Raw genomic sequence first — 57,402 nt, 5'->3', positions numbered from 1 at the left:
ATTTTTTTTGAATCGAACGTCAGGCTGGCGATGCCGAAATTCTCAAAATTTTTTCCGGCCTGCACGATCATTGGGGTCCTGCCCTGGATATAGCCGGGATAAGAAATATATCCGTTTTCATAGGCGTCGTGGGAATGCCCGTCGACAATCAGGTCGATGCCGCTCACATTGGTGGCGATATCCACGCTGCCTGTCTTTCCTTCCTCCGACGTACCAAGGTGGGAAAGCACGATAACCGCGTTTACATTTTGCGCGCGCAGGTCGTTGACCGCGCTCTGGACCGAGGTGAAAAGGGGTTCCCCGTCGAGGAACGTGATGCCCGCGAGGTCGCGCGGGTCGGCTGTTTCTTCCGTTTCCGGCGCGGCAACGCCGATTATGCCGATTTTAATTCCGCCCTCCTGGAAAATGCGGTAGGGCTCGAACATAAGCTGGCCGTCTTTCAGGATATTGATGGCAAGGCCGGTGATCCCGGAATCCGAAAGGAGTTGCTGCAAAGCTTCGCTTCCATAGTCAAAATCATGGCTGCCGGGCGTGACCGCGTCATAGCCGGACTGTTCCATCAGGGACGCAATGCTCTGCCCGTTGCTGAGGTTGGCAAAAGCCGTACCCGAAAAAGCGTCCCCCGCATCGAGCAAAAGGCGTCCGTCGGCCCCGTCCTCTTTCAGCATCGTCCTGAAACGGGCATATCCGATGGATGTTTCATTGCCGACGGCATGTCCGTGGATGTCGTTCGTATGGTAAATATTGATGACGGTCTCTTCCTCCGCGGGCGCCGCGGATGCAAAACCGGGGATCATCATAATCATGAGCAGGAACGCCAGCAATAACGCCGGCACTTTATTCAGACGCATAATGCCTCCATATTAAAAAAACGATGAAGCGTTTCCTGCATTATATCAAAAAAGCGTACGTGATGCAATTTCGATGTCGCTGGATTTTCGGCAGGATGCATGGTAAGATTAAGAAAAGAAAAACAGCGGGGGAGGAAAGGATGGAACTCAGGGAAACGACAATTTCTTCGGAAACGGTGTATGACGGAAAAATTATCCGGGTGGAAAAAGACAGGGTGCGCCTGCCGAACGGAAAGGAAGCGCTGCGTGAGGTCGTGCGGCACCAGGGCGGAGTGTGCGTGTGCGCGGTAGACGGGGATTTAAACCTGTTCTTTGTGCGGCAGTACCGTTATCCGTTCGGGGAAGCCATGCTCGAACTCCCGGCCGGGAAGCTCGACGTGAAGGGCGAGGACGCATACGACGGCGCGCTGCGCGAGCTTCGGGAGGAAACGGGAATTATTGCGGCGGATATGATGCCCCTTGGCGAAATCTATTCCAGCGTGGGCTTTTGCGACGAAGCGATCCATATGTATCTCGCGGTCAATATCGAGCAGGGCGAGCAGTGCCTCGACGAGGACGAATTTATCAATGTAGAAAAAATACCGCTCGGCAGGGCGGTGGAAATGTGCCTGAAGGGAGAGCTGCGGGATGCAAAAACCGTGGCGTGCGTGCTCAAGGCATATATCATCCTCGAACAGCTCCAGCGTGAAGCGGGCGGGCACGGGGAGGCTTCCCATGAGTGAACGAAAGGCGACGGACGGCGAACTGGAAAAGATGAGCGTCATCTTCAAGATGCTCAGCGACCAGACCCGCCTGCGTATTTTGCTTGCGCTGCACAACCGGGAATTGTGCGTGGCCCACCTGTGCGAGGCGCTGGGAATGGAGCAATCGGCGGTTTCGCACCAGCTCCGCAACCTTAAGTCCGCGCGGCTCATCAAAAACCGCAAGGACGGGAAAAACGTATATTACAGCCTCGACGACGAACATGTCCTGCATGTGATCGACCAGGTGCTCGAGCATGTAAGGCATTAACAATATCATACGGCTTTACGGGAAGGCGGGTTTCCGCCTTTTTGTTTGCCGAAAAAATTTTATAAAAATAAATCCGGGAATGGGTTTACAAATGGAACGGATGTGGTATAATACATATGAACGAATGAACATATATTCATATGAAGGAGGACGGAAATGGAAAAGGAACATGTACATATCCACGCGGATGAAGCCTGCGCGTGCGGCGTGCATGACAATGAGCATGGGCATGCCTGTGCATGCGGACATGAACATGCGCATGCGGAAGAAGGAAAGAAAAGCTATCTGGCGCGCCTTGTGGTCGGCGTGGCGATTTTTGTGCTTGGATATATCCTGCAAAGCGTCATGGAACTTGGTTTATGGGGGCGTTTTGCAATCTTTTTCGCGGCCTACCTGGTGCTCGGAGCGGGCGTACTGGCGGCGGCGGGGAAAAACATCCTGCGCGGGAAGGTGTTCGACGAAAATTTCCTGATGGCGGTTGCAACCATCGGGGCTTTTGTGCTCGGCATCTATACGGGCAGCGGGGATTTTGCCGAAGGAACGGCCGTTATGCTGTTCTATATGGTGGGCGAGACGCTCTCCGATATGGCGGTGGAACGGAGCAGGAACTCCATCGCCCGGCTGATGGATATCCGGCCGGATTACGCCAACCTGAAAACGGGCGGGGAAGTCAGGCGGGTCGATCCGGCCTCCGTTGCGATCGGGGATACGATTGTCGTGAAGCCGTTTGAAAAGGTGCCGCTCGACGGCACGGTTGTTTCCGGGACCTCGGCCCTCAACACAAGCGCGCTCACGGGCGAGAGCCTTCCGCGCGACGTTTCCGAAGGCGCGGAGGCGCTTGCGGGCAGCGTGAACGGCGGAGGGACAATCGAGCTCCGCGTGGAAAAGGAATTCGGGGAATCGACAGCCGCCAAAATACTTGACCTCGTGGAGCATGCAAGCAACAAGAAAGCGCGCGCCGAAAAATTTATCACCAAGTTTGCGCGTTACTATACGCCCGTCGTGTGCGCGGCCGCGCTCGTTGTGGCGGTCGTCCCGTCCCTTGTGACAGGCGCGTGGAGCGTATGGATTTACCGCGCATTGCTGTTCCTCGTCATTTCCTGTCCGTGCGCGCTGGTGGTGTCCGTTCCGCTTACCTACTTCAGCGGAATCGGCGGCGCGTCGAAAAAAGGAATCCTGATCAAGGGCGCAAATTATCTCGAAGCCCTTACGGGTGTGCGCGAGGTGGTGTTCGACAAGACGGGCACGCTTACAAAAGGCGAGTTTGCCGTAAAGGAAGTGTTTCCGGCCGGGGGCGGTACAAACGAAGAGGTGCTCGGGGCCGCGGCGTGCGCGGAAGCGGATTCCTCCCACCCGATTGCCCGCTCGGTGCTGAACGCCTATGGAAGGCAGCCCTGCGCGCGTACGGGCTATGAAGAAATTCCCGGCCACGGCGTAAAGGCGGAAACCGCGGACGGCGTGATCCTTGCGGGCAACGCAAAGCTGATGGAGCGGGAAGGCGTTCCATATGAGGAGGCGAAGGAACCGGGCACCATCCTTTATGTTGCGAAGAACGGCCGCTTCCTCGGCAGCATATTGATTGCCGACCAGGTCAAACCCGACGCCCGGGCGGCGGTGGAAGGCCTGCGGGAAATGGGCATCGGCACGGCAATGCTCACGGGCGACGCGAAAAGCATCGGCCAGGCAATCGCGGGGCAGGTAGGCGTGGACGAAGCATACTGCGAGCTGCTTCCGCAGGATAAGGTGGAAGTGCTGGAGCAAATCCGGAATAAAAAGGGCAGCGCGGCTTTCGTGGGCGACGGCATCAACGACGCGCCTGTGCTTGCCCGGGCGGACGTAGGTATCGCGATGGGCGGCGCGGGAAGCGACGCGGCCATTGAAGCGGCGGATATCGTGCTCATGACGGACGAACCGTCGTCTGTTTCCGGGGCGGTGCGCATTTCCAGGAAAACGCGGCGCATCGTGTGGCAGAATATCGTATTTGCCCTTGCGGTCAAGGCGGTTGTCATGGTGCTCGGCGTGGCCGGGTTTGCCGATATGTGGTGGGCCGTATTCGCAGACGTGGGCGTAACGCTCATCGCCGTCGTAAATTCCCTGCGGGCATTGAAGAATTAAAGAAAGAAAAAGGCAGCCGTTTCAGTTTTGGAATCGGCTGCCTTTTTTGGTTGCCCTGGTATTTGAAATAATTCAGGCATTTTCCGGAAGAATAGACGTCACCAGCCGGATGCCGTGCTGTTCAAAATAATCACGGTATTTTTTGGGGACAGGTTCATTGGTAATAAAGGCATGGGAAATTGTGAGAGCGCCGGATTCCACAAAACCGATCCGGTCGAATTTGGTGTTGGAAGTCACAATGTAAAGCTCCTTCGTAATTTTACGAATAGACTGCAGGACATTATTTTCGCCCACATTGGATACCGTATATCCAGCCTCAAGGTCTACGCCCGCTACCCCGAAAAATGCTTTGTCAATGTTAATGCTGTTGATATAGTTCATAAACATTTCGCCGCCTACGCAAAAACGGTCATGGTATAAGTTGCCTCCGGTAACAACGACATTGATCGTTTTATTTTTGCGTAAGGCAAGTGCGGCATAGAGGTTATTGGTAACAATGTTTAAATCGTTCTTTTCGGCGAGGACCTTGGCAATATTATAGCAGCTGCCGCCTTCGCCCAAAAAAATCCATTCCCGGCTGTGGATAAACTGGGCCGCAATCAAAGCGGTTTGTTCTTTGACGGCGTCGTGCTTGGTAATCTCATTTTTTTCATCCTCGGGAGAGGGCGGGGCTGCCGCGCTTTCCCCGGCAAGGACAGCTCCGCCATAAATCCGTTTCAAAAACCCTGCTTTTTCAAGCTCCGTCAAATCGCTGCGGATCGTCACGGTCGATACGCCGAGCAAACTGCTGAGCGTTTGTACGTCAGCCTGGGTTCGTTCCAGCAATATCTCTTTTATTTGATTTTGCCTCACACTTTTAAACATATATGGAACCCGTCCTGTCCACCGTCATAAAAAATCAGATCGGCATAATATTAAAATACCTTGCGTTTATTTTCTTCTTTACTTATTTTGTGCCAATTTAGGTGATTTGTCAATCCTTAAAGTGAAAGCAGAAGAAAAAAAGCATAATAATGAAAAAAGAAAAAAGCATTAATTAACAAAAACTCGAAAGAAAAATACTTGACAACAAAGATAAACGATGATAGAATGAACAAAACGAAAGAACAACGAAAAAAGAAAAAACAACAATACAAGTCAATCTATCAAAAAATATCGTGAATTTTATTATTCCCAAGAATTTTAATCTTGTCATGAAGGTGGCATATCATTAATAAATAAGGAGAAAGAAAATGAAAAAGATCGTGATTTTGACACTCTGTCTATTGCTCGTGTTTGCCATGGTGGGATGCACCTCCCAGCCGCAAGCTGCAGAAGAACCGTCTGCCACAGGCTCTGCATCGGCGTCTGCCGAAGGCGCAAGTGAATCGGCGGCAGCCCCGGCGGGCGATGAAATGACCGTTGTGCTCATTCCGAAGCTGGTGCACGAGTTTTACAACTACGTGCAGGAGGGGGCGGATCAGGCCGTAAAGGAACTTGAAGAGCAGGGATATAAGGTCAATGTAGTGTGGAGCGCTCCTACGGCCGCAGACGTTACGGAGCAGACGCAGAAGCTGGAATCCGCCATTTCGTTGAACCCGGATTATATCGGGATTGCCGTCATCAATGGAGAAAGCGTGAAGCCCATGCTCGAATCCGCACAGCAAAATGGAATTAAGGTCATCGCGTTTGATACCGACTATGAAGGGTCGACGGCGGATTCATTTGTTGGGGCGAGTTTGGATGCACAGTACCATTCCGGGGAACAGGCCGCGGATATCCTGGTGAAGCAGACCGGTAAAACCGAAGGGAAAGTGGCAATGCTGACGGGTTCGCCCGATGCGGAAAACCACAAGCTATTCTCGGGCGGCTTCCGCGACCGCATTCAGTCTGAATATCCTGGATTTGAAATCGTTACGGAACAGGCCGACAACGACGACAAGGAAAAAGCGACCCAGCTGACGGAAGCAATCCTGGCGCAGTATCCGGACGTTGATATCATCTTCGGAGGCGACGGCTCCGCGGGCGTAGGCGCAGGCATCGCCCTGCAGGCCGCGATTGACACAGGCCGGGTGGAAAAGGACCAGGTAAAAATTTCCACATATTGCCTGACGGCGGACCCCCAGGCTTCGCTGGAAGCAGGGCAGATCAGCGCGATTATCGATTACAGCCCTTACTATGAAGGATACTATACGGTCATGAGCGCGGCGCAGGAATTCTTTAATGGGGTTGAGCTGCAGGGGGTGGATATTCCGTTTGGTATTGTGACAATGGAAAACCTTGCCACCTATTCCGACGAATACCGCCAGATTTGTATCGACAGCGGCGCGGAATATTGGAATAAATAATTCCGTTACAACAAAAAGTACCAAGGCTGCAATGTAGGAATATATGCCGCCGTCCATACCGGGAGGTGTGGGCGGCGGCATAAAAAAGAAGAGGTTATGGAGGGAAATGTATATGCCGCTTCCCAAACTTGAAGTAAAAAATGCGAGCAAAAATTTTCCGGGCGTTAAAGCGCTGATCGATGTGGATTTCCATTTGAATCCGGGGGAGATCGTTTCGCTTGTCGGTGAAAACGGCGCGGGAAAAAGCACGCTGATTAATGTAATTACCGGACAGATACTCCCCGATGAAGGCGAATTATACATCGATGGAAAAAAAACCGCGATTGCAACGCCGACGGATGCGCTCAACCTGGGCGTGGGCCTGGTTCCCCAGGAATTGAATTTGATTCCGCAAATGTCTGTTGCGGAAAATATCTATCTGGGCACATGTAAAGTCAAAGGGGGAGTGCCCAGGATCGATTGGAAGGCAATGCGGAGCGATGCCGAAGAAATCATAAAAAGCCTGGACGCAAAAATCGATGTTACAAAAAATGTAGATAATATGAGCGTGGCGGACCAGCAGATGGTGCAGATCGCCCGCGCGCTTTGCCTGGGCGCGGATATTCTCATATTCGACGAACCGACCGCGTGCCTGACATTAAAGGAAACGGAAAAACTTTTAAGCATTATTCGTAAATTCAAAGAGGAAGGGAAATCGATTATTTTTGTTTCCCACCATTTGGATGAAGTGATCGAAATATCCGACCGTGTTTCTATTATGAGGGACGGCGCTTTAATAGAAAATCTTGAAAAAGGGGAACTTTCCGTAACGCGCCTGATAAGCGGAATGATCGGCCGCGAGGCCGAAAAAGGAGAAATCCTGCGCAAAGAGGACAATACGGGCGAGGTGCTGCTGAAGGTAGAGCATCTGAGCCGGGAACGGGAATTTCAGGACATCAGCTTTGACGTAAAGCGGGGCGAAATCTTTGGAATCGCGGGGCTGGTGGGCGCCGGGAGGACTGAATTGGTCAGCACAGTGTTCGGCGTGCAGAAGCCGGAGACAGGCTCCATCTGGCTGGACGGGGAAGAACTGAAACTGCGCGGGCCGCACGATGCGATCAAAAAGGGAATCGGGTACGTATCCGAAGAACGAAGAAAATATGGGATACTGCCAACGATGACCATTAAAGAAAATTTGACCATCGCAAATTTGAAAAGCATTTATCGGTTTCCAATGATCCGGAAAAAGGAAGAGGAGGAAATGTTCCAGACCTATTCCGAACAGGTACAGGTCAAAATGGCAAGCCCCGAAGGGCTGCTGACAAAGCTTTCCGGCGGGAACCAACAAAAAGTGGTCGTTGCGCGCTGGCTGGCCGCCAACTGCAAGCTCCTGATCGTAGATGAACCAACCCGCGGAATCGATGTGCTTGCCAAAAATGAAATTCACAAGCTGATGCGCAAATGCGCGGATGAAGGCTTAACGATCCTGGCCGTTTCTTCCGAACTGGAAGAATTAATTAGAATATGCAACCGTATTTTGATTATGCATGAGGGGCGGCAAAAGGGCCTGGTGGATGCAAGCGAGATTACGCCGGAACAGATTCTGCACATTGCGTTGACGTAATATATTTTAGATAAAAGGAGACTTTAAGTACGATGGAAACCAAAAAAATAAGAAACAAATTCAGCATGAACCAGAATGTTTCTACGATCCTGTTCCTGATGCTGTTCATCCTGCTGTTCAGCGTGATTTTGACATTTGCTACACCGAACTTTCTTAATTCGTACAACATCGGCATCATTATTAAGCAGATGTCATTTTTTGGAATCGCTGCGCTGGGGCAAACGCTGGTGCTTATTATTGCCGGTATCGACCTGTCGATTGGCTCGACAGCCTGCCTGGGCGGAATATTTTTTGCCCTGTGCATGACGACCCTGGGCATGAACCCGGTGCTTGCCGTAATATTGTGCACGGCGATAGGCTGCGGAATCGGATACCTCAACGGGCTCCTGATTACGAAGCTTCGCCTTCACCCGTTTATTGTGACGCTGGCGGTAAGCAATATCGGGTACGGCTTTGTCCTGGTTATTACGGAAGGCTATACCATATCCGGTATTACGGGCGATGTGCTGGCGATGGGCCAGGGAATGCTAGGCGCGATACCCGTTCCAACCTTAATATTTATAGCGGCAGTGGCGGTGCTGGCCTATATATTGAAATTCACGCCGTTTGGCAGGGAATTGTTTGCAATCGGCGGAAATCATGCCGCGGCGCGGCTGGTTGGGGTGAAGGTGGAAGCGCGCAAGCGCAATGTATACCTGATCTCGGGAGGGCTGTCGGCTTTTGCCGGCATTATGGTGGCCTGCCGGTATAATTCCGGCCAGCCGACGATCGGCGAAACATGGGTCATGAGCTCCATCACGGCTGCGGTCATTGGGGGAACGTCCATGGACGGCGGAGTCGGAACGGTCGTAGGGACGCTGGTGGGGGCGCTTCTGATGCAGCTGCTCTCCAATTCCATCGTAATGCTTAACGTATCCCAATATTGGGAAGCCGTGATGACGGGCGGTGTGGTTCTTCTCGCAGTAGCGATCGACGCGCTGCGCACGATGCACAGGAATAAACAATTGAGTAAATAAAACCGGAACGGCAGACGGAACGGTTATAACGATTATAAGGAAGGCGTATTTCTGTGCGCTTTTTCCGAACGATTCTACAGGAGAACTTGAAAATGCGGGAATTAAATAAAAAGCTTATGCTGGAATTATATTCTCAAATGATACAGATTCGCGAATTTGAGAAGGAAGCGATTGAGCTTGCAAAAATGAATCTGACCCGGGCGGCGATCCACACCTATAACGGGCAGGAAGCAATTGCGGTGGGCGTGTGCGCCCACCTTGAAAAAGAGGACTACATTATATCGAATCATCGCGGGCACGGGCATTGCGTGGCCAAGGGAGCCGATTTAAGGAAAATGTTTGCGGAGCTTATGGCGCGGGAAACCGGGTATTGCAAGGGAAAAGGCGGTTCGATGCACATTGCGGACCTTTCAACCGGAATGCTGGGGGCGAACGGAATCGTGGGCGGAGGCCTCCCCATTGCCGTAGGGGCCGCTTTTACGGCGAAGTACAAAAATAACGGAAGGATCGTCGTTTGCTTTTTCGGAGACGGGGCGAGCAACGAAGGGGCGTTTCACGAAGCGCTGAATTTAGCGTCGATCTGGAAACTGCCGGTCGTTTTCGTATGCGAGAACAACCAGTATGGAATTTCGATGAACGTATCAAAATCCACAAACATAAAACGGCTTGCGGACCGCGCGGCAGCGTATGGGATCAGGGGCGTCACCGTGGATGGAAACAAATTGGATGAAGTATACCGGGAATTTGCAGGCGCGGCGGAAGAGGTGCGCGCAGGCGGGGGGCCGGTGCTGATGGAAATGGCGACCTACCGCATGAGCGGCCACTATTTTGGGGATAATGAAAACTATCGGACAAAAGAAGAAGTGGAAGCATGGAAGAAAAAGGACCCGATCGATTATGCCGGGAAAATACTGACGGATGATTACGGGGTAACAGAGGAAGAAATCCGTAAAATACAGCAGGAAGAAAAACAAAAAGTGCTGGAGGCATCGGAAACGGCGAAGGGGGACCCATTTCCGGCGGAAGAAGACCTGACGAACGACCTGTACGACCCGTCATTCGGGGAAATCGTATGGAAGCCGTGGAAAATGGCCTGAGGAGGAACGAGAATGAGAAAACTATCGATGCGGGAAGCGGTGAACGAAGCGCTTCATATCGCTTTCAACAGTGATGAGCGGATTTTTACGGCGGGAGAGGATATTGCGGTATATGGCGGGCAACTGCGCTGCTCTTACGGTTTGCTGGAAAATTTCGGGGAAAAGCGCGTGCTGGATACGCCAATCTCGGAGTCGGCGATCGTAGGGCTGGCGGTCGGGGCCGCAATGACAGGCCTGCGCCCGGTTGTGGAGCTGTCGTATGTCGATTTTATCGGCGTGGCATTTGACCAGATATTGAACCAGGCGGCAAAAATACGGTATATGTACGGCGGTATGGTAAGCCTTCCGCTTGTAATCCGTACGCAGGGCGGGGCGGGGCTTGGAAACGGCGCGCAGCATTCGCAGTCCCTTGAAGCCATGCTGAGCCACATTCCCGGGATACGGGTGCTGATGCCCTCCAATGCCTATGACGCAAAAGGCTTGCTTTTGCATGCGATCCGCGACAATAACCCCGTCGTTTTTATTGAGCACAAGGCGCTTTATAAAGTGAAATGCGAGGTGCCGGAAGAACCGTACGAGTGCGATTATACCTGCGATATCAAGCGGCAGGGAGAGGATATCACGATCGTTGCTTATTCCGCGATGGTGAACCAGGCGCTCAAAGCTGCGGAGCAGCTCGAAACGGAGGGAGTGTCCGCGGAGGTGGTAGACGTGCGTTCGCTTACGCCGTTTGATGCGGATACGGTCGTTCGGTCGGCAAAAAAAACCGGACGCGTCGTAATTGTGCATGAGGCCTGTAAAAAAGGCGGCTTCGGGGGCGAAATCGCAGCGGAAATACAGGAGGCGGCTTTTGAAAACCTGAAAAAGCCGGTCTGCCGTGTGGGCGCGCCGTTTGTACCCGTACCGTTCGGGCCGAACCTGGAAAGCTGTTTTGTGCCGGACAGCGGGAATATTCTTGAAGCGGCGCATCGTATATTGACGGATTGAAAGAAAGGATGGAACGAAGATGAAAAAAGAAGTGATTATGCCAAAAATCGGGTTGGACATGGAGGAAGGAACAATCAGCACATGGGTCAAAAAGGTTGGAGACCATGTGGAAGTAGACGATGTGCTGCTTGAGATTGAGACGGATAAAGCGACGACCGAAGTGAAATCCAGCGTTGCGGGGACCCTGACGGAAATACTTGCCGAGGAAGGCGATACGGTGGAGATCACTAAAACCATCGCGTGGATTCAGACAGATGAGTGATACGGTAATAAAGCTTACCCCCATGAAAAAGAGCATGGCGCGGCATATGACGGAAAGCTGGGACGGCGTGCCCCAGTTTAATATCGAGGGGGAAATCGATTGCCGCCCGATGATAAAATTCCGGGGAGGGCTGCCCTTTAAAACCTCCTATACGACATTGATTGTACGGGCGGCGGCGCTCTGCCTCAAAAAGCACCCGGGGATAAACGCATCCTTCGGGCAGGATCATATTCTCTGCCATGAGGGCGTCAACATCGGCGTGGCGGCGGATACGGGAAAGGGATTGCTTGTCCCGGTGATCCGCGACGCCGCGGATAAAACGATCCGCGAATTACATGAATGCATGGAAGAGATCAAGGAAAAGACAAAGCGCGGCAATTTTACACTGGAGCAGCTTGCAGGCGGAACGTTCACAATCAGCAACCTTGGAATGTTCCCCGTAAGCGCGTTCACGGCAATCGTGAATGCGCCCCAGGCCGCCATCATGGCGCTTGCGCGAATGAGGGACGTTCCGGTTGTCAAAAACGGAACTATTGTTTGCGGTAAACAAATGAACGTCCGCCTGAGCGCGGATCACCGGATAACGGCGGGCGCGGACCTTGCGAGGTTTATGGCCGATTTTATCGTTTTACTTGAAGAGCCGGAGAATTTACTTTGAGGAGATGTCAGCAATGGGAAACTATATTTTGGGGATCGATCAAAGCACTTCGGGAACCAAAGCGATCCTATTCGATCAATATGCGAATGTAATTTGCCGGAGAGACAGGGCGCACAGGCAATATTATCCCAGGGACGGATGGGTCGAGCATGATCCGGTGGAGATATATCATAACCTCATCGGCGCAATCCGCGAGGTTATAACGGATTCGGGCGTTTCACCGGAAGACGTGCTGGCGGTTTCAGTTACGAACCAGCGCGAAACGGTAATGCTTTGGGAAGAGGACGGCAGGCCGGTCCATAACGCTGTCGTGTGGCATTGCGCGCGTGCGGCGGAATTGGTGAAGCGTGAAAAAATCTCGTCCCGCAGCGACGAGATCACAAAGGCGACGGGGCTCGTGCTCTCCGCATATTTTTCCGCAGGGAAAGCGGCGTGGATTTTTGAAAATGCCGAATGTGGAAAACATCCGCTGTTTGGAACGATGGACAGCTGGGTGATATGGAAGCTGACGGGAAAACACGCGACGGATTATTCCAACGCCTCGAGGACCCAACTGTTTAATATCCATACCCTCAAATGGGACGAAAGGTTGTTGGAGTTGTTCGGGCTCAGCGAAGTAAGGATGCCCGAGGTGAAATTTTCGGATGAGGTTTTCGGCTATACGACGGCGGAAGGGGTGCTCCCCCGGCCGGTCCCTGTGTGCGGAGTGATGGGGGATTCCCACGGCGCGCTGTTTGCACAGCAGTGCTGGAAGCCGGGAATGGTAAAATGTACGTTTGGCACCGGAATGTCGGTCATGATGAATATCGGGAAACAGCCCGTGCTGTCCAAGTATAAAATAGGGACGTCAGTGGCGTGGGGGCTGCAGGGCGAGGTGGAATATGCTCTTGAAGGAACCGCGAATTTTACCGGGGACGTGATCCGGTGGATGGAGAACGACCTGAAACTGCTTGGAAGCAGTGAAGAATCCGAACAGATGGCGCTGCAGGCCGGCGATACGGAGGGCGTGTATTTGGTGCCTGCTTTTGCGGGGATCAATGCGCCGCATTGGAACAGCAATGTGCGCGCCATGCTGTGCGGGATGCAAAGGAGCACCAACCGGAACCATATTGTGCGCGCGGGCCTGGAATCGACGGTATATCAATTGAAGGATATTACGGAAGCAATGGGAAAGGATGCCGGGATCGGCATATGCGGGCGGCCTGGGAATTGGCCTGTGGAAGGACCGGGATGAAATCGGCAGCCTGGGAAACGACTGCGGTATTTACCATGCAAAAATGTCCGAAGAACAGAGCAGGCATCTGTACGCGGGCTGGACGGATGCGGTCAATATGCTGGTCCGAAAAGACACGTAATAAAATATGCAGGATGAAAATGCGCCGCAGGCACTGCGGCGTGTCAGGCTGTCAAAAAACCTTTCAGCAGGGATTGTCAAGGGGCAAGGCCCTTGATTTATAATCGCGGACAAGGTGAATTCCGGCGTGGTAACGCCGGAAGAGAGGGTGCCCTGGGGTGCAAGGGCGACATGCGCGCCCGCAAGTCCGCTCATATGGCGGTTTTGCGGCCGTCATGCACAGCCTGACAGCAAAACCGCCGCAACCTCGAAAAAGTGTCCAGCCGCGTAGCGGCGAGACTTTTTCGACAAGCTCGCGCCGCAGGCACTGCGGCGTGTTTTTTATACCGGGCGCTTACCGGAATTTCCGCGCGGTTAAAAAATAAATGAAATATACCGCGCAGCCCGCAATTCCCGATTGAATGAGCATATCCCGGAAATCGGCGGAATCAGTCGTAATGTTCTGGTTATATACGCGCAGCATCAGGACGCATGTCACCACGACGGCAATCAGCTGCCCGGCGCATAACGCAATTTTTGCAATGTGGTACTGGAGCTCCACGTTGTCCGCGTTGATTTTCACCGGATATTTGTACAGGCGCGGAAAACGCGACAGCAAAAACAAAAGCCCGCACAGGCCGCCGCCGAGGGCGAACAGGATAAACAGTACGGTGCGCATTCCATATTTGGCCACCAGCCCGTCCGCGCCTACGGGAGGCGCGGGCATGGGCAAAATGCTTGCCGTAAGCGCAAATGTTGCGGTCATGCAGATGATTCCGGCGAATGTCGCCCATTCCAGCACGAACCGCCAGTTGCGCAGGACCTTCAGCTTGATTTCGCGTTTCATGGCACTCCTATTTCCTCAGGTCGACAAATTCGGAAGGGTCGATGCTTCCTTCCGCAAAGGTTCCCATGTCCTCCAGCATCCGCAGGGAAGCCTCGAGGATATAAAACATCAGCGGGCAGCCGCTTCCCTCGCCAAGACGCATGCCAAGCGTCAGCGCGGGGGCAAGGCCAAGCGCCTCCGCAATCGCCGTATAGCCCTGCTCGTCGCTTTTGTGCGATGCGAACATATAAGATACGCTCGCGGGGGAAATGCGCATCGCGCACAGCGCCGCGCACACGGAAATAAAACCGTCGATCACAACCGGGACCCGGTAATGCGCGCACGCGAGGTATGCGCCCGTCATCGCCGCGATATCGAGGCCGCCGACCTTGGCAATCACGTCAACCGGGTCGCTCGCATCCGGTTTGTTCACCTCGATGGCCTTCTCGATGACCGATATTTTTTTTTCGTATTGCCCGTCCGTAATGCCCGCGCCCCGGCCGGTTAAGGCGGAAACCGGTTTCCCGAGCAGCACGGACGCGACGGCAGCCGTGGTAGAGGTGTTGCAAATCCCCATTTCCCCAAGGCCGATCACGTCGTAACCCTCGCGTGCCGCCGCGGCTTCATATCCGGTTTTCATGGCCCTTTCACATTGTGCGCGCGTCATCGCGGGGCCATAGGTCATATCGTTCGTGCCGTGCATCACCAGCGCGTCGATGATGTTTTTGCGTTTCAGCTCCTGCGCGACGCCCACGTTGTAGACGAAAACCTCCGCGCCCGCCTGCGCCGCCAGCGCGTTTACCCCCGCAATTCCGTTTGCGATGTTGATGGTCTGCATGGGAGTGACCGCCTGCGGCACCGGAGTGATCCCCTGACCGTAAACGCCGTTGTCCGCCGCGAATACAAGCACGGCGCGCCTTGCAAGGGTTCCGCCCATAAAACCGCGGATGCCCGCGAGCCTTACCGCATACTCCTCCAGCTGCCCGAGGCTGCCCAGGGGCTTCGACAGGGAGTCCACCCGCTCGCGCGCCGCGGCCATGGCGTCTTCATCCAGGGGCAGTATATCCGTATAATCCATAAAACGTCCTCCTTTTCGTCTGCGAATCGTCTAAAAACAGGAATTGGTTATATTTAGTATGCCATACTTTTTTCCTGTAATTCAACTTTTACAGGTTTAATTTATCGGCCCCTTGCTATTTCCGCCTCAGCTCCAACATGGCTGCATAATGCTTTATGGAAAATTTTTCAGGCGCGATTTTTTCGAGCAACAATTTATGTTCGTTTTCCCATTCCGCAACCTTTTCGCGCGGCAGGGAAGCGCCGATCCCCCGGCAGGCTTTCATCCTTCCGTTCCATGTTTCCCTGGTGAAGGGAACATCGATTTCATATTCCTCGTGGTATACGGCTTCAAACGCTTCATATACGTATTCGGGCGCCGTAATCGGATGCATGGTTTCCCCGGCGCCCGACCAGTTTGGGCGATACTTCAATACAAGGGCCTCGCTCATTCCGGCAATCTCATCCTCAAACGGCAGCCACGCCATATATAATAAAAGTAATTTCCCGCCTTCCTTTATGATCCGGGATAGCTTGGGAACCAGCTTCCGGTCGTCAAAATACCAAAAACATTGGCAGGCGGTCGCCACATCAAAGGAACTGTCCGGGAAGTCAATCTCTTCCGCTCCTATATTAAAATATTGAATTTCCTGCTGCAACCCGGCGGCCATTCTTTTTGCCTGTGCAATCTGCATATCGGAAATATCTATCCCGGTCCATTCCGCTCCATACCGATACATATTCCTGGGCAGAACGCCCGTTCCCGTCCCTAAATCCAATACCCTCTGACCCTTCAGGCACAGGCCGCGGTTTATAATTTTCTCATAGAAGATGCCAGGATAAATATCCCTGTACCTTGCGTAATCAGTTGAAGCCTTTCCCCAATCGAATGCCTCGCCATTGTCAATTTTTTTATTTTTTATTTCCATGGGCGCTCTCCCCAAATCCCGGATTTTCTATGCAGTTTTCCTATATGGATTTTTATAAAAAAGCGCATACTTTTGTATGCGCTTTTTGTGAATCCTTTTAAAATACGAGTTTGTCCTCGATAAACTGCCGGACGCCCTCCATTGGAATGCGTTCCTGCGCCATGGTGTCGCGGTCACGCACGGTTACGCAGCCGTCCTCGAGGGATTCAAAGTCCACCGTCACGCAGTACGGCGTGCCGATTTCATCCTCCCGGCGGTAACGCTTGCCGATGGAGCCCGCAAGGTCGTAGTCCACGTTAAAATGCTTCGCAAGGTCGGCGAACAGCTTATCCGACGTTTCCGAAAGCTTCTTTTGCAGGGGCAGCACCGCGGCCTTGAAGGGCGCGAGCGCCGGATGGAAATGCATCACGGTGCGCGTGTCGCCGTTTTCCAGCGTCTCCTCGTCATAGGCCTCGCACAGGAACGCGAGCGCTACACGGTCCGCGCCGAGTGACGGCTCGATGCAGTAGGGCACATATTTCTCGTTTGTTACAGGGTCAAGATATTCAAGGCTCTCGCCGGAATGGCTCATATGCGCCTTAAGGTCGAAATCCGTCCGGTCCGCGATGCCCCACAGCTCGCCCCAGCCAAAGGGGAACCGGTATTCGATGTCCGTCGTCGCGTTGGAATAGTGCGAAAGCTCTTCCTTGGCGTGGTCGCGCAGCTTCAGGTTGTCGTCGCTGAGGCCAAGGGCAAGGAGCCAGTTGTGGCAGGTATCCTTCCAATAATTAAACCACTCGAATTCCTCCTTCGGGTTGCAGAAGAATTCAAGCTCCATCTGTTCAAATTCACGGATGCGGAAAATAAAGTTTCCGGGCGTAATCTCGTTGCGGAACGATTTGCCGATCTGTCCGATGCCCATAGGCATTTTGCGGCGCGTCGTACGCAGTACGTTTTTGAAATTGACGAAAATGCCCTGCGCGGTTTCGGGGCGCAGGTAAATCTGCGCGGCCGTGTCCTCGTTCACCCCCTGGAAGGTCTTGAACATCAGGTTAAACTGGCGGATGGGCGTAAAATCATTTTTCCCGCAGGACGGGCACACAATGTGCTCCGCGATGAACGCTTCCATATCCTCCTTGCTCATCGCTTCCACCGGACCGATATCGATCCCGTTTTCCGCCACATAATCCTCGATCAGCTTATCCGCGCGGAAACGCTCCTTGCAGCTTTTGCAGTCCATCAGCGGGTCGTTGAAGCCGCCCACATGGCCGGACGCAACCCACACCTCGGGGTTCATCAGGATCGCCGCGTCAAGCCCCACGTTATGCGGGCACTCCTGCACGAATTTCTGCCACCAGGCGCGCTTCACGTTGTTCTTGAATTCCACCCCGAGCGGGCCGTAATCCCATGAATTCGCAAGCCCTCCATAGATTTCCGAGCCGGGATACACAAAGCCGCGCCCCTTCGCGAGCGCCACGATTTTGTCCATTGTCTTTTCCATCATTTTCCTCCCAAAATTTAGTAAAAAAAATCTTCCGATCCCTTGGAATAGGGACGAAAGAATACCTTCCGCGGTTCCACCCTGATTGGTTAAAAAAACCCGCCTTCATTGCGCGCGTTCCATACTGCGCGGGGCGCCACACCCGCAAAACGCGCCTTATTCAAGTTATTGACACAATCATACCAAGTTTAAAGGCGGAATTCAAGCCTCTTTTTCGCTGGAAACCGTTTATTTCCGTTCCGGATGCCCCGCCTCTGTGGTATACTAAAGGTGAAAAACAGGAATAAGGAGAATTCCATGAACGGAATTGGGTTATTTGGCATTATTACGGTATGCTCGACACTTGTGATTTTTATTGTCTGCATCGTGCTTTATTGCAGGATACAAACAAAACGGCATTTTAAGTGCCCGCATTGCGGCGCGCGGTTTAAGGTGGCGGGCATGCGCACCTTCTTTGCCTCGCGGCAGGGAACGGACCGCCTGCTCTCCTGCCCGCAGTGCGGGATGAACTGCTATATGGAAAACATTCCGGACGAGGAATATACGGAAGAAATGCGGCGGGCGGATGCGGAACGCCGCCGACAGGAAGAGGAAGAGGACGGGGAATGACGGTTCTTTTGGTAGGCGCCGGCGGCTTTATCGGGGCCGTATGCCGCTATGGAATGAGTTTCCTTACGAAAAGCTTCTCCGGCAGCTTCCCGTGGGGAACGCTTCTTGTGAACTTTATCGGCTCCTTTTGTATTGGAATGGTATTCCAGATGACGCTGAAATGGAACGTGGACGAACGCGTCGCCGGAATGGTAATGCTTGGAATTATCGGGGGCTTTACCACCTTTTCGACCTTTTCCCTTGAAACCCTGCGCCTCCTTGAAGGAGGGAATATCGCCTTTGCGCTCCTGAACATCCTTCTTTCCGTCGTGGCCTGCGTGTTTGCGGCATGGCTTGGGCGGCTTATGATCCGGGCGATATAGGAAAGCTGTCCCGGTCCGTTTATTGATCCGGCGCCAAAAACCGCATGGGAAAATCCCATGCGGTTTTTTTGCGCGCCTGTATGTATGCCGCGCCGCCATTTTACTTTCATTTTACGCAACTCACACAAACCCTTCTTATGGGTTTTACACCGGCCCGGTATACTGAACCCCAGTAACCGATTTTAAATTTATTTTTAAGGAGAGAACATATGAAAAGAAGATTACTCACACTCGTACTGACAGGCATGATGACGCTTGGCGCCCTGTTCCTTGCCTCGTGTGCGTCCGGGGCCGCGGTTCCGGCTGAAAGCAGCGCCCAGGAACCGGCGGGGAAGGCTTCCGCCGCATCCGAAGCTCCGGCGCAGGCCGAACCTGGGGATAACGGCCCGGACGCCGCAAGCGGTGAAATTACGGTCTATACCGCGCTCGAGGACGAGCAGGTCACCGCCTACCTCGAAGAGTTCAACAAAACCTATCCCGACATCAAGGTAAACGTTGTCCGCGAATCCACGGGCATCATCACCGCCAAGCTCCTCGCGGAAAAAGACAACCCGCAGGCGGACGTAGTGTGGGGCACGGCGGCTTCCTCCATGATGGTGCTTGACGACCAGGGGATGCTCGAGCCATACGCGCCGCAGGGCGTGGACCGCATCCTTCCGCAGTTCAAGTCGGATAAAGAGACGCCCACATGGGTGGGCATCGACGCGTGGGAAACCGCAATTGTCGTCAATACGGAAGAAGCGGCAAAACTGGGCCTTCCCGAAATCACGTCGTACGAAGACCTTTTAAAGCCGGAATTCAAAGGCCATATCGTCATGTCCAACCCCAATTCCTCCGGGACGGGCTTCCTCACGGTGTCCGCAATCCTGCAATTAAACGGCAAAGATACGCCGGAGCAGGGCTGGGATTTCCTCTCAAAGCTTGACGAAAACGTTTCCCAGTATGTGCACTCCGGCTCCAAACCGGCCAAGATGGCGGCAGCGGGAGAAACCGCGGTGGGCATCAGCTTCGGATACGCGGGCCTGAGCCAGAAGGCGAAGGGAGCGCCGGTAGAGGTGATCTTCCCGTCCGAGGGCTCGGGCTGGGACCTCGAGGCCAATGCGCTGATGAAAAAGGACGGGATCAAGGACGCGTCGAAAACCTTCCTCGACTGGGCAATTTCGGACGACGCCATGAACCTCTATAAGGAAAATTACCCGATCATCACAACCGGGGGCGACGGCACTTACGAGGGCTACGACGGAGACCCGCTCGACCAGCTTATTGATAACGATTTTTCATGGGCGGCCTCGAACCGTGAAGAAATCCTCAACACCTGGATGGAAAAATTCGACGCAAAATCCGAGCCCGCCTCCTAAACCGGCTGAAACAGAAAATGGAAAGGCGCGGGGAAACCCGCGCCTGCCTTATATACATGGGCCGGGACGCCCATTTAAGGGGCGCCTGCATCGGGGAGGAGGATTTGAGTGAGCTTTCTGCAAATTGAACAAGTAAATAAACGGTTTGAAAAACAGGCCGCTCTTAAAAATATCAATCTTACGGTCGAAAAAGGGGAACTTGTATGCATCCTCGGGCCGTCCGGCTGCGGAAAAACGACGCTGCTGCGCATCATTGCGGGCCTTGAAATGCCGGAGGAGGGCAAGGTTGTCATCAACGGGAGGGACTGCACGGCGCTGCCGCCGCGTGAAAGGAACTTCGGCGTGGTGTTCCAGTCCTACGCCCTGTTTCCCAATATGACGGTGGAACAAAATATCCTGTTCGGATTGTCCGGGCAAAAGAATAAAAATAAGGAAGAAAAACGCTTCCGGGTTACGGAGGTGCTCCGCATGGTGGACCTCCTTGACCACCGGAAAAAATATCCCAGCCAGCTTTCGGGCGGGCAGCAGCAACGGACGGCCCTTGCCCGCGCGATTGCGCCGGGTCCGGAATACCTGCTGCTCGACGAACCGCTTTCGGCGCTCGACGCCAAGGTACGCGTAAAGCTGCGCGCGGAAATCTGCCGCATCCAGCGGACCCTCGGCATCACCACCATTATGGTTACGCACGACCAGGAAGAGGCGCTTACCATGGCGGATAAAATTGTGGTCATGAACAATGCGGTGGTGGAACAGACGGGAACGCCGCATGAAATCTATAATCGTCCGGGAAGTCCTTTTGTGGCGGGCTTTATCGGCACGATGAATTTTTACGAGCGGGGAAACGCGCTCCTCGGCGTGCGCCCGGAAAATGTGACGGTGGGGCGCGACCTGTTCCGTGAAGACGATACCCACTGGATCGGGACGGTCATGGGGCTTGAATTCCGCGGGTCACAGACGCGCGTATACGGCAGACTGCGCGGCGGGCTTGAAATTTGCGCGGATATCCCGTCCGGGGAGGCGGACGGGCTTGGCGTCCGCAGCGGGGAGAAATGCTGCTTCCATATCCCGGAAGAGCATTTCGTCCGCTATCCCGCGTGAGGTGCCTATGAAAAAGAAATTATTCCGGAATCCCGGGCAATGGATGCTGATGGTCGCGCTGACGTTCTTTTTTGTGGTCATCATGATCCTTCCGCTCGGGAGCCTGTTTTCGAAGGCGTTCCTCAACAGCACGGGCGATTTCGTGGGCCTTGCGAATTATGCGAAATATTTTACGACGCCCGCCCTTTCCGTATCGGTGGGAAATACCATCGATATCTCGCTGTGGACGGCGGTACTCAGCACCATCCTCGGTTTTGCCTTTGCCTATGCGCTGCGCCGCAGCCGCCTGCGCTGCAAGACCTTCCTGAAATACATGGCGCTCCTGCCGATTTTCATGCCCACCGTGGTGCACGGCCTGGCGCTCGTTTACCTGTTCGGGAACCAGGGCCTGGTTACCGGCCTCGGCTGGGATATCGGCCTTTACGGGCGCACGGGCATCATCCTGTCGGAAATCGTGTATACCTTCCCGCAGGCGTTTCTGATGTTCGATATCGCGCTCGGATTCGCGGACGGACGGCTGTACGAGGCGGCGGATTCAATGGGCTGCGGCCCGGCGAAGGGCTTTTTCCGTATCACGCTGCCCGAGGTGAAATATACGCTCATCAGCTCCCTGTTCGTGTGCTTCACGCTTGCGTTCACGGATTTCGGCGCGCCCAAGGTGCTCGGGGGCAGCTTCAATGTGCTCGCGACAGATATCTATAAACAGGTGGCGGGCCAGTTCAATATGAATATGGGCGCGGTGATCGGCACGCTGCTGCTGATTCCGGCGGTGCTCAATTTTGCGGTGGACCGCATTACCAGCAAAAAGACGGACGGTACGGTAAGCGCCCGGGCAATTCCCCTGCGGATCAAAAAATCACGCGGACGGGATGCGGCCCTCGGCGTGGTCTGCTGGTTCATCGTGGGCTTTTTCGGCCTGATGGTGGCGGTGCTCGTCATGGGCGCGTTTGTCAAATACTACCCGTACGACATGGGCTTCACCCTGCAGAATTTTGTGTTCAACCAGTCGACAGGAGGGTTCGCGAGCTTTTTAAACTCCCTTTCCATGAGCTTTTTCTCGGCGCTGTTCGGCACCGTCTTTGTGTTCGTATACGCCTACCTGATCGAAAAGGGCAGGGGCATGGGGCCGCTCAAAAAGGCGGGCCGCGTGCTTTCCGCGCTGCCGATTGCGCTTCCGGGAATGGTGATCGGCCTGGCGTTTATTTTCTTTTTCAACGCAAAAAACAATCCGCTGAATTTTGTCTACGGGACAATCGGCATCCTCGTGCTTGCCAACATGCTGCACTTCTATGCCGTACCTTTCGTAACGGCGTCGGGCGCGCTCAGGAAGCTGGACGGGGAATATGAAAACGTGTCGGAAAGCATGAAGGTGCCGTGGTATAAAACCTTTTTCAAGGTCAGCGTTCCCCTGTCCCTTCCGGCAATCCTTGAAATGTTTATGTTCTATTTTGTTAATTCCATGGTAACGGTGTCGGCGGTGGTGTTCCTGTATTCGGCCAATTTCAAGGTCGCGTCCATTGCCATCACCCACATGGAGGAGTCCGGGGATTTCGCGCAGGCCGCCGCCATGAGCCTGTTGATCCTCGCTGTCAACGTGGGCGTTCGCGCAGTGTACGAGCTTGCGGTCAGACGCCTGAAAAAACCAAAAAGAAAAGAGGCAAAAGAAAGTGAATTATAAGACTGTCATACTGGACTGGGCGGGCACAACCATAGATTTTGGCTGCTTTGCGCCCGTGGCTGCATTCAAAAAAGCGTTTGAACGTGCGGGGCTGCGGCCGACAATCGAAGAAACCCGCGCCCCTATGGGCATGAAAAAGTGGGACCACATCAAAAAAATGCTCCGGGGCGAACGTCTCGCGGCGGAATTCGCGGAAAAATATGGACGCGCATCCGATGAAAACGATATCCAAAGGATATATGACGCCTTTGAAACGGAGCTTTTTGCAGTGCTCGAAAATTTCACCGAGCCGCTGCCCGGCGTATGCGAAACGGTTAGCCTGCTGCGCGAAAAGGGAATAAAGATCGGCTCCACAACCGGGTATACGGCGGAAATGATGGAAATCGTCGCCGCCAAAGCAAAGGAATACGGCTACGCGCCGGACTGTGTCGTCACGCCGGACGACGTATGCGGGATGGGGCGGCCCTATCCGTACATGATCTGGAAAAACCTGCGCAAGCTCGAGGTAAAAAATGTGCTTGACGTGGTCAAGGTAGGCGATACCGCGGCGGATATCCGCGAGGGAAAAAACGCGGGCTGCATTTCCGTCGGCGTCGTCAAGGGTTCCAGCATGCTCGGATGGACGCTCACCGAATGGGAACGCGCGGACAAAGCCACCAAAACGGAAGCGTGCGCAAAGGCGCGCCGGGCGTTCCTGGATGCCGGGGCAGACGTGGTCTTAAACGATATTACCGAGCTCGCCGCGTTTTTGGAAGGATAGAAAGGAGTTACGCCATGTACGAAAACATTCCCGATAATCCCTACCTGCTGCTCACGCCCGGGCCGCTTTCCACCTCAAAGGGTGTGCGCGCGGCGCTGCTGCGCGACTGGTGCACGTGGGACAGGGATTACAATGAAGAAATTGTCCAGGCAATCCGCCGCAAGCTGGTTCGCCTCGCGGCGCGGCAGCCGGAGGAATATACCGCCGTGCTGATGCAGGGAAGCGGGTCGTTTGCCGTGGAAGCCTGTCTTGGCAGCGTGATACCGAAGGACGGGAAACTGCTCATCATTGCCAACGGCGCCTATGGGGCGCGGATGGAAAAAATGGCGGAGGTGCTTGGAATCAGCCATACGGTGCTTGAATACTCTGAAACGGCCGTTCCCGGCGTCAGCGAGGTAAAAATAACGCTGGAAAGGGACCCGGCCATTACGCATGTCGCGATGGTCCACTGCGAGACCACGACGGGCATCCTCAACCCGCTGCGCGAAATTGCCGGGGTTGCAAAGCAATACGGCAAAATTTTTATCGCAGACGCGATGAGCTCGTTCGGCGGCATCCCTATGGATATCGGCGAAATGGGCATCGATTTCCTCATCAGTTCCGCAAATAAATGCATCCAGGGCGTCCCGGGGTTTGCCTTTGTGATTGCAAACCGTGCGCGGCTCGAGGAATGCGGGGGCAACGCCCGGTCCCATTCCCTCGACCTGTACGACCAGTGGAGGTGCATGGATGCGGCGGGCAAATGGCGCTTCACCTCGCCCACGCATGTGGTGCGGGCCTTTTTAAAGGCGCTCATTGAGCTTGACGACGAAGGCGGCGTCGCCGCACGGTATGGACGCTATTGCGAAAACCACAGCGCCCTTGTGGAAGGAATGGAGCATGCGGGCTTTGAGACGCTGCTCCCGCCGGAGATACAGTCGCCTGTCATCACCTCCTTCCGCTACCCGGCGGCGCATTTTGAATTCAACTGGTTTTATGAAGCCATAAAAGAACGGGGTTATGTGCTCTATCCGGGGAAAATTTCGCAGGAGGATACGTTCCGTATCGGGACGATCGGCGAGGTTTATCCGCGTGATATAAAAAAATTAACGGAAATTGTTTGGGAGGTAATGCAATGAAAGTATTTTGTCTGGGCGGCGCGGGGCGTATCTGCCGCGAATCGGTGTATGACCTTACGCAGCACTCGGATTTTGAGCGGATTACGATCGGCGACTACGATGTTGCCGAAGCGCAGCGCGTGAAGGAATGGCTTAATGATCCGCGCGTGGACGTGGTGTTTTCAGACGTAACGGATGTGGACGGAACCGCGGAAAAGATGAAGGGATACGACGTGGTGATGGACGGCACGCAGATCACCCTCAATGGAAAATCCACGGAGTGCATCGCCAAAGCGGGCTGCCACGGGGTCAACCTCAACGGTTTCGGCGAGGAAAACCAGTGGGCGGACCTGTTCCGTCAGGCGGGAAAAACATGCGTTCCCGGTTTTGGCATGACGCCCGGCGTGACGCAGATGATGGCAATGTACGCGGCGAACAAAATGGATACGGTGGAGGAAGTTTATGTGTCGCACGGCGCGTTCCGTCCGTTCGCGTTCTCAAAATCCATCACCGAAACCACCACCTATGAATACGACCCGGACCTTCCCGGCCGCATCGTGTTTGAAGACGGGGAATATAAGCAGGTGCCGCCCTTTGCCCGTCCACGCAAAGTGATGCTCCCGGAGCCCTACGGGGAAACGGAGCAGTATATCATCCCGCATTCGGAAACGCTTACCCTCTCGCAGGCCTTAAAGGAAAAAGGCGTGCGCCTGGTCGAGGTGCGCGGCACATGGCCCAAAGAGAACATGACGCTTGTCCGCGGCCTGTATGATTATGGCATACTCAAAAACCCGGAGGTACGGGTGGGAAATGAAACCGCCGGCCTCATGGACCTGATCGGCGGCTACCTTTTAAACAGCGAGCAGGGCAAAACCACCGCGCTTTACGGCTATGCGCTGCACATCGAGGTTGTGGGAACCGTGGACGGCAGGAAAACACGCGCAATACTGACCCATACCCATCCCGCCTCGGACGGCAGCGTGCCCGGATGGGAAGGCCTGCGCGCCTATACGCGCAATGTGGGCATCCCGCTTGCCATTGCGGCGGAAATACTGGCCAAAGGCGGCGCCGGGAAACCGGGTGTGCTGATCCCCGAAGACGCCTTCCGTCCGCAGGAGGTTATAGACGCGCTTAAAAAGAGGGATATCCTGGTCCGCGAACAATGGGAAACGGTGTGACGGCAACAGAAAAAAAGGCTGCCCCGGTAAAGTGAAGACGGGGCAGCCTTTTTCCTGTTTTGAAGGAAACGTCAGTTCAGGACAAGGACGGATATATTGAGGATTGCCGCGATGCCGAGCCAGACGAGGTAAGGAACCAGCATACGGAACGCGGGGCGGCTCACGCGGGAAACGTTGCGCATCAAAATAATAAGGTTTACAATCAGGGCGGCCATAACTGCCAGCGCAGGACCGGGTGCGTACGCCAGGAAAAATATGGGAGACCACAACGCATTCAGCACAATGTTGATGATAAAACCGATCACTGCCGGGCCGCAAACGCGCCTTTTCGAGACCACGAGGGCAAAAGAAACCGCAATCAGGACGTATAAGGCCGTCCATACCGCCGCAAATACCCACGGCGGCGGCTGGAGGGGCGAAAGCGTAAGTCCCTCGTACCATGCGGAAGAGGTGTCCGTTGAAAGGCTCGCGGCCACCGCGCCCGCCGCCGTTGCGGCCACCGCCGCGATCATCCTTACGGTACGTATATTTTTTTCATGCTTTTCTTCTTCCATTCGATAAGTCATTACGAACATAATCCTGTTTCCCCTTTTCCTCCGGGAAAAGAATCCCGGAACCTTTGATAATTCCTTGCAATGTAGCGCCTTCCTGCGATATAATAAATAATTGGAAACGTATCCGGCGCTATCGCTTTTTGTAGGGTTATGATAACCGCGAAGCGCACGGGTAAACCGCGTTCCATAAAAATTCACTAAGGTAGGGTATCCGCCGTGCGCGGAACTCGAGCGGAGGTAAACATGAAAACAAAAACAAGAACGCTGACCCTGACGGCGATTTTAATCGCCATCACCCTGATCTTCGGCTTTACGCCCATCGGCTACATCCAGACGCCCTTCGGCATCGTGATTACGCTGATGTGCCTGCCGGTTATCATCGGGACGCTGACCCTCGGATGGAAAGCGGGCCTTGCGCTCGCGGCGCTCTTTGCGGTCACCAGCATCGCGAAGATTCCGGGCGATGTATTCGGCCCGACGCTGCTCGCGGCGAACCCGGTGCTGCTGATGATAAACATCATTGTGCCGCGTCTTTTGATCCCCTTTGTGGTCGCACTTGTATACCGCGCGATGCGCTCGAAAAAAGAGCTCCTTAATATCGGGGTTGCGGCGGTGGCAGGGTCGCTTACGAACACGGTGCTCTATCTCGGGTTCCTGTACGCGTTCTTTTCCGGAATTGTGGCAAGCGGCATTATCCTTTCGGTGGCGCTCCTCAACGGGATTATTGAAGCGGTGGTGGCGGCGCTTTTGTGCCCGCCCATCGTACGCGCCCTGAAAAAAACGGTGCCGGCTATTGGAAATGCGGCCCCTGCGGAACAGAAACAGGCGGAATAAGCGCGCGAAGGCGGCGCGCCCAAAGGAGACTTTACAGCAGATGATATTTGTGATGGATGTGGGCAACACCAACATCAAGTGCGGAATGTTCCAGGGAAATGTGCTTGTGCATTCGTTCCGTATGACGACGGACATCGACGCAACGTCCGACCAGTACGGAATCCAGATGATTGATTTTTTCAGTTATCTCGAGCACACGCCGATGGACGTGGAGGGGATTATTATTTCGTCCGTCATTCCGTCCATCAACTATACGCTCGACCACATGGCGCGCGAGTATTTCAAGAAAAAGCCGATGTTTGTGGGGCCGGGCATCAAAACGGGGATCAATATAAAGTACGATAACCCCAAGGAACTCGGCACGGACCGCATTGTGAACGCGGTCGGGGCCTTTGAACTTTTTGGCGGCCCGGTCATCACCATAGACTTCGGCACGGCGACGAGTTTCGGCGCAATTTCCGAAAAAGGGGATTTTCTCGGCGGGGCCATCTGCCCGGGGCTGCGGATCGCGTCCGACGCGCTGACGGAAAACGCCGCCAAGCTGCCGCGTATCGAGCTCAAGCGCCCGGAAACGGTCATCAACAAAACGACGGTTACGTCCATGCAGTCGGGCATCATCTACGGCTATGTGGGGCAGGTGCAGTATATCGTGGAAAAGATGAAGGCCGAAATGGGCGGCGCAAAGGTCGTGGCGACAGGCGGTTTTTCCGGGCTGATCGCGCAGGAGACGAATTGTATCGACGAGATCATACCGACGCTTACGCTGATCGGTCTCAATAAGATTTATATGAAAAATTGCTGAGGCGCGGCCCGGCAGGTGAAGGAGTAAGGAATATGAAAGACGTAAAAGTGGCAATTCTCGGCATGGGTACCGTCGGCGGCGGCATCTACCAGCTGATTGAACGGGAAGGCAAAAACATCGAGCACAAGGACGGAATCCGCCTCGAGGTCAAAAAGACGCTGGCCCTCTCTTATGCGGTGGATGTGCCGGAAGAAAAGAAAGCAAAGGATATCGACGAGATTGTGAACGATCCGGAGATTTCCATTGTGGCCGAGGTCATGGGCGGGCAGCACCCGTCCAAGGAATTTATCCTGAAGGCGCTCGAAGCGGGGAAAACCGTGGTTTCCGCCAACAAGGACATGATTTCCCAGAACTGGCCGGACCTTGAAGCGGCGGCGAAACGCAGCGGCGCAGGGTTCTATTTCGAGGCGGCCGTGGGCGGCGGCATCCCGATCCTGCGGGCGTTAAACGATTCCATGCAGGCAAACAGCATCGACCGCATATACGGCATCGTCAACGGGACGACGAATTATATCCTCACGAAAATGGACGACGAGGGCCGTGATTTTGCCGACGTGCTCAAGGAAGCGCAGGAGCTTGGTTATGCGGAAGCAAACCCGGAAAGCGACGTCGAGGGATATGACGCGCGGTATAAGCTGTCAATCCTTGCATCCATGGCGTTCCACGCGCGCGTGCCCGTGGATAAAATCTATTGCGAGGGCATCACGAAAATCACCGAGGCGGATATCGCCATCGGCCGGGAGCTCGGCTATGTGGTGAAGCTGCTGGCCATCGGCAAGAAGGATAAGGACGGCAGCATCGAGGTGCGCGTGCATCCGACGATGATCGGCAAGGACCACGCCCTTGCGAGCATCAAGGGTTCGTTCAACGCCATCTTTATCAACGGAAGCGCCGTGGGCGAGATGATGTGGTACGGCAAGGGCGCGGGAGACTTCCCGACGGCGAGCGCGCTTGTGTCGGATATGGTTTATGCGGTGCACCATGCGGATAATCCGCGTTATGCGACGTTTGAAAACACCTATGAGGCGGACCAGGTAAAATTCAACGACAACTGGCTGACCGAATATTTCATCCGTACGGAGGTGCAGGATAAGCCGGGCGTCCTTGCGAAAATCGCGGGGATTTTCGGGAAGCACGACGTAAGCATCGAAAGCGTGATCCAGAAGGGCGCGAAGCCGGGCGAAATAAGCGCGCCGCTGATTATGGTAACGCATCCGGCGCACGAGCTCGACCTTCGCCAGGCAATCGAAGAAATCAAGGAGCTCGACGCGGTGGTCGGCGTTCCTAACTGCATCCGCGTTGAAAAATAATTGTCCCGCAATGCACCGCGGTGCTTCGGGACGGAGGAAAAAAGAACCGCCGGGTCCCATCGCAATTTGTCCACGCCCTTGCGGCATGGCCGAATTGGACGGTTCCCGCGCGGCGGTATTAAAAGGACATCAAGGCTAACTTAATAACCAGATAGGAGAATAAGGAATGATTATTGGAAAACACGAGGCGGTAAACGCGGATAAGCTTGGCGGGGACGGCAAAGGAAACGCGCAGCTTTACAACTGGCTGGGGGACGAAAAAATGTGCCCGAACCTTTCGCTCCTCACGACGATCACGCTCGAGCCGGGCGCCACGGTAAGCGATCATCCGCACCACGGCGAGGCGGAAATCTATTGCCTGACGCAGGGCAGCGGCGAGTATAACGACAACGGCAAAACAGTGCCCGTCAAGGCAGGCGACGTAACGATCTGCTACGACGGGGAAATGCACGGCCTTAAGAATACGGGCGGCGGGGAACTGGTGTTCCATGCAATCATTGTAAAGGGTTAACGCTCAAATGGGAATTTTCCCGAAAGGAGAAATCTGATGGATTTGACATGGCTTTGGATATTAATCGGTGTGGTGGTGGCCATTGTTGTCATCATTGTAATCTGGTACATTGTCGCTTACAATAACTTCATCAAGATGAAGAACGGCATCGAAGAGGCATTTGCGACGATCGATGTTTATCTCAAAAAGAGGTTTGACCTGATCCCGAACCTTGTGGAAACGGTCAAGGGCTATGCGGCGCACGAGCGCGGGACGCTCGACGAAGTAACGGCGGCCAGGAACAGCGTGGCAAATTCTTCCACAACGGAGGAACGGCTCGCGAATGAAAACATCCTTTCCGGGACGCTCAGGAGCCTGTTCGCGGTTGCGGAAGCATACCCGGACCTCAAGGCGAACACAAATTTCCTCGATTTGCAGAACCAGCTCAACATGGTGGAAACAGACCTCGCGAACGCGCGCAAATACTATAACGCGAACGTAAGGATGTTCAACACCAAGCTCGAAACCTTCCCGACGCGGCTGATTGCCAAAAAGTTCAATTTCACGAAGCAGCCGATGTTCGAGGTATCGAACGAAGCGGAACGCGAAAACGTGAAGGTGCAGTTCTAAACAACATAAAAACAAAATGCGCAGCCGCTTTTGCGGCTGCGATTTTGCCTAAAGAGGAATTATGAAAAAATTTTTATTGGTTTTGACAGTGCTGCTTGTCCTTCTCCTGTCGGCCGTTCCGGCTGCCGGGTTCGCGGCGGATGCCAGCTATGTCATCGAGGATTACCACCGCGAAATCACGGTGCATGAAAATAATACCTACAGTATTGAAGATACGATGACTGTCAATTGGATGACGCCGGCCCACGGTCTCCGCGTAGACGTTCCGACGCGCGCTGAAATTTCCCGCAGGCATGACGGGAAGGTTTACAACGACACATACCAGGTGCTTGTAAGCGGCGTATTCGCGGACGGGCAATACGATACGGATAGGAATGGGGACACCTTTGTCATTAAAATCGGGGACCCGGATCAATATGTAACGGGAACGAAGGAGTATCATTTCGGCTATTTGTTCGACCCGGGCGACGACGGCCAATCCGGGTTCGACGAATTTTATTTCAACCTGATCGCCCCGTCGTGGGCGGCGCCGATCGAGCATTTTTCGTTTAACATCCATATGCCCAAAGAGTTCGACGCGGGCAGCGTCGGCTTTTCCACGGGTTCCTATGGAACCTCCGGCTATAATATGGACGCGCTCAAATACCAGGTGGACGGAAATACGGTCACGGGCGAAATCAACCAGCAAATTGCGCCGTACGAAGGCGTCAACATCCGTATAGAGCTCCCGGACGGCTATTATGTCGGCGCGCGCGATCCGCACAGCCAGATATTCCCATGGATCATCGGCGGCCTTGCCGTCCTTACCATCGTATTCCTGATGTACGTGACCGCGGGCGAAAAAAAGCGCGAGGTACAGACGGTCGAATTTTATCCGCCGGAGGGCATGAATTCGGCAGACGTGGGATATATCATCGACGGCGTGGTAGAGGATAAGGACGCGGTCTCGCTGCTCATCTACTGGGCGGACCAGGGCAACCTTGAAATCCACCAGGAGGATAAGAAAAACCTGCGGTTCCAAAAATTGAAGGACCTGCCGGATACGGCGAACGATTACGAACGGATACTGTTCGATAAAATGTTTGCGGGAAGGGACAGCGTCGCCGTCAAGGATATGCAATATAAGTTCGCGTCCACGATTGCGGCGGTAAAGGACCGCATCAGGGATAAATACCAGATGGAGCAAAACCTTGTATTTACGAAAAAATCGGTGCGCAGGCAGAAAATCGCGGGCGTGCTCGCGGCGTTTCCCGCCGTACTGATGTTCGGGTTTGCCAACTATCTCGAGGAATTCGATCCTTTCGCGGCAGTCTTTTCAGGGATCATCGCGTGCATATTTGGAAGTGTATTCACCTCCATGCTGTGCACGAATATCCATAAATGGAAATCGGAAAAGCTTTCCACCAAGACGGGCTTCATGATTGTAAATATTATCCTGATTGCGGCCTTCCTTGGAATTATGGCGCTGTTCAGCGCGGATGCCTTCGGCATGTGGACAATCGTGCCCCTTGCGGCGACAGTCATCGGGATGATCCTCGCGGCGGGGATGCGGCGGCGCACGGAGCGCGGCGCGCAGTGGTCGGGCCGTATTCTCGGCCTCAAGCATTTCATTGAAACGGTGGAAGCGGATAAGCTTAAAATGCTTGTGGAGAGCGATCCTCAATATTTTTACAGCATCCTCCCCTATGCATACGTGCTCGGGGTGACGGATAAATGGGCCAAGCAGTTTGAAAGCATCGCGGTCGCGCCGCCAAGCTGGTATTACGGTTATAACGGCTCCGTATTCACGACGGTCTGGTTTGCCAGCACGATTTCAAACAACCTGTATTATACGCAGCAAAGCATGATGGTCACCAAAAGCTCGGGCGGAAGCGGTTTCGGAGGCGGCGGCGGAATCGGCGGTGGCGGCGGTTTCTCGGGCGGCGGATTTTCCGGCGGCGGTTTCGGAGGCGGCGGCGGAAGCTGGTAAGCGGCGAATGCCTTTTGGCCCGCAGGCCGGGGGCAAACAATCACAAAGCTGGAGAATGGTATGAAGGGAACGGTTCTTATCACCGGCGCGTCGCGCGGGATCGGCAGGGCGTGTGCGCTCGCATTCGGCAGGGCGGGCTGGTGTGTTGCGGCAAATTATAACAAGAGCGAAGGGGAAGCGCAGGCGCTCCTCGACGAGCTCAGGCAAATGCATGTAAGCGCGGATATCTTCCGGGCGGATGTTTCAAACGCGCGGGAGGTCGCAAAAATGCTGCGGGAGGCCGAAGGGCGTTTCGGCGGCGTAAACGCCCTTGTAAACAATGCGGGCGTCGCGCAGCAGAAGCTGTTTTCGGACATTACGGAAGCGGAATGGCAGCATATGTTCGACGTCAATGTCAAGGGCATGTTCCTGTGCACGAAGGCCGTGCTTCCGGGCATGGTCAGCGCAAAGCGCGGATGCATTGTGAACCTTTCCTCCATCTGGGGAATTGCGGGCGCGTCGTGCGAGGTCCATTATTCCGCCTCGAAAGCGGCGGTGATCGGCTTCACCAAGGCGCTTGCCAAGGAGGTCGGGCCTTCGGGGGTGCGGGTCAACTGCGTTGCGCCCGGGGTGGTCGAAACGGATATGACCGCAGGGCTTGACGGCTGCGCCCGGCAGGAACTGCGGGAAGAAACCCCGCTCGGATGCCTTGGAACGCCGGAAGATATCGCGCGTGCCGTGCTGTTCCTTGCGGAAGAAGGCGGACGCTTTATCACCGGGCAGGTGCTGAGCCCCAACGGCGGACTCGTCATTTAAAATGAATAGTTAATAATGATTGCGCCTTGTTCCGCGGCAGGACATATTTGTTCATCCGCGGATATTTGGTAAGCACGGGTTCTTTTCTGAAGAAAAAAGAATGCAATTGTGATATGATATTGGAAACAGAAGCAGGAGGAGTCAAACATGAAAATAAATACAAAATGCCTGCATGAAGGCTGGAAGCCGAAGGACGGGGAACCGCACGCGCTTCCGATTTACCAGAGCACGACCTTTAATTACGATTCCACGGAGCATATCGGCGACCTTTTCGACCTTAAGGCCGCGGGATATTTCTATACGCGGCTCGCCAACCCGACGGTAGGGTATGTGGAAGAAAAGCTTTCCGCGCTCGAAGGCGGCGTGGGCGCGATGTGCACATCCTCCGGCCAGGCCGCGAATATGATCGCGGTGCTCAATATCATGGGCGCGGGCGACCACATGGTGTGCGCTTCCGAGGTGTACGGCGGGACGATCAACCTGTTCGGCGTGACGCTCGAGAAGCTGGGAATCGAATGTACGTTCGTAAACCAGGACGCGCCGGATTCCGAAATTGAAAAAGCGTTCCGCCCGAATACCAAGCTTGTTTTCGGCGAAACGGTTGCCAATCCGGCAATCTCCGTGTTCGATATCGAGCGCTTTGCAAACCTTGCGCACAGCCACGGCGTTCCGCTCATCGTGGATAATACCTTTGCAACGCCTGTCCTGTGCAGGCCGTTCGAGTTCGGCGCGGATATCGTGACGCACTCAACCTCAAAATACATGGATGGGCACGCGGTGCAGCTTGGCGGCGTGCTGATCGACGGCGGCGTCTTCGACTGGAAGGATTATCCGGGCCTCACCGAGCCGGACGAAAGCTACCACGGCGTTGTATATACGGAAGCATTCGGCAGGCAGGCCTATATCACCAAGGCGCGTACGCAGCTTATGCGCGATATCGGCGCCAGCCCCACGGCGCACGCCGCGTTTTTGTTGAACCTCGGGCTTGAAACGCTTGCCCTGCGGATGGAACGCCACAGCGCGAATGCGCAGGAGACGGCGGAATTCCTCGCGGCGCAGGCGGATGTGGAGTATGTCAATTACCCCGGCCTCAAAGGAGATAAATACTATGACCTCGGGCAGAAATACCTGCCGGACGGCGCCAGCGGCGTCATTTCCTTTTCGCTTAAGGGCGGGCGGGACGCCGCAGTGAAATTTATGGACAGCCTTGAGCTGGCTTCCAATGTGGTGCACGTGGCGACCGTAAAGACCTGCGTGCTGCATCCCGCGAGCGAGACGCACCGCCAGCTTTCGGATGAACAACTGGTGGACGCGGGCATCACGCCGGGAATGATCCGCCTTTCGGTAGGCATCGAAGACATCGGCGATATCATCCAAGACCTTGAAAAAGGCTTTGCAGCAATTCGGTAAAGAAAAAAATGACTGGCCAAAAGGCCAGTCATTTTTTATTTTCTCCGGCTATTTTATTCAATATATCCCATCAGGTTTTCACGCCCGAGCCGTTTGTCAAGCTCGCGGAAAATAGTTTCGCAGCTGCGCCCCCCAAGGCCGAACCGTTCCGCCCCGGCCTCCGCCATTTCCAGCATCGTATCGAGGTCGCGGATACCGCCGGCAGCCTTAATTTTAACGTTTTCCCCGGCGGCGTCCTTCATGATGCGGACAATTTCCACCGTCGTCGGCTTTCCGTGGAAGCCGGTGCTGCTTTTCACCCACGGCGCGCCCGCGCTGGCGGCAAGCTCGGATGCCTTGGCAATCTGGTCGTTCGTGAGAAGCGCCGTTTCGATGATTACCTTCACCGGAACCTTTACGGCTTCGCATACCGCCGTAATATCCTGCTTGGTATATTTCAGGTTCCCGGAAAGGAAGGCGCCGATATTCATAACCATATCGATCTCCTGGGCCCCCAGAAGCTCCAGCTGCTTTGCTTCGTAAACCTTTGTGGACGTAAGCTCCCCGCCGTAAGGAAAGCCCGTTACAGACCCGTGCAGGAGATCGTAACCGATTGTGTTTTTCATGGTGCGCGCAAGGTAGCACGGCAATGTAATTGTGGAAGCGCAATGATACGCTTTTGCAATATCGCAAATGCGGTCTACGTCCGTAAGGCGCGTATCCGCGGCGACTGCCGTAATGTCAATCATATCCGGCAGCGTTTCCAAAGAAACCATAATGTGATCCTCCGATGATTCAAACAGTTTTATTTGCTGGCCTTGCTGCGGTTTGCGCGGCGTGTGCCCCGCGGCAAAACAGTCCGCTGCCAGCCGTTTACAGGGAAATGCTGTCCGCCGCGTGGTGCGCGGCGCTGAACTTGCTGTAAAACAATACTATCATAGACCGGGAACGAGGTGTTGTCAATGAATAAGCAGAAGAAATTTTCAGTATTTTGTTGTATAATCTTTTTGTATGAAACATCAGGACGAGGAGGCAGCTATGGATATAGAACGGGTAAAAGAATTTTTCAGGCAGGACAGGTTCGTGCAGGCGCTTGGAATTGAAATTGAGAGCGCGGATGCCGGAACCTGCGAATGTACGGCGGAAATCAGGGAACAGCACCTCAACGCGGGAAACGTGGTGCAGGGCGGAATGATTTTCACCATTGCGGATTTTACGTTTGCGGTGGCGGCAAACTGTAAGCATGGCAATGTGGTGTCGCTGAACAACAATATCACGTATGTGCGTCCGCCGAAGGGCAGGCGCCTGATCGCGCGGGCAAAAGAAACCGCGTCCACGCGGAAAACATGCCTTTACGAGGTCGAAATCACAGACGATGCGGGAACGCCGGTGGCCTTTATGACGGTTTCCGGTTTTATAAAAGATGGGAGTATCGGGCTGGATACCTGAGATCAAACAGAAGCGGAAAAAACCAGGGTTATCCCTGGTTTTTTGTTTTAAAAGAACAAAAATTCCCCCAAAAACCAGTTTTACGGGAATATATTTGGAAAAATGACAGAAATTTTTATTGCATAACGTCAATATCCAAAACGTTTTCGTATGCAAAAAACAGCTTTATAAAAGTAAAATATATGTTTACAACAAAAACATTTTGGTATATGATGAGGTCAAAAGGGAAATCAAATGGGTGGGGGATCAAAAATAATGCTGAAACATGTTTTTCAAGAAATTTCGATTGGTTCATTAAAACTAAAAAACAGATTTGTTGTTCCGCCGATGGTGTCGAATATGTTCACGCCCGAAGGCGTTGCGACAAAGCAATACGCGGCCTATATGGAAGCGCGGGCCCGCGGTGGCTTCGGCCTGTTAATTACGGAAAATTTTGGCGTATGCAAAGGAGCGCGGGCATTTCCGCTTAATGGCGGTTTGTGGAATGATGCGCAGAGGGACGGGCTGAAGGATACCGTCATACGCGTCCACGCGGCGGGGGCCAGGATCGCAGCGCAGCTTTATCATGCGGGCCGGGAAACCAGCAGCGCAATCACGGGAGTGCCCAACGTGGCGCCGTCCCCTTTCCAGGACCCAACCATAGAAGAACAGCCCGGCGAACTGACTGTGGAAGAAATCCGTAAAATCGTGCGGGAATTTGCGGCGGCGGCCGTGCGCGCAAAAGAAGCCGGGTTCGACGCGGTGGAAATTCATTGCGCGCATGGTTATTTGATTGATGAATTCCTGTCGCCGTTTTCCAATAAAAGAACCGATCTTTACGGGGGGCCTATGATAAACCGGGCCCGGTTTATGCTGGAGACAGTCGAAGCGGTGCGTGAAGCCGTCGGGCCCGGGATGCCTGTATTTTGCCGGATTTCCTCCGACGAATTGGTGGACGGGGGACTTACCGTTCAGGATATGAAAGCCTTCTGCCTGCTGCTGGAAGAAGCCGGTGCGGCCGCAATCGACGTTTCATTCGGTGTTTTTGCTTCAGGCGGCCACATGGTGGCCTCCTACCATGAAGATCATGCAAATATGGTAAAGTATGCGGCGGTCATCAAACAGGCGTGTTCCGTCCCCGTGATTGCGGTCGGGCGCGTGAATGACCCGCTGCTTGCGGAAGGGGTTATCGCGGGCGGCGAGGCCGACCTTGTGGCCATGGGCCGCGCTTCCCTTGCGGACCCGGATATGCCAAACAAAGCGCGGGAAGGGCGACTTGGTGAAATCGCATACTGCATTGGCTGCCGGCAGGCATGCAATGGAAACCTGTTTTCCGGGAAACCGATTGGCTGCCTTGTGAATCCATTGACTGGAAATGAACATTTGGGAGTACCCAAAGACCTATATTCCTCTTACAAAATCCTGGTTATGGGCGGGGGCGTCTCCGGCATGCGGTTTGCCGCAACGGCGGCGGCGCGCGGTGCCTACGTGACGCTGGCGGAAAAAAGCGGCAAGCTCGGGGGACAGTGGCTCCTCGCTCTGGTCCCGCCCCATAAGCAGGAATATGCAAGCCTGGTTTTCCATCTGGAACAGGAATTAAAAGCGCACGGCGTTAAAATACTGCTGAATACGGAAATAACGGAGCCGGGGAAATACGACCTGGTCGTAGACGCGACAGGAGCGCAGCCCGCCTTCCCCGATATACCGATTCATACGGACGCGCGTGTTTTGCTTGAAAGCGAGGTTTTAAGCGGGGAAAAGCAGGCGCGCGGCAAAGTCTTTGTATGCGATTTTGGTGGGTGTGCGGCAAATACCGCTGCATTTCTTGCGGCGCAGGGAAAAGACGTTACGCTTGTCATGCGGGATAAATTTTATGAAAAATATGGGGACGAAAGCATCTGCGCCGCGCTTGAACAGGAACTGCGCGGCGCGGGGGTAACAATTCATCTTCATGGACATATACGCGAAATCGGGGAAAGCATCCTGCTCGAAAGGGAAGCGCTTCCCCTGGAACCGGGAGACGACGTGGTTTTGTGCACGCGGTACGTTAAACGAAAAAGCGTCCTGGGCGAGGCTGGAAATGTGATCCGGATCGGCGACGCAAACGCGGTCGGAAACGCGGTTACAGCCATCAGGGAGGCATATGAAGCGGCCTGTAAAATCCAATAATTCAGGTTGTAATCTCTTTTAAAGTGTAGGATAATAAATACATATCCATGAAGGAGGAGCAGTATGCCTGCCACTTTAAAAGACGTTGCGGAACTAGCGAAGGTATCCATCACAACAGCATCCCATGCCCTCAATGGAAAAAAGGTAAATGAAAACACCAGGCAGCGGGTCCTGGATGCCGCGAAGATGCTCCATTATTACGTTAATATCAACGGACGGAACCTAATCACTCAAAAGACGCATAACCTGACGCTGCTTGTGCTTAATTTCCGCGGCGTGGGAGATATGACAGAGGATATTTCCTACTATTACCAGATGCTGAAAGGCGCGATGCTGTGTGCGCAAAAATATGATTATTCGATCAAATTTGAAACAGCCTTCTGGGCGGATATACGTGAGGGCGACTATTTTGAACAAAAGGTATTTGGGCGGTCGACAGACGGGATTATCGTTATCCCGCAATATAAATTCCGTTGTGATTTCCTCAAACTGCTCGAGGATGAAAGCTATCCTTTCGTGATGGTCAATCCCTGGGCGGAAGTCTCGGATATGCATAAGGTGTATATTGATAATTTTGCAGGCGGGAAGCTTGCGGCGCAGTGTGCCGGGCGCCATGACCGCATTCTGTTTATCAACGGGCCGGAGGAGCATATCAGCGCGGCCATGATTGAACAGGGCTTCATCGCGGGGCTGCTCGAAAGGGGAATCCGCTTTGAAGAGCAGGGAATTGTTTATTCCGACTATACGCATGAAGGAGGATATTATGCGATGAAGAAAGTGTTGTCGGATAATGCGGGGCAGCCTACCTTCGTATTCTGCGCGAATGATTATATGGCTACAGGCGTGCTTACGGCGGCGCATGAAATGGGCCTCAAAATCCCGCAGGATGTTTCGATCCTGGGGTTTGACGGAATGGACGTATCGAAATGTGTGTTTCCCCGCCTCTCCACAATAGATGTAGATGTTTCAAGTATGGGCTACGAGGCCGTATCACGGTTGATTTCGCTGATCGAGCATCCGGAAAAAGCGGCCGGGCTGTCTCCGGTGTGCATATCCCCCAGCTTGTTGGTGCGCAGCACCACGCGCCCGTAGAAAATTTTTTAAACAAAAATATAAAACGTTTTGGAAAATAATCATAATATACATAAATAAAAAACATAAAACGTTTTGGAAAATAAAAAGGAGGGATTGAAATTGGCCATTCTGGAAATGCAGCGCATCAATAAGAGTTTTCACGGGATTCCGGTACTGAAAAATGTCGATTTATCCGTAGAAAAAGGCGAAGTCCACGCATTGTGTGGCGAAAACGGCGCCGGTAAATCGACCCTGATGAAAATACTGACCGGAATTTATGAAAGGGACAGCGGCGACATTACATTTAAGGGGCAGCCGGTAACCGGCATGAGCGTACAGCAAATACAGAGGCTCGGGATATCGATGATTTTCCAGGAACTGAACCTGCTGAACGAGCTTACCGTTGCGCAAAACATTTTTTTGAACCGTGAAAAAGTAAAGAAGGGCATGGTGCTCAATGAAAAAGAAATGGTCAGCCGCACGGCAGAGCTTCTCCAGGAAGCGGAGCACATTGACCCGGCCGAAAAAGTGCGGAATTTGAGCATTGCCCAAAAGCAAATTGTGGAAATTATCAAAGCCATTTCATTCAACGCGGAACTGATTATTATGGACGAGCCCACGGCCGTGCTTACCAAAAACGAGGTAGACATTCTTTATTCACTGATCGGGAAATTGAAAGCCGCAGGAGTGAGCGTAATCTACATTTCGCACAGGCTCCCGGAAATCAAAGAAATATGCGACCGGATCACAATCCTGCGGGACGGCGAAAAAATTGCGACCGTAAACACAGCCGATATATCCGAACGGGATATTGCGAAACTGATGGTCGGCCGGGATATCGAACCAAACAAGGTGGAACGCGCGGACGGACAAAGCAAAAAGGAAATTTTCCGGGCGGAGCATATTACAAGCGGCAATATGGTAAAGGATGTGAGTTTCACACTCTACACCGGAGAGACGCTCGGCTTCTATGGCCTGGTCGGCGCGGGACGCAGCGAGCTTGCCGAAGCGATCTTCGGCATCAGGCCGAAGGAAACGGGCGAGCTGTTCATTAACGGGGAAAAAGTAGAAATCAAAACCCCATCCGAAGCCATTGCACGCAGGATCGCTTTTGCTACGGAGGACAGGAGGGGCAGCGGCCTTTTCCCCGAGCGGAGCATCATGGAAAACATGACGGTCATCAGGCACATCAAAACAAAAACGCCGATCATCGACAAGCGGGAAGAGAAACAAATTACCAAAGATATGCAGCAGGCACTGAGGATAAAATATGCGTCCGAACGGGACGAGGTCATCGGTCTTTCAGGCGGAAACCAGCAAAAGGTGGTCTTTGGAAAATGGGCGGCGGGAGATGCGGACATTTTCATTTTTGACGAACCGACACGCGGTGTGGATATTGGTGCGCGCAAAGAAATTTACGCCTATATCAATAAACTTACCCGGGAAGGAAAAGCGGTTATGATTATTTCGTCCGACCTGCCCGAGCTTCTGGAGACCTGCCAGCGGATTGCCGTTATGTACCAGGGAGAATTACGCGGCGAGCTTTCAAACGAAGAAGCGACGGAGGAACGGATCATGATGATGGCCACGGGGATAGAAAGGGGATAACCATGGAATACAAAGATACTGTTTTAAAAAAGGACAATATTCTGATGAAAGGCTTCAAAAGCCTGTGGAAAGACCACGGCTATGTATTTGCGCTGATTGTACTGCTTATTTTTGCCGCGATAGCAAGCCCGCAGTTTATGACGCAAACCAATATTTTCAATATCCTCCGGCAAACCTCTATTGTAGGGATCATTGCGCTGGGGATGACGTTCGTTATTATTTCGGGCGGGATTGACCTTTCGGTCGGGTCGGTCCTTGCGGTATGCGGCGTTATTATTCTGCTGCTCCAGAATGAGGGCGTCCCGATTTTCCTCAGCATTCTTGCCGGGTGCGGAGTAGGTATGGCGATCGGCGCGGCAAACGGTTTCATTATTGCGAAAGCAAAGCTCGCGCCGTTTATCGTAACGCTGGCCACAATGACAATCGCGCGGTCCCTGGTCATTTTCCTCTCCGACGGATCGAGCATTATCGGGGACGCATCCTCTGATTTTACGATTATCGGGAACGGGAAAATCGGGCCGATTCCAATTCCGGTGCTTATTTTCCTTGCGGCGATCCTGGTTTGCCATTTTATGCTGCAAAAAACAAAATTCGGGCGCTATGTGTTCTCCGTCGGCGGCAGCGAAACGACGGCGGTTTATTCGGGCATCAAGGTGGATAAGATCAAAATCCTTACGTATATGTTGATTGGCCTTACGGTCTCGATAGCCGCCGTGATCGAGACGGCGCGCCTTGCTTCCGTAAGCTCGGCGTCCTCGGGCCTTTACTATGAAATGGACGCGATAGCCGCCGTTATTATCGGCGGAACGCCGCTCACGGGCGGCAAAGGTACGATCATCGGCACGGTGGTCGGAATCATTATCCTCGGCATTATCGGGAACATCATGAACCTGATGAATATTTCGCCGTATCTGAACGGCGCGGTGAAAGGCATTATTATTCTGATCGCGGTTTTGCTTCAAAAAAGAGGCAAATAAAATAAATATTTCAGGAGGAAGATTATGAAAAGAGTATGGAAAACAATTCTTACGGCAATCCTTGCGGGTATTATGGTCCTGGGCGTAGTCGGCTGCTCGGCGGATACGGCGGCGGAATCGGCGGCGGGCACGACTGCTGCGGAAGGCCAACAGGCGGCGGAAACGCAGGCCGTGCAGGAGACGGCGGATACGGGTGAAGCGGCCCCGGCGGAAGCCGCCGGGACGGGCGATGCCGTAAAGCCGCCTAAAAACGGCGACAAGTATGTCATCGGCGTATCGGTTCCGGCGCCGGACAACCAGTGGGTTGCCGCGATCATCGACAATGCGCAGCAGCAGGCCAAGAAAGCCAATGAGTCCGGGAAATTCGAGATTACCGTCACCACAGCCAACAATCCGGCCAAGCAGGTTTCGGATGTGGAAGACCTTTTAACCAAGGAGCCCGACGCAATGGTCATTTTCCCCATCGAATCCGCGCCCTTAACGCCCATTGCGGAACAGGTCAAAGAGCAGGGGATTCCGCTCATGATCCTTACGAGGGGAATTGAAAGCACGAAGTATGATTCCTATATCCGCGGGGACGACAGGGTTGTAGGTATCTCGGCGGCGCATTATATCGGCCAGCGCCTGAACGGAAAAGGGAATGTCGTTATGATGCAGGCGGCGCCGAGCGCAATTACCACGGAACGCACGGAAGGCTTCGAGGAAACGCTGGCGGCAAATTATCCGGATATCAAAATCATCGCGACAGGAAATGGTAATTTTGCCCGCGAGCCTGCCATGAAAGAAATGGAAAACATCCTCCAGGCCCAGCCGCAGATCGACGCGGTCTATTCGGAAGACGACGAACAGGCGCTCGGCTGTATTACGGCAATTAAGAATGCGGGCCGCGAAAGCGAAATGTTTGTAACGGGAGTTGGCGGGAATAAAAGTGTCCTCGAAGCATTGATGGACAACGATCCGTTAATGGCGGCGACCTTCTTCTATTCCCCGCTCCAGGGCGGCAGCGCAGTCGAACTGGCGCAGCTCATGGCGCAGGACAAGGGCATGAGCGACCTGTGGGAAAAATCGATTCCGCGTGAAATTATCTTTGCCGCAGATACGATCACCTCGGAAAACGCAGCGGATTATTACGACGAAAATTCGCAGTATTGAGTTTGCAGTTTATCAATAACAAAAAGCCCCGCCGCAAAGAGGTTGCGGCGGGGCTTTTACTATCCTCAGGATATGCTTTCTTTTTTTGCCTTGTCCTTTTTCAGCGCCACCGTTATCAGGATACCCGCAACCGCGGCAATGGCGGGAACGAGGAACGTCCATGCCGTTGGGATGCCGCCCGGCGTCACAACCTTTGCAATCGCGGGGAAAAGCAGCCCCGAAACCGCAAACGCGATCATAACCAGCCCATAATTCACGCCGTTGTTTTTGATGCCGAAATAATCGGCGGTCACGGCCGGGTATACGCCCGCGCTTCCGCCGAATGCAAACGAAACGAGCGCGATCAGGACGATGAAGAAATAGCTCTGCGCAAAGGTCAGCAGCAGTATGCTCACAAGCGTGATCCCGTAAAGCAGGAACAATACGTTCCTGCGCCCGAGCCGGTCGGACAGCCACGGGGCAAGCAGCCTTCCCGCTGCGGACGCCATACCCGTCGCCATAACGCCGGCCAGCGCCGCGGCCTCGGTAAGGCTGCGAAGCTCTCCCAGGGATTTCAGCAACGGATTGATAATAAAATATGCCGGGGTCAGGAGCAGCATGCTGAGGAAGATAAAGTAATAGTATTTCGTTTTGAGGACCTCGCCGGGCGTGTACTGCTTTTGCGCGGAAAGGTCGGGCAGCCGCGTCTCAAACCGGTCCATGTATTCCTTGGAAGGATTTTTTACGAACCAGCCGAAAATCAGGATCACGGCGAGGAAGATAAGGGACAGCGTAAGGAAGGTCTGCGAGACCCCTACGCTTTTTAAAAGCGTGTTCGCGACGGGGGTAAACACAACCGTGGACGCGCCGAAGGTGCACACGATCACTCCCGTTGCAAATCCCTTTTTGTCCATAAACCATTTTTGCGCGCATGAAATCGTGGAGGTATAGGCCGCGCCCACGCCGAAGCCCGCAATTCCGCCGTAAAACAGCCAGATCAGCTGCGGCATATCCTGCGGCACAAGGGACGACAGGAAGATGCCCGCGCAAAACAGGATGCCGCCGAGAAACACCACGGGCCGGGGCCCTTTCTTATCGTTGATCCTCCCGCCGAGCACGATGCCAAGCACAAAGGTGGCGAGCATGATGGAAAACGTGACGGATGCGTCCGCCGCGCTCCAGGAATAATATTCCATCACGGAAGGCTGAAAAATGCTCCAGATATAGATGATTCCGATGCACAGCTGAATGACCGCCCCCGCGACAAGCGGCAATGCCTTATTCTGTTTTTTGCCCATGGGAAAACCCTCCAAACGGATTTTAATGTATTAACATAATAGTATACGATTTTACCGTGAAAATCAACGCTGTACTTGTGGATTTATGCGGCAGGATGTAAAATAGGTATGAGGCGGCGGACGGTTTTATAAACCGGGAAACGGCCGCGGCATGAAAGAGGATAAGAAACCGAAATGCTGGAAGGACTTAAAATAGAAGTATATAAGGCAAACCAGGAGCTTGCGAAAAACGGCCTCGTCACTTTGCGCTGGGGGAATATTTCCGCGAGGGACGAGCGCACGGGTTATGTTGCCATTAAACCCCGCCGTACCGCTTTCGCGCAGCTGCGGCCGGACGACCTGATCGTGTGCGATATGGAAGGGAAAATCCTCGAAGGCCTGCAAACGCCTTCTTCGGACCTGTTTACGCACCTCGAGATTTACAAGGCGTTCCCCCAGGTCATGAGCGTCGCGCATACCCATTCCAAATGGGCGACGGTGTTTGCGCAGGCGGGGAAGAGCATCCCAAACCTCGGCACCGCGCATGCGGATTACTTTAAATACGATATCCCGGTCACCCGTACCATGCGCCCGGAGGAAATCGCAAAGGATTACGAAAAAAATACGGGCCGTATCATTGCGGATGCGTTCACCCTGAAAGACCCGATGACGACGCCCGCAATCCTCGTTAAAAGCCACGGGCCCTTCGTATGGGGAAGGAATATCCCCGACGCGGTGGATAACGCGGTGGCGCTCGAGTATGTGGCGGAAATGGCGTTCTACACCCTGCGTCTCAATACGGACGCGGATATGAACAAATACCTGATTGAAAAGCACGTGCAGAGAAAGCAGGGAGGGAAGAATGAGCAATAAATCCACCTCCACGGAACGCCAGCTTTTCATCCTGTCGCTGCTCTCGCAGCGGAAAAGCGGATATACCATCAATGAAATTATCGACAGCCTCAAGCGCATGGCGGATATCGACGCGACGCGGCGTATGGTGGCGCGCGATATGGATTATATCTCGCAGAACTTCTTTGTGTATGAGGAAGAAGTGGGCGGAAAGCTCGTATACAAGGCGGACAAATACGCGCTTTCGGATATGGATTTTTCCATGGCCGAGGTTGTGTCGCTGTATTTTACGCAGCAGGTGCTGAAAACTTACGAATCCCTCAGCATGGCAAAGGACGCGCTTAAAATTGTCCGGCGGATTCTGGGAAAACTGCCCGAGCTTTCGCGCAGCGCCATGGAAAACGTGGAAAAGATGATTAAGATCGTTCCCGAAACGGCCGCGGACAGCGAAACGGACGAAGAAATCCTCGCCCTTGTGCAGGAAGCCCTCGAAACGTCGCACAGCCTCCGGCTCCGCTACCATTCCTTTTCCTCGGGCGAAACGGCGGAACGGGTGTTCGATCCCTATGTGCTCGAGGTGCGCGAAGGATGCTGGCACAGTATTGGCTTCTGCCACCTGCGGGGGGCGGTGCGCGACTTGCGCGTCTCGCGCATTGAAGACGCGGAACTCCTCGCGGAAACCTTTACCGTGCCCCGGCGTTTTTATGAGGAATACCGCAAAACGCGGTTCGATAAGCTGGCGGGCGAGGAACTTGAAGACATCCGGGTCAGGTTCACGGGGGATGCCGCCCGGCTTGTAAAGGAATACCATGCGCGCAAGGCCGACCGCCTCACAGACGACGGCGGCGCGGTGCTGTTTGAAAAAAAGGCGGCGGTCACGCCGGATATCAAAAGCTGGCTGCTTTCCTTTGGCGGCGAGGCCGAGGTGCTGGCGCCGGAGGGACTGAAACGGGACCTGAAAGAGGAAATAGGGCGCATGGGCGCTTTGTACAGAGAGGAGCAATCGATTGATGAAACAGCGTCAGATTTTAAATGACATTTCTCCTGATTTCAAGCGTGATAATCAGGAACAGGAAGAATATATCGCGGCCAAAAAAGCGCAGACGGTGGACTTTGTCCGCAGGTATCTGAACCGGGCAAACGCAAAGGGCGTGGTGCTCGGCGTGTCCGGCGGGGTAGACAGCTTCCTTTGCGCTTCCCTGTGTGCGGAGGCGTGTGCTGCGGAAGGCAAACAAATGTACATCGTGCTCCTGCCGAACGGCGTGCAGGGCGATTTTGCGGATGCCGAGGCCTGCGCCCGCCAGATCATGAAGCTTAATCCGCAGACAATATGCGATACGGTCTCCATTGCGGGTGGTTATGCGGGCGCGGTCAATGACCTCAAAGACGCGCAGGGCTTTTCGCAGGACGCCTATACGCTGGGGAACCTCCAGCCGCGTCTGCGGATGATGTACCAGTATGCGCTGGCAAAGGGCATGCTCGTCGCGGGGACGGACCACGCCACAGAGGCGGTCACCGGGTTCTACACCAAATACGGCGACGGCGGCAGCGACTTCAATCCGCTGCAGGAGCTCGTGAAAGACGATATTTACGAAATGGCAAAGACGTACGGCGCGCCGCAGGCGGTTCTCCAAAAGCAGCCCGCAGCGGGGCTCGGCATCTCGGCCACGGACGAGGAAGAGCTCGGCATCCGCTATGCGGATATCTGTGCGTACCTGAAAGGAAATGTTATCCCGGATGACGCGCGCGAAAAGCTCGAGGCGGCATACGGCCGTTCCATGCACAAGCGCGCGATGGCGGCGTCGCTGAAGGACGAATATTGCAGCCAAAAACCGGTCACCCACATCCATATCGGGGCCGTCGCCGAGGAACGCGTTTTAAATTCCACAATCGGCTATATCAACGCGCATCCCGGGCAGAACGTCCTCTATGTAACAAGCGGGGCGCTTGCGGATGCGTTTTACAGGGAGATTAAAAAGACGGTCAACACGCCCCTGTCCCGCTACAACTGTTTTGTGCCCGATGGGGACGGCGGCGTAAACGAAGCGTACGGCAGGCTCGCGCACAACCTTGAAATGGACGTAGTGGTTTCCGGCAAGGTGGACGAGACCTTCCAGCGCATCCTCCTGCACCTGATGAACAGCAGGTACCAGGTGACTCTGCTGAAGGATTGCTTAACAAAAATAAAGCAAGGGAAAAGTAACGGGTGATCGTGAATGGTTTGGTTTCACCAATAAAGAATCATGCGCCGCAGGCGCATACAATGTTCATTTATAAAAGGGGTTGCTATGGATATTTTTAAATATGTGGACGAAGTGGTCGACTATTACGAGACCATACAATATAAATACAAAAATATCGCGCACGACTTAAAGCATATGATGGAAGACGTGGTGTGCAAGAATTCGGAATACACGCTCAATGTTTCCTACCGTGTCAAGGAGCCGGAAAGCGTGCGGGAAAAATTGATCCGCAACAGCTATTACAGGCTGCACACCACAAAAGAGGAAATCGTCGCCAACATCCAGGATATCATCGGCCTGCGGATCGAGTGCAAATTCAACGACGACGAAGCCTATGTGTATTCGCTGATGCTGAAGCTTTTCAACAAGACGGACGACCAGATTTTTTATTACAATGAAAAATTCCCCAAGATGCGCTTCAAGCTGAATGAAAAACAGCCTGCCAAGCAGAAAAACGGCTTTGATATTTATAAGGTCGACGCGCGCTACGAAGACCACAAGGGGGAAGAAGACGAAGTCCGCGTGAATTTTGAAGTGCAGATCAAGTCCATGGTCAATATGTTCTGGGGCGATATCGAGCATAAAATCATCTATAAGAACCCTTCCTACTTTATGGTGGAACAGCAAGTCATCGAGAATATGGTGTCCATCAAGGAGAACCTTAACCTGGTCGACCACCAGCTGCACGTGCTCTATAAGCGCTATAAACGCGACAACAGCTCCAAGCTTCACTACCGGAAGGAAAATATCCAGAATATTATCAGCAAGCTGATCCACGATACCATCGCGCGGAAGATGAAAAACGACCTCGGTTTTGTCGTACAGTTCAAGGACAGCTGCGACAGCATTGTGGACTATATCTTTATTGTCAATAACGCCGCGCAGATGGAAGATTACGGGCGCGTCATGACGGAAATGTTTTACATCACGGGCACAATGACGGGCGAGGAAATCAATTTCCGCGAATCGCTCCAGCTCGAGCACGAATTCGATACGGGCGATCCCTTTATCGACACGGTCGGAACGACGATCCAAAAGCTGATGAACGTGGATTTCAACTGGCATCTTTACTGCATGATCCTGTTTGAGCTCGAGCGCGGCAGCAAGATCGATGCGCTCGAAACGTTTATCCGGTACTATAAGGGCAGACTCACGGCCAATTCCGGGCTGCACCGCCTCGAAGAGGTGTTCCCGGCGGAAACGGCGAAAAAAATCAAGGCCGATTTGCTCTCGGAAATGGGCTATGTGTTCCGCCGCCATGCGGATATCACGCTGCTGCACGAGGACGGCATCGTCGAAATGACGCGCGCCCTTAAAAAGACGGTGGCAAACATCATTAAAGACAATCCGGACTGGAACAAGGAAAAATCCATTTACTTCCTGTACCTCAACAACAGCGTCAACCTGGAGACGCGAAATTGACAAAGGCCCCCTATGGAAGTAAGATGTAAGGACAATAACTATTAGAAAAAGAGGACAGAAAGGCAATGAAAATCAAACTGGCTGACGGCAGCGTCAAAGAATTCAAGGATGGCATGACCGCTCTTGAAATTGCAAAAGAGTTGAGTCAAAAACTGGGCAAATCCGCAGTTGCGGCAAAAGTGGACGGTACGGTCACGGGGCTTGACACGGTTCCCGCCGACGGCGCGACGCTCGAAATCCTGACGTTCGGCGACGAAGAGGGCAAAAAGGCGGTTTGGCATACGGCGTCCCATGTGCTCGCGCAGGCGGTGAAGCGCCTGTACCCCGACGCGAAGCTGGCAATCGGCCCGGCGACGGATAACGGCTTTTATTATGATTTTGATACGGAAAAACCGTTTACCAACGAAGACCTCGCGAAGATCGAAAAAGAGATGAAAAAGATCGTGGCGGAAAACATTCCGCTCACCAAATATACCCTCCCGCGCGCGGAAGCGATCGGGAAAATGAAGGATGCGGGCGAGCCCTATAAAGTAGAGCTGATTGAAGACCTCCCGGAAGACGCGGTGCTGAGCTTTTACGAGCAGGGTGATTTTACCGACCTGTGCGCAGGCCCCCACGCGTCCGGCACGGGCAAGGTGCGGGTCCCGAAGCTCCTGCGGACGGCAGGGGCGTATTGGCGCGGCGACGAAAAAAACAAAATGCTGCACCGCATTTATGGCATCGCGTTCCCGTCACAGCAGGAGCTTGACGCCTATCTGAAACAGCAGAAAGAGGCGGAAGAGCGCGACCATAACAAGCTCGGGCGCGAGCTGCACTATTTCACCACCAGCCCCATTGTCGGGCAGGGCCTGCCGCTCCTTATGCCCAAAGGCGCAAAGACGATCCAGCTTTTGCAGCGCTTTGTGGAGGATGAAGAGGAACGCCGCGGCTATGTGCTCACCAAAACGCCGTATATGGCCAAGAGCGACCTGTATAAAATTTCCGGGCACTGGGACCATTATAAAGAGGGGATGTTTGTGCTGGGAGACGAGGAAAAGGACGACGAAGTGCTTGCGCTTCGGCCCATGACCTGCCCCTTCCAGTATACGATTTATAATGCGGAGCATCATTCCTATAAAGACCTTCCCATCCGCTATGGGGAAACCTCGACCCTGTTCCGCAACGAGGCCTCCGGCGAAATGCACGGCCTGATCCGCGTGCGCCAGTTTACGCTTGCGGAAGGCCATATTATCTGCACGCCCGAGCAGCTTGAAGAAGAATTCATGGGCGTTCTCGACCTGATTAAGTACAATATGAAGGTGCTCGGCATTGAGAACGACGTATATTACCGTTTCTCCAAGTGGGACCCGAACGACCGTGATAAGTATGTCGGCGACGCGGAGGAGTGGGAGCGCGTCCAGGATGCGATGCGCAACATTCTCGACCATACCGGCCTTGACTATACGGAAGAAGAGGGCGAGGCGGCGTTCTACGGGCCGAAGCTTGATATCCAGTTCAAAAATGTATTCGGCAAGGAAGATACGCTTTTCACCATCCAGATCGATTTTTCGCTGGCGGAACGGTTCCAGATGACCTATGTGGACAGGGACGGCCAGAAAAAAACGCCGTACATCATCCACCGTTCGTCCATCGGCTGCTACGAGCGCACGCTCGCCATGCTGATCGAGAAGTATGCGGGGGCGCTCCCCATGTGGATGATGAGCGAGGAGGTCCGGCTGATGAACATTACGGAAGGGGCCATGCCTTATTGCCATGAATACGCCCAGCGCCTCCGGAGCGCGGGCCTGCGCGTCACGGTGGACGACCGTCAGGAAAAGATCGGTTATAAAATCCGTGAAGCGCGCAACGAACGTATTCCATATATGCTCGTTGCCGGTGAAAAAGAGGTTGCGGACGGCACCTTTGCGGTGCGCCGCCGCGGCGAAGGCGAAATTGGCAATATGAGCCGGGATGAGTTCCTCGAGATGGCGGTGCGGCAGGACCGCGACAAGGAAATTTTCTGAGGAAACCGTCCATAAGCAAAAGGTCCGGCTTTGCCGGGAGGTTTCATCGTGCGCCGTGCGCATACCTTGTTTATTTATTCATCATTACTTGGATTTGCGGCTTGACACGCCGTAAAGCGGCGTGGTATATTAATAGAGTTAAAACAAAGCAGAAGCTGCCCGCTTCTCACCTGCACGCAAAGGTGTGCACGGTCAAATAACGAACAGATGATGTATTTGTTGGTATTTTTGCGGGTGGCGTATGCTGCCCGCTTTTTTTATCAGGCGGAAGCGAAGACAGCAAAGCCCGGGTACTAAGCCGGGAAAAGGGGCCCCCGTGTGAGCCCGGCGAAGCGGGTCGCATGGGGAAGATAGGTGAGATTCCAAGGACACGAGCAAAGCGAAGTGCGCTTGGCAAATCGAAGGGATGCCGCGAAGCGGCAGGAGCAACTGCGCGAAAGACGAGATTCCGCCCGAAGGGCGGAACGAAGTAAAAGGCGTGAAAAAGGGGCCCCCGCGAAACTCCAACGAAGTGAGTTTTGTGGGGAAGAGGAGAAAGACGCCCGAACCAGCGAAGCTGCGCGCAAAGCGCGTAGCGAGCAAGAGGACGGCTTTCGACGAAAAGGGAGGAAAAACCAATCGCAAACGAACCGCTCATCAACGAGCAGATCAGAGAACCGGAAGTAAGGTTAGTTGCCGAAGACGGAAGCCAGCTTGGCGTGATGTCTTCACGGGAGGCGCAGAAACTGGCGGACGAGGCCGACCTCGACCTTGTCAACATTTCGCCCAAGGCGAAGCCGCCTGTGTGCAAACTCATGGATTACGGCAAATACCGCTTTGAACAGAATAAGCGGCAGAAGGAAGCAAAGAAGAACCAGAAGGTCATCACCCTGAAGGAAATGCGCCTTTCCGCCACGATTGATAAGCACGATATGGAAGTCAAGGCCAAAAATGTCAAGAAATTTTTGGAAGCGGGAGACAAGGTAAAAATCTCCATTCGTTTCCGTGGCCGTCAGCTTTCCCATACGGATCAGGGCCGTCAGGTAATGGAGATGTTCCTCGAAATGCTCGGGGACGTTGCCGCGGTCGAGAAAAATGCGAAAATGGAAGGCCGGAGCATGTTCATGATCCTGTCCCCGAAAGCGCAGTAAAAGAGTGCCAAACGAAAAGTTTTTATACAGAAGGAGGGCGTCAAGATGCCTAAGATGAAGACACACAGGGGCGCGGCAAAGAGATTCAGCCTCACAAAGTCGGGAAAAGTGAAAAGAGCCAAAGCGTACAAAAGCCACATATTGAATAAGAAATCCTCCAAGAGGAAAAGAAATCTCCGCAAGGGTACTTATATCAGCAAGGCAGAGCAGAAGAACGTAAGAGTTCTGATCCCGTATAAGTAAGCGGAAAAAAACGAGGAGGTTTAGAAAATGGCAAGAGTAAAAAGAGCGGTAAGCTCGCATAAAAAGCGCAGGAAAGTATTTAAACTCGCAAAAGGTTATTTTGGAGCGAAATCCAAGCAATATAAATCCGCAAAACAGCAGGTCATGAAATCGATGCACTATGCATACACCGGCCGCAAGCTTAAAAAGCGTGACATGCGTCGGCTGTGGATCGTGCGGATCAATGCGGAAGCACGGCAGAACGGCATCAGCTATTCCCAGTTTATGAACGGTCTCAAACAAAACGGGATCGATCTGAACAGAAAAGTACTGGCTGATATGGCTGTGAGCGACAAAGTTGCATTCAAGCAGCTTGCTGAAACAGCGAAGAAAAAAGTGCAGGCGTAAACAAGAAACGCGTGATGGGGGTAGTAGGCTAAGTACTATCCCCATTTTTTATGATCGCGCACGGCGCGGAAGGAATTCACCCCCGCAGGCCATGCCATGGCGCGGGAAACGCAGTTTATGCGGCCGCGTTATTTTCCACGGAAGGAGCTGTACGGTGAAAGAGATTACGAGTCATTCCAACGAATATATCAAGATGCTGAAGTCCCTGAAACGCAAAAAATCGCGGGACGAGCAGGGCTTATATATCATCGAGGGCATGAAAACCATCGAAGAGGCAATCGCCTCGGGCCAGGAAATTGAATGCATCGTCACTGCGGATAAAAATAGCGCTGTTATGCGGTTTGCAGACCATCACAATGCAAAAATAATAACTGTACCATATGAAATAGTACAGCAGATTGCGGACACAAAATCGCCGCCGAAAGAGCTTGCCTGCCTGAAAAAGCAGGAAAACCTGCCCGATTTTGGCGGGAAGTTTTATGTGGCGCTCGACGATGTGAACGACCCCAAAAATTTGGGGACGATCATCCGCACGGCGGATGCGGCAGGCGCTGACGGCGTGTTTATTTCGGAAACCAGCGCGGATTTTTACGGCCCCAAGGCACAGCGCGCGGCAATGGGCAGCGCCTTCCATGTGCCGATCGAGGTGTGCGATTTAAAAAAGCGCCTTACGGAGCTCCGCTCGGACGGGATAAAAATCGTGTCCGGTTCGCTACGGGGCAGCGACGAACTTTCCGGGGGGCTTACGGCGGCGTGCGTAGTCGTGGGCAACGAAGCGCGGGGCATTTCGGACGAAGTGGCGGCCCTGAGCGACGTGCTGTACAAAATTCGCATGTATGGGCAGGCGGAAAGCTTGAACGCAAGCGTCGCGGCGGGTATAATGATGTATGATGTGCGGCGCGCGCTCAAGGATTGACGCGCACACGGTATCCCGGCCCGCGCCCGCTGATATTGTTGTTGATAAAAATATTTAAAATATTGCGTATAGTTGAGAGGAAAACAGAATGGAATGTGAGCAGATCGTAGCAAAGGCGCAGGGCGAAATTGCCTCGGCGCAGTCGAGCGCGCAGCTTGACGGCATTCGCGTGAAATATCTCGGAAAAAAAGGCGAGATCACGATGCTGATGAAGCAAATGGGCACGCTTCCGGGGGAGGAACGCCCGGCGTTCGGGCAGGCGGTCAACGCGGCAAGAAAAGCCGTGGAGGAATCGCTGGCCCGGGCCCTGGAAGAAATTACAAAAAAGGAAAGCGCGGAAAAGCTTGCGGCGGAACGGATCGATATCACGCTGCCCGGAAAAAAGCAGGAGCTTGGCGCGCTTCATCCGCTGACGCAGGTATACCGCGAGGTGCGGGATATCTTCCTCAGCATGGGCTTTGATATAACGGAAGGGCCGGAGGTAGAGCTCGACGAATATAACTTTGAGCTTTTGAATATCCCAAAAAACCATCCCGCCCGCGATATGCAGGATACGTTTTATGTGAGCGAGGACGTCGTCCTCCGCACCCATACCTCGCCGGTGCAGGTGCGCACGATGCTCTCCCAAAAACCGCCCATCCGCATGGTGTGCCCGGGCCGCGTGTTCCGCACGGACGACGTAGACGCGACGCATTCCCCGGTGTTTATGCAGATGGAAGGCCTTGTCGTGGGCAAAAACATCCGCTTTTCCGACCTCAAGGGAACGATCAACACATTCATCCGTAATTTTTACGGCGAGCATGTAAAGACAAAATTCCGCCCGGGCTTTTTCCCGTTCACGGAGCCGTCCGCCGAGGTGGACGTAACCTGCACGGTGTGCGGCGGCAAGGGCTGCGGCGCGTGCAAGGGCGCGGGCATGATCGAGGTCCTCGGCTGCGGGCTTGTAAACCCGGTTGTGCTTGAGAACTGCGGCCTCGATTCAAACGAATATTCCGGTTTTGCGTTCGGTATGGGCATCGACCGCCTTGCCAACACAAAATACGGCATCACGGACATCCGCCTGCTTTACGAAAACGACGCGCGTTTCCTGCGGCAGTTCGTTTGAGAAAGAATTCCGGAAACGCAGGGCATTTCGGAACCCGGGGAAACAGGCTTCCCCGGCGGATTTTTAAGGCGCGGCCTTAAACGGATTTCAGGGCAGGCCCCTGATCTATGAATTTTAGAAAGAGGATAAATATATGTTAGCACCATATAGATGGATATGCGATTACGCAGACGTAAAGTCAGACGCACGTACGCTGGCGGATAAAATGGTTATGACCGGCAACGGCGTGGAAGAAATTGTAGAACTCGGCGAAAATATCCGCAATGTGGTTGTCGGGCGGATCGAAAAAATCACCAAGCATCCGGATGCGGACAAGCTGCAAATCTGCATGATCGACGTGGGGGACGAAGAGCTCCTGCAAATCGTTACGGGGGCGGACAACGTGTTCGAGGGCGCCTACATCCCGGTCGCCAAAGCCCCGTCCATGCTCCCGGCGGGCCCGATCAAAAAGGGAAAGCTGCGGGGGGTGGAATCATTCGGGATGCTGTGCTCGGGTGAAGAATTGAATTTAAAGGAAGAGGATTACCCGGGCGCGGGCGTAAACGGCATCATGATCCTTGCGGGCGAGCCGCAGGTGGGAATGGATATCCGTGAGCTGCTGAACCTTTCCGGAACGGTAATTGATTTTGAAGTCGGCGCAAACAGGCCCGACTGCCTTTCTATCATCGGTACGGCGCGCGAGGCGGCGGCGGCCGACCAGGCGGCGTTCCGCCTGCCGGAAGTGAAATACGGGGAGCACGAAGCGAAAACGGAGGAAATGGTCAGCGTAGACATCCAGGCGCCCGACCTGTGCACGCGTTATATCGCGGCGGCGGTGACGGACGTTAAAATCGGGCCTTCCCCGGAATGGATCAGGGTGCGCCTGCGCGAGGCAGGCATCCGTCCCATCAATAACATCGTGGATATCACAAACTTTGTGATGCTTGAAACGGGGCAGCCGATGCATGCGTTCGACGCCTCGAAAATACGCGGCGGCGAAATAATTGTGCGTCGTGCGGAGAACGGCGAAAAAATGAAGACGCTCGACGATAAAGAGCGTACGTTCACGGAAAATATGCTGCTTATTTGCGATAAGGAAGGGCCGATCGGCGTTGCGGGCGTGATGGGCGGCCTTGATTCGGAAATCACGGAACAGACAAAAACCGTTGTGTTTGAATCCGCGAAATTCATGTACGGCAATATCCGCCAAACGTCGCGCGGCCTCGGACTCGCGACGGAAAGCTCCATGCGTTTCTCGAAGGGCGTGGACGCGGTCACGACGCTGTTCGCCATGCAGCGCGCGCTGACGCTCGTGGATGAGCTCGGCGCGGGCAAGGTAGCGAGCGGCATGGTCGACGTGCTGAACGAGGACCTCCAGCAAAAAGTAATAAAAGTAAACGCGGCGCGTATCAACGCCAAGCTCGGCACGGATATTCCCGCAAAGGAAATGCAGCAATACTTAAACCGCGTATTTATCCAAACGGGAATCATCGGCGACGAGCTCGTGTGCACAATTCCTGCGTTCCGCGGGGATATCTGCGGCGCGGCCGATATTGCGGAGGAAGTGGCGCGTATTTACGGCTACGATAACATCCCCGAAACAGATGCGCTGATCGCGCTCCGGCGCGGCCGGATGTCGGATTTCGAGGCAAAGACGGATATCGTTAAGGATTACCTTAAGGACATGGGCTTCCTTGAATGCGTAACCTATTCGTTCACCGGCCCGCAGGATTATGCAAAGATCGGCGCGGATGTGCCCGAGAGTGTGAAAATCATCAATCCCCTGGGGGACGATTCCTCCCTGATGCGCACCACGCTCGTGCCGCATATGCTTTCGGTCGTGGCCCTGAACCAAAACCGGAAAAATGAAAACGTACAGCTTTTTGAAGTATCGCGCGGCTATTTCCCGCAGGATGGGCAGCCGCTCCCGCACGAGGTGCCGATGCTTGTGCTGGCACAGACCGGCAGTAAGGATTTCTTTGACATGAAGGGCGTGGTCGAAAACATCATGGCGCTTACGTCGGGGGTGGAAATCCGCTGCCAACGGGCCAACGAATCCTGGCTGCATCCGGGCGTCTCGGCCGATATTTTCGCGGGGGAAGAAAAAATAGGCGTAATGGGCAGCGTACATCCGGATACCATGAAGGTTTTCGATATGCCGGAACGCGCCGTTATCGCGCAGCTTGACCTTGAAAAACTGTATGCGGTGGCAAAGCCGGAGACCAAGTTTAAAGCGCTGCCCAAATTCCCGGCGGCGACGCGCGACCTTGCGGTAATCGTAGACGCGGACGTCGGCGCGGGCGACCTCATGGCGGTTATGAGGGAAGCGGGCGGCAAGCGCGTGGAAAAGGTGGAGCTGTTCGATGTGTTCAGCGGCGAGCAGGTTGGCGCGGGCAAGAAGAGCGTCGCCTATGCCATCACCATGCGCAGCCCGGAAGCGACGATGCGCGACGAGGAAGTGGATGCGGTCATGAAAAAGATATTGAAGGTCCTGGAGAAGGATTTCGGCGCGCAGCTTCGGCAATAATGCGGCTTGTGGAAAGCCGGGGCCTGTTGTATAATAGAAGAAAACCCGGATGAGAGGGACGCGGCATGGAAAAAACAAAAACAATCGTCAGTATCGGCGGAAAAGAATACACGATTTGCGGGACGGACAGTGCGGAATACATCCACAGGGTTGCGCTTCATGTCAACAAAAAACTGACTGAGCTTAAAAAGGCCAACCCAGACCTCAACAACGTCCAGCTTGCCATGCTCACCTCCCTTAATATCGCGGACGATTATATGAAAACAAGCGACGAGCTTGCGTCGGCGAAAAAGGAACTCGAACGGGTACAGAAAGAGCTGGAACGCGCTGAAAGGGGCGGAAGTACGGCCAATCGCACCACGCCGTTCAATAAGCGGTAAAATATGAATGGAAGCGGGAACCGCGGGTTCCCGCTTTTTTATGCGAAGCGAAATCCCCCCGCTGCGCGGGGGAGTTCAAAAAAGGCG

The 57,402-nt window shown here is 53.9% G+C and carries 55 protein-coding genes and 1 other annotated feature (1 of these 56 only partly in view); of the genes, 46 read left to right on the top strand and 9 right to left on the bottom strand.

Annotated features, from left to right (window positions below):
• Positions 1-851 carry the beginning of a bifunctional metallophosphatase/5'-nucleotidase gene (locus BBD38_RS12190; protein WP_066688636.1) on the bottom strand. Its footprint begins 1,351 nt before the window's first position, so the window shows 851 of its 2,202 coding nt (coding positions 1-851); its start codon is at positions 849-851; its stop codon lies beyond the left edge, outside the window.
• 140 nt (positions 852-991) lie between these two features.
• Between BBD38_RS12190 and BBD38_RS12185 the strand changes: the two genes are divergently transcribed.
• The 3 genes from BBD38_RS12185 (at position 992) to BBD38_RS12175 (ending at position 3,977) form a co-directional block, all read left to right on the top strand.
• On the top strand, positions 992-1,573 hold the full coding sequence (locus BBD38_RS12185) for an NUDIX domain-containing protein (protein ID WP_066688627.1): 582 nt from the start codon (positions 992-994) through the stop codon (positions 1,571-1,573).
• Complete coding sequence (locus tag BBD38_RS12180; protein ID WP_066688625.1) at positions 1,566-1,862, top strand: ArsR/SmtB family transcription factor; 297 nt, start codon at positions 1,566-1,568, stop codon at positions 1,860-1,862. Before BBD38_RS12185 ends, BBD38_RS12180 begins: the two co-directional genes overlap by 8 nt.
• A gap of 156 nt (positions 1,863-2,018) precedes the next feature.
• Positions 2,019-3,977 carry a heavy metal translocating P-type ATPase gene (locus BBD38_RS12175; protein WP_066688623.1) on the top strand — a complete coding sequence of 653 codons (1,959 nt, stop codon included), beginning with the start codon at positions 2,019-2,021 and terminating at the stop codon, positions 3,975-3,977.
• A gap of 72 nt (positions 3,978-4,049) precedes the next feature.
• On the opposite strand, the gene BBD38_RS12170 is transcribed toward BBD38_RS12175, so the two are convergent.
• Entirely contained in the window at positions 4,050-4,841 is a 792-nt protein-coding gene (locus tag BBD38_RS12170; protein ID WP_066688621.1) for a DeoR/GlpR family DNA-binding transcription regulator, read from the bottom strand.
• Positions 4,842-5,209: 368 nt separating this feature from the next.
• Here BBD38_RS12170 and BBD38_RS12165 point away from each other — a divergent pair, with 368 nt between their 5' ends.
• The 9 genes from BBD38_RS12165 (at position 5,210) to BBD38_RS12125 (ending at position 13,282) form a co-directional block, all read left to right on the top strand.
• Complete coding sequence (locus tag BBD38_RS12165; RefSeq protein ID WP_066688620.1) at positions 5,210-6,304, top strand: sugar ABC transporter substrate-binding protein; 1,095 nt, start codon at positions 5,210-5,212, stop codon at positions 6,302-6,304.
• A 112-nt stretch (positions 6,305-6,416) separates the two neighbouring features.
• Entirely contained in the window at positions 6,417-7,907 is a 1,491-nt protein-coding gene (locus tag BBD38_RS12160; RefSeq protein WP_172807836.1) for a sugar ABC transporter ATP-binding protein, read from the top strand.
• Between the two features lie 32 nt (positions 7,908-7,939).
• Positions 7,940-8,923 (top strand): ABC transporter permease, encoded by a 984-nt coding sequence (locus BBD38_RS12155; protein ID WP_082989661.1) that lies wholly within the window; start codon positions 7,940-7,942, stop codon positions 8,921-8,923.
• A 92-nt stretch (positions 8,924-9,015) separates the two neighbouring features.
• Positions 9,016-10,020, top strand: a complete 1,005-nt coding sequence (locus BBD38_RS12150) for a thiamine pyrophosphate-dependent dehydrogenase E1 component subunit alpha (RefSeq protein WP_066688618.1) — start codon at positions 9,016-9,018, stop codon at positions 10,018-10,020.
• Positions 10,021-10,032: 12 nt separating this feature from the next.
• A complete protein-coding gene (locus BBD38_RS12145) occupies positions 10,033-11,007 on the top strand; it encodes an alpha-ketoacid dehydrogenase subunit beta (protein ID WP_066688613.1) in 975 nt (324 codons plus the stop codon).
• 19 nt (positions 11,008-11,026) lie between these two features.
• Positions 11,027-11,269 (top strand): biotin/lipoyl-containing protein, encoded by a 243-nt coding sequence (locus BBD38_RS12140; protein ID WP_066688611.1) that lies wholly within the window; start codon positions 11,027-11,029, stop codon positions 11,267-11,269.
• Positions 11,262-11,927 carry a 2-oxo acid dehydrogenase subunit E2 gene (locus tag BBD38_RS12135; RefSeq protein ID WP_066688610.1) on the top strand — a complete coding sequence of 222 codons (666 nt, stop codon included), beginning with the start codon at positions 11,262-11,264 and terminating at the stop codon, positions 11,925-11,927. The genes BBD38_RS12140 and BBD38_RS12135 overlap by 8 nt, the downstream gene beginning before the upstream one ends.
• 13 nt (positions 11,928-11,940) lie before the next feature.
• Positions 11,941-13,161, top strand: a complete 1,221-nt coding sequence (locus BBD38_RS12130) for an FGGY-family carbohydrate kinase (RefSeq protein ID WP_066688608.1) — start codon at positions 11,941-11,943, stop codon at positions 13,159-13,161.
• A complete protein-coding gene (locus tag BBD38_RS12125) occupies positions 13,103-13,282 on the top strand; it encodes a hypothetical protein (RefSeq protein ID WP_066688606.1) in 180 nt (59 codons plus the stop codon). Before BBD38_RS12130 ends, BBD38_RS12125 begins: the two co-directional genes overlap by 59 nt.
• Before the next feature lie 333 nt (positions 13,283-13,615).
• Here the strand turns inward: BBD38_RS12125 and BBD38_RS12120 are convergent, their stop codons facing one another.
• The 4 genes from BBD38_RS12120 to BBD38_RS12105 all read right to left on the bottom strand — a co-directional run bounded on the left by BBD38_RS12120 (position 13,616) and on the right by BBD38_RS12105 (position 17,554).
• The gene (locus BBD38_RS12120) at positions 13,616-14,107 is read right to left on the bottom strand and encodes a hypothetical protein (protein ID WP_066688604.1); all 492 of its coding nucleotides are present in this window, start codon (positions 14,105-14,107) and stop codon (positions 13,616-13,618) included.
• Between the two features lie 7 nt (positions 14,108-14,114).
• Positions 14,115-15,164, bottom strand: a complete 1,050-nt coding sequence (cobT, locus tag BBD38_RS12115; protein ID WP_066688600.1) for a nicotinate-nucleotide--dimethylbenzimidazole phosphoribosyltransferase — start codon at positions 15,162-15,164, stop codon at positions 14,115-14,117.
• Positions 15,165-15,279: 115 nt separating this feature from the next.
• Positions 15,280-16,071, bottom strand: a complete 792-nt coding sequence (locus BBD38_RS12110) for a class I SAM-dependent methyltransferase (RefSeq protein WP_066688598.1) — start codon at positions 16,069-16,071, stop codon at positions 15,280-15,282.
• 97 nt (positions 16,072-16,168) lie between these two features.
• Entirely contained in the window at positions 16,169-17,554 is a 1,386-nt protein-coding gene (locus BBD38_RS12105) for a glycine--tRNA ligase (RefSeq protein WP_066688597.1), read from the bottom strand.
• A 294-nt stretch (positions 17,555-17,848) separates the two neighbouring features.
• Between BBD38_RS12105 and BBD38_RS12100 the strand changes: the two genes are divergently transcribed.
• The 8 genes from BBD38_RS12100 to BBD38_RS12065 all read left to right on the top strand — a co-directional run bounded on the left by BBD38_RS12100 (position 17,849) and on the right by BBD38_RS12065 (position 25,691).
• Complete coding sequence (locus BBD38_RS12100; RefSeq protein WP_066688596.1) at positions 17,849-18,160, top strand: hypothetical protein; 312 nt, start codon at positions 17,849-17,851, stop codon at positions 18,158-18,160.
• A complete protein-coding gene (gene crcB, locus BBD38_RS12095) occupies positions 18,157-18,522 on the top strand; it encodes a fluoride efflux transporter CrcB (RefSeq protein WP_066688595.1) in 366 nt (121 codons plus the stop codon). The genes BBD38_RS12100 and crcB overlap by 4 nt, the downstream gene beginning before the upstream one ends.
• Before the next feature lie 209 nt (positions 18,523-18,731).
• Positions 18,732-19,880 carry a putative 2-aminoethylphosphonate ABC transporter substrate-binding protein gene (locus BBD38_RS12090; RefSeq protein ID WP_066688594.1) on the top strand — a complete coding sequence of 383 codons (1,149 nt, stop codon included), beginning with the start codon at positions 18,732-18,734 and terminating at the stop codon, positions 19,878-19,880.
• 108 nt (positions 19,881-19,988) lie between these two features.
• Positions 19,989-20,978, top strand: a complete 990-nt coding sequence (locus BBD38_RS12085; protein ID WP_066688590.1) for an ABC transporter ATP-binding protein — start codon at positions 19,989-19,991, stop codon at positions 20,976-20,978.
• 7 nt (positions 20,979-20,985) lie between these two features.
• Positions 20,986-22,656 (top strand): putative 2-aminoethylphosphonate ABC transporter permease subunit, encoded by a 1,671-nt coding sequence (locus BBD38_RS12080; RefSeq protein ID WP_066688587.1) that lies wholly within the window; start codon positions 20,986-20,988, stop codon positions 22,654-22,656.
• A complete protein-coding gene (gene phnX, locus BBD38_RS12075) occupies positions 22,646-23,416 on the top strand; it encodes a phosphonoacetaldehyde hydrolase (RefSeq protein ID WP_066688585.1) in 771 nt (256 codons plus the stop codon). The genes BBD38_RS12080 and phnX overlap by 11 nt, the downstream gene beginning before the upstream one ends.
• Positions 23,417-23,430: 14 nt before the next feature.
• Positions 23,431-24,534, top strand: coding sequence for a 2-aminoethylphosphonate--pyruvate transaminase (gene phnW / locus BBD38_RS12070; protein ID WP_066688584.1), 1,104 nt, complete (start codon positions 23,431-23,433; stop codon positions 24,532-24,534).
• Entirely contained in the window at positions 24,531-25,691 is a 1,161-nt protein-coding gene (locus tag BBD38_RS12065) for a saccharopine dehydrogenase family protein (RefSeq protein ID WP_066688579.1), read from the top strand. Before phnW ends, BBD38_RS12065 begins: the two co-directional genes overlap by 4 nt.
• A 71-nt stretch (positions 25,692-25,762) precedes the next feature.
• Here the strand turns inward: BBD38_RS12065 and BBD38_RS12060 are convergent, their stop codons facing one another.
• Positions 25,763-26,266: a TspO/MBR family protein gene (locus BBD38_RS12060; RefSeq protein WP_082989659.1), complete on the bottom strand. Its 504-nt coding sequence runs from the start codon at positions 26,264-26,266 to the stop codon at positions 25,763-25,765.
• A gap of 222 nt (positions 26,267-26,488) precedes the next feature.
• Between BBD38_RS12060 and BBD38_RS12055 the strand changes: the two genes are divergently transcribed.
• The 8 genes from BBD38_RS12055 to BBD38_RS12020 all read left to right on the top strand — a co-directional run bounded on the left by BBD38_RS12055 (position 26,489) and on the right by BBD38_RS12020 (position 34,485).
• Entirely contained in the window at positions 26,489-27,079 is a 591-nt protein-coding gene (locus BBD38_RS12055; protein WP_066688577.1) for an ECF transporter S component, read from the top strand.
• Between the two features lie 40 nt (positions 27,080-27,119).
• Entirely contained in the window at positions 27,120-27,881 is a 762-nt protein-coding gene (locus BBD38_RS12050; RefSeq protein WP_066688575.1) for a type III pantothenate kinase, read from the top strand.
• A gap of 32 nt (positions 27,882-27,913) precedes the next feature.
• Entirely contained in the window at positions 27,914-29,191 is a 1,278-nt protein-coding gene (locus BBD38_RS12045; protein WP_066688573.1) for a homoserine dehydrogenase, read from the top strand.
• A gap of 166 nt (positions 29,192-29,357) precedes the next feature.
• Positions 29,358-29,702 (top strand): cupin domain-containing protein, encoded by a 345-nt coding sequence (locus tag BBD38_RS12040; protein WP_066688571.1) that lies wholly within the window; start codon positions 29,358-29,360, stop codon positions 29,700-29,702.
• Between the two features lie 36 nt (positions 29,703-29,738).
• Positions 29,739-30,311, top strand: coding sequence for a LemA family protein (locus BBD38_RS12035; RefSeq protein WP_066688567.1), 573 nt, complete (start codon positions 29,739-29,741; stop codon positions 30,309-30,311).
• 61 nt (positions 30,312-30,372) lie between these two features.
• Positions 30,373-32,280 (top strand): DUF2207 domain-containing protein, encoded by a 1,908-nt coding sequence (locus BBD38_RS12030; RefSeq protein ID WP_066688565.1) that lies wholly within the window; start codon positions 30,373-30,375, stop codon positions 32,278-32,280.
• 60 nt (positions 32,281-32,340) lie between these two features.
• Positions 32,341-33,075 (top strand): elongation factor P 5-aminopentanone reductase, encoded by a 735-nt coding sequence (gene ymfI, locus BBD38_RS12025; RefSeq protein WP_066688563.1) that lies wholly within the window; start codon positions 32,341-32,343, stop codon positions 33,073-33,075.
• A gap of 147 nt (positions 33,076-33,222) precedes the next feature.
• Positions 33,223-34,485 (top strand): O-acetylhomoserine aminocarboxypropyltransferase/cysteine synthase family protein, encoded by a 1,263-nt coding sequence (locus BBD38_RS12020; protein ID WP_066688562.1) that lies wholly within the window; start codon positions 33,223-33,225, stop codon positions 34,483-34,485.
• A gap of 53 nt (positions 34,486-34,538) precedes the next feature.
• On the opposite strand, the gene deoC is transcribed toward BBD38_RS12020, so the two are convergent.
• Positions 34,539-35,240 carry a deoxyribose-phosphate aldolase gene (gene deoC, locus BBD38_RS12015; RefSeq protein WP_066688561.1) on the bottom strand — a complete coding sequence of 234 codons (702 nt, stop codon included), beginning with the start codon at positions 35,238-35,240 and terminating at the stop codon, positions 34,539-34,541.
• 262 nt (positions 35,241-35,502) lie between these two features.
• On the opposite strand from deoC, the gene BBD38_RS12010 reads away from it, so the two are divergent.
• From BBD38_RS12010 to BBD38_RS11985, 6 genes are all read left to right on the top strand, one after another.
• On the top strand, positions 35,503-35,913 hold the full coding sequence (locus BBD38_RS12010) for a PaaI family thioesterase (protein ID WP_066688554.1): 411 nt from the start codon (positions 35,503-35,505) through the stop codon (positions 35,911-35,913).
• A 234-nt stretch (positions 35,914-36,147) separates the two neighbouring features.
• Positions 36,148-38,061: an oxidoreductase gene (locus BBD38_RS12005; protein ID WP_082989657.1), complete on the top strand. Its 1,914-nt coding sequence runs from the start codon at positions 36,148-36,150 to the stop codon at positions 38,059-38,061.
• A gap of 63 nt (positions 38,062-38,124) precedes the next feature.
• Positions 38,125-39,153 carry a LacI family DNA-binding transcriptional regulator gene (locus BBD38_RS12000; protein ID WP_066688549.1) on the top strand — a complete coding sequence of 343 codons (1,029 nt, stop codon included), beginning with the start codon at positions 38,125-38,127 and terminating at the stop codon, positions 39,151-39,153.
• A 102-nt stretch (positions 39,154-39,255) separates the two neighbouring features.
• Complete coding sequence (locus tag BBD38_RS11995) at positions 39,256-40,743, top strand: sugar ABC transporter ATP-binding protein (protein ID WP_082989656.1); 1,488 nt, start codon at positions 39,256-39,258, stop codon at positions 40,741-40,743.
• 2 nt (positions 40,744-40,745) lie between these two features.
• Complete coding sequence (locus BBD38_RS11990) at positions 40,746-41,720, top strand: ABC transporter permease (protein WP_066688547.1); 975 nt, start codon at positions 40,746-40,748, stop codon at positions 41,718-41,720.
• A gap of 24 nt (positions 41,721-41,744) precedes the next feature.
• Positions 41,745-42,872 (top strand): substrate-binding domain-containing protein, encoded by a 1,128-nt coding sequence (locus BBD38_RS11985; RefSeq protein ID WP_066688546.1) that lies wholly within the window; start codon positions 41,745-41,747, stop codon positions 42,870-42,872.
• Positions 42,873-42,937: 65 nt separating this feature from the next.
• Here the strand turns inward: BBD38_RS11985 and BBD38_RS11980 are convergent, their stop codons facing one another.
• Complete coding sequence (locus BBD38_RS11980; RefSeq protein WP_066688545.1) at positions 42,938-44,149, bottom strand: OFA family MFS transporter; 1,212 nt, start codon at positions 44,147-44,149, stop codon at positions 42,938-42,940.
• A gap of 174 nt (positions 44,150-44,323) precedes the next feature.
• Between BBD38_RS11980 and araD the strand changes: the two genes are divergently transcribed.
• The 12 genes from araD (at position 44,324) to BBD38_RS11920 (ending at position 57,315) form a co-directional block, all read left to right on the top strand.
• Positions 44,324-45,001 carry an L-ribulose-5-phosphate 4-epimerase AraD gene (araD, locus tag BBD38_RS11975; RefSeq protein WP_066688544.1) on the top strand — a complete coding sequence of 226 codons (678 nt, stop codon included), beginning with the start codon at positions 44,324-44,326 and terminating at the stop codon, positions 44,999-45,001.
• The gene (locus BBD38_RS11970; protein WP_066688541.1) at positions 44,991-46,016 is read left to right on the top strand and encodes a helix-turn-helix transcriptional regulator; all 1,026 of its coding nucleotides are present in this window, start codon (positions 44,991-44,993) and stop codon (positions 46,014-46,016) included. Before araD ends, BBD38_RS11970 begins: the two co-directional genes overlap by 11 nt.
• Positions 45,991-47,190: an NAD(+) synthase gene (gene nadE, locus BBD38_RS11965; protein ID WP_066688539.1), complete on the top strand. Its 1,200-nt coding sequence runs from the start codon at positions 45,991-45,993 to the stop codon at positions 47,188-47,190. The genes BBD38_RS11970 and nadE overlap by 26 nt, the downstream gene beginning before the upstream one ends.
• Before the next feature lie 78 nt (positions 47,191-47,268).
• Entirely contained in the window at positions 47,269-48,645 is a 1,377-nt protein-coding gene (locus BBD38_RS11960) for a GTP pyrophosphokinase (protein ID WP_066688537.1), read from the top strand.
• Positions 48,646-48,710: 65 nt separating this feature from the next.
• Entirely contained in the window at positions 48,711-50,648 is a 1,938-nt protein-coding gene (gene thrS, locus BBD38_RS11955; protein ID WP_066688534.1) for a threonine--tRNA ligase, read from the top strand.
• Between the two features lie 140 nt (positions 50,649-50,788).
• Positions 50,789-50,914, top strand: a sequence feature (ribosomal protein L20 leader region).
• 351 nt (positions 50,915-51,265) lie between these two features.
• On the top strand, positions 51,266-51,778 hold the full coding sequence (gene infC / locus BBD38_RS11950; RefSeq protein WP_066688532.1) for a translation initiation factor IF-3: 513 nt from the start codon (positions 51,266-51,268) through the stop codon (positions 51,776-51,778).
• A 45-nt stretch (positions 51,779-51,823) separates the two neighbouring features.
• Positions 51,824-52,021, top strand: coding sequence for a 50S ribosomal protein L35 (gene rpmI / locus BBD38_RS11945; protein ID WP_066688529.1), 198 nt, complete (start codon positions 51,824-51,826; stop codon positions 52,019-52,021).
• A gap of 27 nt (positions 52,022-52,048) precedes the next feature.
• Positions 52,049-52,408: a 50S ribosomal protein L20 gene (rplT, locus tag BBD38_RS11940; protein ID WP_066688528.1), complete on the top strand. Its 360-nt coding sequence runs from the start codon at positions 52,049-52,051 to the stop codon at positions 52,406-52,408.
• Between the two features lie 154 nt (positions 52,409-52,562).
• On the top strand, positions 52,563-53,324 hold the full coding sequence (locus BBD38_RS11935; RefSeq protein WP_172807835.1) for a TrmH family RNA methyltransferase: 762 nt from the start codon (positions 52,563-52,565) through the stop codon (positions 53,322-53,324).
• Positions 53,325-53,412: 88 nt separating this feature from the next.
• Positions 53,413-54,429 carry a phenylalanine--tRNA ligase subunit alpha gene (pheS, locus tag BBD38_RS11930; protein WP_066688527.1) on the top strand — a complete coding sequence of 339 codons (1,017 nt, stop codon included), beginning with the start codon at positions 53,413-53,415 and terminating at the stop codon, positions 54,427-54,429.
• 133 nt (positions 54,430-54,562) lie between these two features.
• The gene (pheT, locus tag BBD38_RS11925; RefSeq protein ID WP_066688523.1) at positions 54,563-56,935 is read left to right on the top strand and encodes a phenylalanine--tRNA ligase subunit beta; all 2,373 of its coding nucleotides are present in this window, start codon (positions 54,563-54,565) and stop codon (positions 56,933-56,935) included.
• A gap of 65 nt (positions 56,936-57,000) precedes the next feature.
• Positions 57,001-57,315, top strand: a complete 315-nt coding sequence (locus BBD38_RS11920) for a cell division protein ZapA (RefSeq protein WP_066688521.1) — start codon at positions 57,001-57,003, stop codon at positions 57,313-57,315.
• Positions 57,316-57,402 lie beyond the last annotated feature (87 nt).

The sequence above is a fragment of the Christensenella intestinihominis genome (assembly GCF_001678845.1).
GTDB lineage: Bacteria > Bacillota > Clostridia > Christensenellales > Christensenellaceae > Christensenella > Christensenella intestinihominis.
Note: the sequence above shows the minus strand (reverse complement) of the source record. Positions and strands in the feature narration are given on the sequence as shown.

What these genes read in the sequence shown, in the direction of transcription:
- BBD38_RS12175 (WP_066688623.1), top strand. Translation starts at nt 2,019, where the DNA reads ATGGAAAAGGAACATGTACATATCCACGCGGATGAAGCCTGCGCGTGC.
- BBD38_RS12135 (WP_066688610.1), top strand. Translation starts at nt 11,262, where the DNA reads ATGAGTGATACGGTAATAAAGCTTACCCCCATGAAAAAGAGCATGGCG.
- BBD38_RS12035 (WP_066688567.1), top strand. Translation starts at nt 29,739, where the DNA reads ATGGATTTGACATGGCTTTGGATATTAATCGGTGTGGTGGTGGCCATT.
- BBD38_RS12170 (WP_066688621.1), bottom strand. Translation starts at nt 4,841, where the DNA reads ATGTTTAAAAGTGTGAGGCAAAATCAAATAAAAGAGATATTGCTGGAA.
- BBD38_RS12010 (WP_066688554.1), top strand. Translation starts at nt 35,503, where the DNA reads ATGGATATAGAACGGGTAAAAGAATTTTTCAGGCAGGACAGGTTCGTG.
- BBD38_RS12110 (WP_066688598.1), bottom strand. Translation starts at nt 16,071, where the DNA reads ATGGAAATAAAAAATAAAAAAATTGACAATGGCGAGGCATTCGATTGG.
- BBD38_RS12125 (WP_066688606.1), top strand. Translation starts at nt 13,103, where the DNA reads ATGCCGGGATCGGCATATGCGGGCGGCCTGGGAATTGGCCTGTGGAAG.
- BBD38_RS11990 (WP_066688547.1), top strand. Translation starts at nt 40,746, where the DNA reads ATGGAATACAAAGATACTGTTTTAAAAAAGGACAATATTCTGATGAAA.
- deoC (WP_066688561.1), bottom strand. Translation starts at nt 35,240, where the DNA reads ATGGTTTCTTTGGAAACGCTGCCGGATATGATTGACATTACGGCAGTC.
- thrS (WP_066688534.1), top strand. Translation starts at nt 48,711, where the DNA reads ATGAAAATCAAACTGGCTGACGGCAGCGTCAAAGAATTCAAGGATGGC.
- BBD38_RS12005 (WP_082989657.1), top strand. Translation starts at nt 36,148, where the DNA reads ATGGGTGGGGGATCAAAAATAATGCTGAAACATGTTTTTCAAGAAATT.
- BBD38_RS12185 (WP_066688627.1), top strand. Translation starts at nt 992, where the DNA reads ATGGAACTCAGGGAAACGACAATTTCTTCGGAAACGGTGTATGACGGA.
- BBD38_RS12050 (WP_066688575.1), top strand. Translation starts at nt 27,120, where the DNA reads ATGATATTTGTGATGGATGTGGGCAACACCAACATCAAGTGCGGAATG.
- crcB (WP_066688595.1), top strand. Translation starts at nt 18,157, where the DNA reads ATGACGGTTCTTTTGGTAGGCGCCGGCGGCTTTATCGGGGCCGTATGC.
- BBD38_RS12060 (WP_082989659.1), bottom strand. Translation starts at nt 26,266, where the DNA reads ATGTTCGTAATGACTTATCGAATGGAAGAAGAAAAGCATGAAAAAAAT.
- nadE (WP_066688539.1), top strand. Translation starts at nt 45,991, where the DNA reads ATGAAACAGCGTCAGATTTTAAATGACATTTCTCCTGATTTCAAGCGT.
- BBD38_RS12105 (WP_066688597.1), bottom strand. Translation starts at nt 17,554, where the DNA reads ATGATGGAAAAGACAATGGACAAAATCGTGGCGCTCGCGAAGGGGCGC.
- ymfI (WP_066688563.1), top strand. Translation starts at nt 32,341, where the DNA reads ATGAAGGGAACGGTTCTTATCACCGGCGCGTCGCGCGGGATCGGCAGG.
- BBD38_RS12120 (WP_066688604.1), bottom strand. Translation starts at nt 14,107, where the DNA reads ATGAAACGCGAAATCAAGCTGAAGGTCCTGCGCAACTGGCGGTTCGTG.
- araD (WP_066688544.1), top strand. Translation starts at nt 44,324, where the DNA reads ATGCTGGAAGGACTTAAAATAGAAGTATATAAGGCAAACCAGGAGCTT.
- BBD38_RS12040 (WP_066688571.1), top strand. Translation starts at nt 29,358, where the DNA reads ATGATTATTGGAAAACACGAGGCGGTAAACGCGGATAAGCTTGGCGGG.
- rpmI (WP_066688529.1), top strand. Translation starts at nt 51,824, where the DNA reads ATGCCTAAGATGAAGACACACAGGGGCGCGGCAAAGAGATTCAGCCTC.
- BBD38_RS11920 (WP_066688521.1), top strand. Translation starts at nt 57,001, where the DNA reads ATGGAAAAAACAAAAACAATCGTCAGTATCGGCGGAAAAGAATACACG.
- phnW (WP_066688584.1), top strand. Translation starts at nt 23,431, where the DNA reads ATGTACGAAAACATTCCCGATAATCCCTACCTGCTGCTCACGCCCGGG.
- BBD38_RS12130 (WP_066688608.1), top strand. Translation starts at nt 11,941, where the DNA reads ATGGGAAACTATATTTTGGGGATCGATCAAAGCACTTCGGGAACCAAA.
- rplT (WP_066688528.1), top strand. Translation starts at nt 52,049, where the DNA reads ATGGCAAGAGTAAAAAGAGCGGTAAGCTCGCATAAAAAGCGCAGGAAA.
- pheS (WP_066688527.1), top strand. Translation starts at nt 53,413, where the DNA reads ATGGAATGTGAGCAGATCGTAGCAAAGGCGCAGGGCGAAATTGCCTCG.
- BBD38_RS12180 (WP_066688625.1), top strand. Translation starts at nt 1,566, where the DNA reads ATGAGTGAACGAAAGGCGACGGACGGCGAACTGGAAAAGATGAGCGTC.
- BBD38_RS12020 (WP_066688562.1), top strand. Translation starts at nt 33,223, where the DNA reads ATGAAAATAAATACAAAATGCCTGCATGAAGGCTGGAAGCCGAAGGAC.
- BBD38_RS11980 (WP_066688545.1), bottom strand. Translation starts at nt 44,149, where the DNA reads ATGGGCAAAAAACAGAATAAGGCATTGCCGCTTGTCGCGGGGGCGGTC.
- BBD38_RS12090 (WP_066688594.1), top strand. Translation starts at nt 18,732, where the DNA reads ATGAAAAGAAGATTACTCACACTCGTACTGACAGGCATGATGACGCTT.
- BBD38_RS12140 (WP_066688611.1), top strand. Translation starts at nt 11,027, where the DNA reads ATGAAAAAAGAAGTGATTATGCCAAAAATCGGGTTGGACATGGAGGAA.
- BBD38_RS12145 (WP_066688613.1), top strand. Translation starts at nt 10,033, where the DNA reads ATGAGAAAACTATCGATGCGGGAAGCGGTGAACGAAGCGCTTCATATC.
- BBD38_RS12100 (WP_066688596.1), top strand. Translation starts at nt 17,849, where the DNA reads ATGAACGGAATTGGGTTATTTGGCATTATTACGGTATGCTCGACACTT.
- BBD38_RS11985 (WP_066688546.1), top strand. Translation starts at nt 41,745, where the DNA reads ATGAAAAGAGTATGGAAAACAATTCTTACGGCAATCCTTGCGGGTATT.
- BBD38_RS11970 (WP_066688541.1), top strand. Translation starts at nt 44,991, where the DNA reads ATGAGCAATAAATCCACCTCCACGGAACGCCAGCTTTTCATCCTGTCG.
- pheT (WP_066688523.1), top strand. Translation starts at nt 54,563, where the DNA reads ATGTTAGCACCATATAGATGGATATGCGATTACGCAGACGTAAAGTCA.
- BBD38_RS12150 (WP_066688618.1), top strand. Translation starts at nt 9,016, where the DNA reads ATGCGGGAATTAAATAAAAAGCTTATGCTGGAATTATATTCTCAAATG.
- BBD38_RS12160 (WP_172807836.1), top strand. Translation starts at nt 6,417, where the DNA reads ATGCCGCTTCCCAAACTTGAAGTAAAAAATGCGAGCAAAAATTTTCCG.
- BBD38_RS11960 (WP_066688537.1), top strand. Translation starts at nt 47,269, where the DNA reads ATGGATATTTTTAAATATGTGGACGAAGTGGTCGACTATTACGAGACC.
- BBD38_RS12055 (WP_066688577.1), top strand. Translation starts at nt 26,489, where the DNA reads ATGAAAACAAAAACAAGAACGCTGACCCTGACGGCGATTTTAATCGCC.
- BBD38_RS12030 (WP_066688565.1), top strand. Translation starts at nt 30,373, where the DNA reads ATGAAAAAATTTTTATTGGTTTTGACAGTGCTGCTTGTCCTTCTCCTG.
- BBD38_RS12080 (WP_066688587.1), top strand. Translation starts at nt 20,986, where the DNA reads ATGAAAAAGAAATTATTCCGGAATCCCGGGCAATGGATGCTGATGGTC.
- BBD38_RS12155 (WP_082989661.1), top strand. Translation starts at nt 7,940, where the DNA reads ATGGAAACCAAAAAAATAAGAAACAAATTCAGCATGAACCAGAATGTT.
- BBD38_RS12000 (WP_066688549.1), top strand. Translation starts at nt 38,125, where the DNA reads ATGCCTGCCACTTTAAAAGACGTTGCGGAACTAGCGAAGGTATCCATC.
- BBD38_RS12165 (WP_066688620.1), top strand. Translation starts at nt 5,210, where the DNA reads ATGAAAAAGATCGTGATTTTGACACTCTGTCTATTGCTCGTGTTTGCC.
- cobT (WP_066688600.1), bottom strand. Translation starts at nt 15,164, where the DNA reads ATGGATTATACGGATATACTGCCCCTGGATGAAGACGCCATGGCCGCG.
- BBD38_RS12045 (WP_066688573.1), top strand. Translation starts at nt 27,914, where the DNA reads ATGAAAGACGTAAAAGTGGCAATTCTCGGCATGGGTACCGTCGGCGGC.
- BBD38_RS12065 (WP_066688579.1), top strand. Translation starts at nt 24,531, where the DNA reads ATGAAAGTATTTTGTCTGGGCGGCGCGGGGCGTATCTGCCGCGAATCG.